Source organism: Rhodanobacter sp. LX-99, from assembly GCF_018599185.1.
GTDB lineage: Bacteria > Pseudomonadota > Gammaproteobacteria > Xanthomonadales > Rhodanobacteraceae > Rhodanobacter.
Map to the genome: position 1 here is coordinate 225,072 of NZ_JAHFVL010000003.1, position 57,671 is coordinate 282,742.

Annotated in this window: 44 protein-coding genes (2 of these 44 cut by a window edge); 20 read left to right on the forward strand and 24 right to left on the reverse strand. The window is 69.0% G+C overall.

Translation table 11 applies throughout. From position 1 onward, the window contains the following. Both ptsP and KK131_RS15300 read left to right on the forward strand, forming a co-directional pair. Positions 1–180, forward strand: partial view of a phosphoenolpyruvate--protein phosphotransferase gene (gene ptsP, locus KK131_RS15295; RefSeq protein ID WP_214557586.1) — the final stretch only. It extends 1,566 nt beyond the left edge of the window; only the last 180 of its 1,746 coding nucleotides appear in the window; the start codon falls outside the window, past its left edge; the stop codon is at positions 178–180. Between the two features lie 184 nt (positions 181–364). Next, positions 365–1,168: a hypothetical protein gene (locus KK131_RS15300; RefSeq protein ID WP_250887323.1), complete on the forward strand. Its 804-nt coding sequence runs from the start codon at positions 365–367 to the stop codon at positions 1,166–1,168. A 36-nt stretch (positions 1,169–1,204) separates the two neighbouring features. On the opposite strand, the gene KK131_RS15305 is transcribed toward KK131_RS15300, so the two are convergent. Beyond that, the gene (locus tag KK131_RS15305; RefSeq protein ID WP_214557587.1) at positions 1,205–2,098 is read right to left on the reverse strand and encodes a LysR family transcriptional regulator; all 894 of its coding nucleotides are present in this window, start codon (positions 2,096–2,098) and stop codon (positions 1,205–1,207) included. An 87-nt stretch (positions 2,099–2,185) separates the two neighbouring features. Here KK131_RS15305 and KK131_RS15310 point away from each other — a divergent pair, with 87 nt between their 5' ends. Then, positions 2,186–3,223 (forward strand): YeiH family protein, encoded by a 1,038-nt coding sequence (locus KK131_RS15310; protein WP_214557588.1) that lies wholly within the window; start codon positions 2,186–2,188, stop codon positions 3,221–3,223. A 19-nt stretch (positions 3,224–3,242) separates the two neighbouring features. Here KK131_RS15310 and KK131_RS15315 read toward each other — a convergent pair whose 3' ends face one another. Genes KK131_RS15315 through creD form a run of 3 tightly spaced genes read right to left on the reverse strand, consistent with a single transcriptional unit; the run spans position 3,243 to position 6,199 of the window. Continuing rightward, a complete protein-coding gene (locus KK131_RS15315; protein ID WP_214557589.1) occupies positions 3,243–4,121 on the reverse strand; it encodes a class I SAM-dependent methyltransferase in 879 nt (292 codons plus the stop codon). 45 nt (positions 4,122–4,166) lie between these two features. Further along, positions 4,167–4,859, reverse strand: coding sequence for a tRNA (adenosine(37)-N6)-threonylcarbamoyltransferase complex dimerization subunit type 1 TsaB (tsaB, locus tag KK131_RS15320; RefSeq protein WP_214557590.1), 693 nt, complete (start codon positions 4,857–4,859; stop codon positions 4,167–4,169). Beyond that, complete coding sequence (gene creD / locus KK131_RS15325; protein ID WP_214557591.1) at positions 4,856–6,199, reverse strand: cell envelope integrity protein CreD; 1,344 nt, start codon at positions 6,197–6,199, stop codon at positions 4,856–4,858. Before creD ends, tsaB begins: the two co-directional genes overlap by 4 nt. 176 nt (positions 6,200–6,375) lie before the next feature. Here creD and lepB point away from each other — a divergent pair, with 176 nt between their 5' ends. Further along, positions 6,376–7,050 (forward strand): signal peptidase I, encoded by a 675-nt coding sequence (gene lepB, locus KK131_RS15330; RefSeq protein WP_214557592.1) that lies wholly within the window; start codon positions 6,376–6,378, stop codon positions 7,048–7,050. 151 nt (positions 7,051–7,201) lie between these two features. Here lepB and KK131_RS15335 read toward each other — a convergent pair whose 3' ends face one another. Next, positions 7,202–7,639 (reverse strand): DUF4440 domain-containing protein, encoded by a 438-nt coding sequence (locus KK131_RS15335; protein WP_214557593.1) that lies wholly within the window; start codon positions 7,637–7,639, stop codon positions 7,202–7,204. Positions 7,640–7,749: 110 nt separating this feature from the next. After that, on the reverse strand, positions 7,750–8,019 hold the full coding sequence (locus KK131_RS15340; RefSeq protein WP_214557594.1) for a metal/formaldehyde-sensitive transcriptional repressor: 270 nt from the start codon (positions 8,017–8,019) through the stop codon (positions 7,750–7,752). Positions 8,020–8,074: 55 nt separating this feature from the next. On the opposite strand from KK131_RS15340, the gene dmeF reads away from it, so the two are divergent. Next, on the forward strand, positions 8,075–9,013 hold the full coding sequence (dmeF, locus tag KK131_RS15345) for a CDF family Co(II)/Ni(II) efflux transporter DmeF (RefSeq protein ID WP_214557595.1): 939 nt from the start codon (positions 8,075–8,077) through the stop codon (positions 9,011–9,013). Between the two features lie 42 nt (positions 9,014–9,055). Here dmeF and KK131_RS15350 read toward each other — a convergent pair whose 3' ends face one another. Together KK131_RS15350 and KK131_RS15355 are read right to left on the reverse strand one after the other, a co-directional pair. After that, on the reverse strand, positions 9,056–9,424 hold the full coding sequence (locus tag KK131_RS15350) for a VOC family protein (protein WP_214557596.1): 369 nt from the start codon (positions 9,422–9,424) through the stop codon (positions 9,056–9,058). A 46-nt stretch (positions 9,425–9,470) separates the two neighbouring features. Further along, on the reverse strand, positions 9,471–11,420 hold the full coding sequence (locus KK131_RS15355) for an ATP-dependent DNA helicase (RefSeq protein ID WP_214557597.1): 1,950 nt from the start codon (positions 11,418–11,420) through the stop codon (positions 9,471–9,473). Between the two features lie 111 nt (positions 11,421–11,531). Between KK131_RS15355 and KK131_RS15360 the strand changes: the two genes are divergently transcribed. Further along, entirely contained in the window at positions 11,532–12,080 is a 549-nt protein-coding gene (locus KK131_RS15360; protein WP_214557598.1) for a redoxin domain-containing protein, read from the forward strand. Positions 12,081–12,153: 73 nt separating this feature from the next. Further along, a complete protein-coding gene (locus tag KK131_RS15365) occupies positions 12,154–12,543 on the forward strand; it encodes an MAPEG family protein (protein ID WP_214557599.1) in 390 nt (129 codons plus the stop codon). A 41-nt stretch (positions 12,544–12,584) separates the two neighbouring features. On the opposite strand, the gene KK131_RS15370 is transcribed toward KK131_RS15365, so the two are convergent. From KK131_RS15370 to KK131_RS15390, 5 genes are all read right to left on the reverse strand, one after another. Continuing rightward, positions 12,585–13,109 carry a tetratricopeptide repeat protein gene (locus KK131_RS15370; protein ID WP_214557600.1) on the reverse strand — a complete coding sequence of 175 codons (525 nt, stop codon included), beginning with the start codon at positions 13,107–13,109 and terminating at the stop codon, positions 12,585–12,587. A 2-nt stretch (positions 13,110–13,111) separates the two neighbouring features. Continuing rightward, a complete protein-coding gene (mrcB, locus tag KK131_RS15375; RefSeq protein WP_214557601.1) occupies positions 13,112–15,460 on the reverse strand; it encodes a penicillin-binding protein 1B in 2,349 nt (782 codons plus the stop codon). 108 nt (positions 15,461–15,568) lie between these two features. Further along, the gene (locus KK131_RS15380; protein WP_214557602.1) at positions 15,569–16,408 is read right to left on the reverse strand and encodes an NAD-dependent epimerase/dehydratase family protein; all 840 of its coding nucleotides are present in this window, start codon (positions 16,406–16,408) and stop codon (positions 15,569–15,571) included. Between the two features lie 7 nt (positions 16,409–16,415). Then, entirely contained in the window at positions 16,416–18,113 is a 1,698-nt protein-coding gene (locus KK131_RS15385) for a hypothetical protein (RefSeq protein WP_214557603.1), read from the reverse strand. Positions 18,114–18,199: 86 nt separating this feature from the next. Next, positions 18,200–20,338: a bifunctional (p)ppGpp synthetase/guanosine-3',5'-bis(diphosphate) 3'-pyrophosphohydrolase gene (locus tag KK131_RS15390; protein ID WP_214557604.1), complete on the reverse strand. Its 2,139-nt coding sequence runs from the start codon at positions 20,336–20,338 to the stop codon at positions 18,200–18,202. 188 nt (positions 20,339–20,526) lie between these two features. On the opposite strand from KK131_RS15390, the gene KK131_RS15395 reads away from it, so the two are divergent. Then, positions 20,527–21,003 carry a hypothetical protein gene (locus KK131_RS15395; protein ID WP_214557605.1) on the forward strand — a complete coding sequence of 159 codons (477 nt, stop codon included), beginning with the start codon at positions 20,527–20,529 and terminating at the stop codon, positions 21,001–21,003. A gap of 9 nt (positions 21,004–21,012) precedes the next feature. Here the strand turns inward: KK131_RS15395 and hrpA are convergent, their stop codons facing one another. Further along, entirely contained in the window at positions 21,013–25,143 is a 4,131-nt protein-coding gene (hrpA, locus tag KK131_RS15400) for an ATP-dependent RNA helicase HrpA (protein ID WP_214557606.1), read from the reverse strand. 146 nt (positions 25,144–25,289) lie between these two features. Here hrpA and KK131_RS15405 point away from each other — a divergent pair, with 146 nt between their 5' ends. Continuing rightward, positions 25,290–25,757, forward strand: a complete 468-nt coding sequence (locus tag KK131_RS15405) for a Dps family protein (RefSeq protein ID WP_214557607.1) — start codon at positions 25,290–25,292, stop codon at positions 25,755–25,757. Between the two features lie 52 nt (positions 25,758–25,809). Here KK131_RS15405 and KK131_RS15410 read toward each other — a convergent pair whose 3' ends face one another. After that, a complete protein-coding gene (locus KK131_RS15410) occupies positions 25,810–27,780 on the reverse strand; it encodes an LTA synthase family protein (RefSeq protein ID WP_214557608.1) in 1,971 nt (656 codons plus the stop codon). 354 nt (positions 27,781–28,134) lie between these two features. On the opposite strand from KK131_RS15410, the gene KK131_RS15415 reads away from it, so the two are divergent. The 3 genes from KK131_RS15415 (at position 28,135) to KK131_RS15425 (ending at position 36,621) form a co-directional block, all read left to right on the forward strand. Then, a complete protein-coding gene (locus tag KK131_RS15415; RefSeq protein WP_214557609.1) occupies positions 28,135–30,735 on the forward strand; it encodes a glycosyltransferase family 2 protein in 2,601 nt (866 codons plus the stop codon). A 157-nt stretch (positions 30,736–30,892) separates the two neighbouring features. After that, positions 30,893–32,662, forward strand: a complete 1,770-nt coding sequence (locus tag KK131_RS15420; protein ID WP_214557610.1) for an autotransporter assembly complex family protein — start codon at positions 30,893–30,895, stop codon at positions 32,660–32,662. A gap of 209 nt (positions 32,663–32,871) precedes the next feature. Further along, positions 32,872–36,621, forward strand: coding sequence for a translocation/assembly module TamB domain-containing protein (locus KK131_RS15425; RefSeq protein ID WP_214557611.1), 3,750 nt, complete (start codon positions 32,872–32,874; stop codon positions 36,619–36,621). A gap of 6 nt (positions 36,622–36,627) precedes the next feature. On the opposite strand, the gene KK131_RS15430 is transcribed toward KK131_RS15425, so the two are convergent. From KK131_RS15430 to KK131_RS15440, 3 genes are all read right to left on the reverse strand, one after another. Then, a complete protein-coding gene (locus KK131_RS15430) occupies positions 36,628–37,338 on the reverse strand; it encodes an SDR family oxidoreductase (protein WP_214557612.1) in 711 nt (236 codons plus the stop codon). 102 nt (positions 37,339–37,440) lie between these two features. Next, positions 37,441–38,583: an HlyD family secretion protein gene (locus KK131_RS15435; RefSeq protein ID WP_214557613.1), complete on the reverse strand. Its 1,143-nt coding sequence runs from the start codon at positions 38,581–38,583 to the stop codon at positions 37,441–37,443. Next, a complete protein-coding gene (locus KK131_RS15440; RefSeq protein WP_214557614.1) occupies positions 38,580–39,176 on the reverse strand; it encodes a TetR/AcrR family transcriptional regulator in 597 nt (198 codons plus the stop codon). The genes KK131_RS15435 and KK131_RS15440 overlap by 4 nt, the downstream gene beginning before the upstream one ends. A gap of 65 nt (positions 39,177–39,241) precedes the next feature. Here KK131_RS15440 and KK131_RS15445 point away from each other — a divergent pair, with 65 nt between their 5' ends. Together KK131_RS15445 and KK131_RS15450 are read left to right on the forward strand one after the other, a co-directional pair. Then, positions 39,242–40,828, forward strand: coding sequence for a DHA2 family efflux MFS transporter permease subunit (locus KK131_RS15445; protein ID WP_345777267.1), 1,587 nt, complete (start codon positions 39,242–39,244; stop codon positions 40,826–40,828). A gap of 85 nt (positions 40,829–40,913) precedes the next feature. Next, positions 40,914–42,965, forward strand: a complete 2,052-nt coding sequence (locus KK131_RS15450) for a M13 family metallopeptidase (RefSeq protein WP_214557615.1) — start codon at positions 40,914–40,916, stop codon at positions 42,963–42,965. Positions 42,966–43,067: 102 nt separating this feature from the next. Here KK131_RS15450 and KK131_RS15455 read toward each other — a convergent pair whose 3' ends face one another. After that, the gene (locus tag KK131_RS15455) at positions 43,068–43,499 is read right to left on the reverse strand and encodes a DUF1801 domain-containing protein (RefSeq protein ID WP_214557616.1); all 432 of its coding nucleotides are present in this window, start codon (positions 43,497–43,499) and stop codon (positions 43,068–43,070) included. 128 nt (positions 43,500–43,627) lie between these two features. On the opposite strand from KK131_RS15455, the gene KK131_RS15460 reads away from it, so the two are divergent. Together KK131_RS15460 and KK131_RS15465 are read left to right on the forward strand one after the other, a co-directional pair. Continuing rightward, a complete protein-coding gene (locus KK131_RS15460; protein ID WP_008433897.1) occupies positions 43,628–43,849 on the forward strand; it encodes an AbrB/MazE/SpoVT family DNA-binding domain-containing protein in 222 nt (73 codons plus the stop codon). 9 nt (positions 43,850–43,858) lie between these two features. Further along, entirely contained in the window at positions 43,859–44,287 is a 429-nt protein-coding gene (locus KK131_RS15465; RefSeq protein ID WP_214557617.1) for a type II toxin-antitoxin system death-on-curing family toxin, read from the forward strand. A 31-nt stretch (positions 44,288–44,318) separates the two neighbouring features. Here KK131_RS15465 and KK131_RS15470 read toward each other — a convergent pair whose 3' ends face one another. The 5 genes from KK131_RS15470 to KK131_RS15490 form a co-directional block, all read right to left on the reverse strand. Beyond that, positions 44,319–44,894 (reverse strand): class I SAM-dependent methyltransferase, encoded by a 576-nt coding sequence (locus KK131_RS15470; protein WP_214557618.1) that lies wholly within the window; start codon positions 44,892–44,894, stop codon positions 44,319–44,321. Positions 44,895–45,053: 159 nt separating this feature from the next. Then, the gene (gene murD, locus KK131_RS15475; RefSeq protein WP_214557619.1) at positions 45,054–46,427 is read right to left on the reverse strand and encodes a UDP-N-acetylmuramoyl-L-alanine--D-glutamate ligase; all 1,374 of its coding nucleotides are present in this window, start codon (positions 46,425–46,427) and stop codon (positions 45,054–45,056) included. Continuing rightward, entirely contained in the window at positions 46,427–47,767 is a 1,341-nt protein-coding gene (gene murL, locus KK131_RS15480) for a UDP-N-acetyl-alpha-D-muramoyl-L-alanyl-L-glutamate epimerase (RefSeq protein ID WP_214557620.1), read from the reverse strand. Before murL ends, murD begins: the two co-directional genes overlap by 1 nt. Positions 47,768–47,919: 152 nt before the next feature. After that, complete coding sequence (locus KK131_RS15485) at positions 47,920–50,484, reverse strand: bifunctional aspartate kinase/diaminopimelate decarboxylase (RefSeq protein WP_214557855.1); 2,565 nt, start codon at positions 50,482–50,484, stop codon at positions 47,920–47,922. Positions 50,485–50,877: 393 nt separating this feature from the next. After that, positions 50,878–52,395, reverse strand: coding sequence for a fumarate hydratase (locus tag KK131_RS15490; RefSeq protein ID WP_214557621.1), 1,518 nt, complete (start codon positions 52,393–52,395; stop codon positions 50,878–50,880). A 226-nt stretch (positions 52,396–52,621) separates the two neighbouring features. Between KK131_RS15490 and KK131_RS15495 the strand changes: the two genes are divergently transcribed. The 4 genes from KK131_RS15495 to KK131_RS15510 form a co-directional block, all read left to right on the forward strand. Further along, positions 52,622–53,503, forward strand: coding sequence for a PhzF family phenazine biosynthesis protein (locus KK131_RS15495; RefSeq protein ID WP_214557622.1), 882 nt, complete (start codon positions 52,622–52,624; stop codon positions 53,501–53,503). Positions 53,504–53,575: 72 nt separating this feature from the next. Continuing rightward, positions 53,576–54,895, forward strand: a complete 1,320-nt coding sequence (locus tag KK131_RS15500; RefSeq protein ID WP_214557623.1) for an amino acid permease — start codon at positions 53,576–53,578, stop codon at positions 54,893–54,895. 51 nt (positions 54,896–54,946) lie between these two features. Beyond that, positions 54,947–55,480, forward strand: coding sequence for a (2Fe-2S)-binding protein (locus tag KK131_RS15505; RefSeq protein ID WP_214557624.1), 534 nt, complete (start codon positions 54,947–54,949; stop codon positions 55,478–55,480). Next, positions 55,477–57,671, forward strand: partial view of a molybdopterin cofactor-binding domain-containing protein gene (locus KK131_RS15510; RefSeq protein WP_214557625.1) — the 5' portion only. 64 nt of this gene lie beyond the right edge of the window; the window shows 2,195 of its 2,259 coding nt (coding positions 1–2,195); the start codon lies at positions 55,477–55,479; its stop codon lies off the right edge, out of view. Before KK131_RS15505 ends, KK131_RS15510 begins: the two co-directional genes overlap by 4 nt.

The window sequence follows — 57,671 nt, forward strand, 5'->3', positions numbered from 1 at the left end:
CTGCTCGGGCTCAACGAATTCAGCATGCACCCGGCGCAGATCCTGCAGGTACGCGACCGCCTCGCCACGCTCGACCACGCCCACCTGCGCCGCCACGCCGCGCAGCTGCTGCGCGCGCATACCCACGAGCAGGCCGAGGCGATGTTGAACGACATCGTGGACGCAGCCACCCCGAACTGAGCCTCTGCCACGACGGCGGCTCGTTCCCCATTCGTCACGAATCGTTTCGCTGCGCTTTACATTTCCGGGCGCATCGTCAGCGGTTCAGGGGACACCAGCTGCGTGCACGTTCTTCACCGCCCGGACTCCGGCACGACAACTCCGCATCTCATCGAACCGATCCACGGCCATGGGGAGTGTCATCATGAACAAGTCACTTGTCGCTGTACTTCTGGGAGGGTTGCTGGGGGCATGCCTGATGCCCTCGCCGGCCACGGCGCAAAGCGCCTTCGACGGTACCTGGAAGATCGACCTGAAGAAGGTCGAGATGCCGAAGAAGCCCGACGTCCTGCTGCTGCAGAACGGCATGTACCACTGCAGGACCTGCGTTCCGCCGGTCAGCGTGAAGGCCGACGGCACCGACCAGCCGGTCAGTGGCCATCCGTACTACGACACGATGGCGGTTACCGTCGTCGACGACCACGCGGTCCACGAGATCGACAAGAAGGACGGCAAGGTCGTCTCGGATTCCACCATGACCGTGGCCGCCGACGGCAAGACGGCGAACTTCGAGTTCACCGACAGCAGCAACAACAACACCGACCCGGTGACCGGCAACGGCACCATGATGCGCGTGGCGAAAGGACCGGCCGGCGCGCACGCGATTTCCGGCTCGTGGCGCACGCAGAGTTACGACAGCGTCTCGGACAACGCGCTGACCCGCAGCTACAAGGTCGATGGCGACACGTTCAGCATGAGCGCGCCCACCGGCGAGTCGTATACGGCGAAGATGGACGGCAGCGAAGTCCCGTACAGGGGCGACCCCGGCGCGACCAGCGTCTCGGTGAAGAAATTGAGTTCGCACGTCATGCAGGAAACCGACAAGCGCGACGGCAAGATCATCAGCGTGGCGAAAATGACCGTCGCTCCCGATGGAAAGAGCATGACCATCGCGGTCGACGACAAATTGCACGGCACCCACATGTCGTTCGTGGCGATGAAACAGTAAGTGGCAAGCACAAGCCAGGGACGGCCTGCCGCCGGCTCAGTGGACCCGATCGAGGTCGATCCCCTCGAGGAACGCGTCCAGCAGCGCGCCGCGGTATTTCCGCCGGTGCAACAGCAGCGAGAGCTTGCGGCGCAGGTCGAGGAACGGCGTCTTCAACGCCTTCAGCCGCCCGGTCGCCAGTGCGTCGGTGACCGCCACCGCCGGCAGGCAGGCGATGCCCAGCCCGGCCACCACGGCCTGCTTGATCGCCTCGATCTGGTCCAGCTCCAGCACGGTTTCGCCGGGCGGCAGCTGCGCCAGCACGCGCTCGCTGGTGGCGCGCGTGGCCGAGCCGGGCTCGCGCAGCACCCAGCGGGCACCGGCGAAATCCGCCGGCTTCAAGCCGCGCCGGCGCGCCAGCGGATGTTCCGGCGGTGCGCACACCACCAGCAGGTCGTCGCGCCACGGCCGCACTTCCAGCAGCGGGTGCGCCACCGGGCCTTCGACGCAGCCGACATCCAGGCTGTGCTCGAGCATGGCGGCGGCGATCGTTTCGGTATTCGCCACGCGCAGGCGGATCGCCACCTGCGGATGCGCTCGCACGAAACCGCCGAGCAGCTCGCCGACCAGGTAATTGCCCACCGTGTTGCTGGCGCCTATGCGCAGTTCGCCGCCCAGTTCGGCGCCCTCCTCGCGCCCGCGCCGGCCGAACTCGGCATGCCGTTCCAGCAGTTCCTGCGCCAGCGGCAGCAGTTCGCGGCCACGCGCATTCAGGCGCAAACGGCCGCGCTCGCGGTCGAACAACGGAGCATCCAGCTGCCGCTCCATCTCCGCCAGCGCCATGCTGGCCGCGGGCTGGGTCAGGTGCAGCCGCTCGGCGGCGGCACGCACGCTGCCGTGCAGCGCGATCTGCACGAACACGTCCAACTGGCGCGGGCTGATATTGATCATCAGCCTATCTTATACACGCAATCACATATTCCAAATTTTCCTGATTGATGCGCAGGCGGACAATGGCGCGATTGCCGGAGCCCATGCATGAACGCACCATCCCTCGCCGTCACACCCACGCTCTTTCGACAACGCGCCCCCGGCCTGCTGCTGGCGGTGGCGATCGGCGTGCTGGCGCTGCTGCTGGGGCGCTGGGCGCCGCTGATCGGCGGCCCGGTGATCGGCATCGTGCTGGGCATCGTGGTGCGCAACCTGCTGTCGCCGGGCGAGCGCTACAACCCCGGCATCGCGTTCGCCGGCAAGAAGGTGCTGCAGTGGTCGATCATCGCGCTGGGCTTCGGGCTCAGCCTGAGCCAGGTCGCGAAGACCGGCCTCGAATCGCTGTCGGTGACCCTGGTGACGATGAGCGTGGCCTTCCTCGCCGCCTGGCTGCTCGGCCGCTGGCTTGGCGTGCACGACAAGCTGAAGATCCTTATCGGCGTGGGCACCGCGATCTGCGGCGGTTCGGCGATCGCCGCAGTCACGCCGATCATCCGCCCGGACGACCACGACACCGCGTTCGCAATCTCCACCATCTTCCTGTTCAACTTGGTCGCGGTGCTGCTGTTTCCGCTGCTCGGCCACCTGATGCAGCTGAGCGACCTCGGCTTCGGCCTGTGGGCCGGCACGGCGATCAACGACACCTCGTCGGTGGTCGCCGCCGGCTACAGCTACAGCCACGCCGCCGGCGACTACGCCACCATCGTCAAGCTGACCCGCGCCACCCTGATCATCCCGGTCTGCCTGGTACTCGCCTTCGTGGTCGCCGCGCGCGAGAAGCGCAAGCATGCGCAAGCCGGCAGCGTCGGCCACTTCAGCCTCGCCAGCATCTTCCCCTGGTTCATCCTGTGGTTCCTGGCCGCCTCGGCGGTACGCACTGCCGGCCTGATCCCCGTGGCGATCCAGCCGTCCATCCACCTGCTGGCCGAGTTCCTGATCATCGTGGCGCTCACCGCGATCGGCTTGTCCGCCAACCTGCGCAAGATGGCCGCCAGCGGCGCGCGGCCGATCCTGCTGGGGCTGGGCGTGTGGATCGCGGTGGCGGTGAGCAGCCTGCTGGTGCAGTGGGTGATCGGGCAGTTGTGACGGCTGCCACGCCAGGCATTCAAGCGCTGCGAAACACGGCGGGCCGATGCATCTCCCGCGGGCCGACAGCCTGCAGCCACCGCTCCCGCGCGATGGTCGCGGTGCAAGGCCCGAGCGTGCAGATGCGGATCGCGCGCGTGGTCGCCTCCGCCCGCAGCATGTCCAGCACGTCGCGCAGCATCGCGCCCTCGAACGGCGTGTACAGATAGAACACCGTGCCGGCCGACAGATCGGCCATCCGCACATCCCCCTGCACGAACGTCACCTGGTCGAGATTCAGTGCGCGAGCGCAGCGTTGCGCGCACTCGACATGGGCCGATTCCCATTCGATGCCGATGCAGCGTGCACCGGTACAAATGGCGGCCAGCACGGGGACCTGGCCCAGGCCGGAACCGAGATCGACCAGCACGTCGCGCTCGTCGAGTGCCGTGCGGGCGATCATGTCGAAGATATGGCGCGCCGGCGTGGGTTGGTAAAACACCATCTCTGCCGACAGCCCGGCAAGCTGGAGTCCGGGTTCATCGATCTGCAGAACGCCGCTGACCAATCCGTCGAGATGGTCATAGCTTTCGCCATCGGCTGGAGTGCCTGTGCGATCCGAAGCGGTTGCGCGCACCCATTCGAGCAACCTGCGCCCCCCCGCGCCGCGCTGGATATCCAGGCGAATGCCCTGGTAAAGCCGGCCGTCGATGGCTTCAAGCTCGGCGCGCAAGACGTCGATCCGGTGGCGTAGTCCCGCCTCCACCGTCGCATCGGCATGAGCCCCGTGAGGCAGCCCGTCGAGGCCGTAGGCCTCAAGGCGGTCAAGCACATCGCCGCGCTCACGCAGTCGATCCGGTTCACGCAGCGACGAGTCCTGCTCCAGATCGCTGATGAAGGCTTGCAGCGCACGACTCATTCGTTGGTCATTCCCTTGCCGGCGGATGGCAGTGCCATCGGCAACTCACGCCTTGCCCTGCTCCACCAGCGTCAACGCCACCTTGTCGCGCAGATACACCGGCAGCGCCAGTTCGGGCGCCTGCGTGTGGCCGACCTTGAACTCGCGCAGCGCCAGCTCGGCCACATGCGCGGCCTGCGGATAGCGCAGGCCGTCGGCGGAATGCAACGTGCCGGTGAGGCGCTGGCTCAGCGCGGTGGCATAGGTGGCCCAGCCGGTGCCGACCACCTGCCAGGCGCCGGCCTCGGGCAGTACCAGCGACTCGGCGGTGCAGATGCGCTCGTCGTCCAGCGCGACCAGGCCGCCGTCGTCGTCGCGGCGGTAACAGGCGGCGTAGATCTCGCCCATGCGCGCATCGATCACGGCGAGGATCGCGCTGCCTTCTTCCTCCGGCGCTTCCAGCGCCAGCGCGGCCAGCGAGGAGATGGTGATCACCGGCAGATCGAGCGCCAGCGCCATGCCCTGCGCCAGCGACACGGCAAGGCGCACGCCGGTGAACGCGCCCGGGCCGCGGCCCACCGCGATCGCGTCCAGCGCGTGGCGGCCGATGCCGGCCTCGGCCAGCAGGTCGTCGGCCATCGGCAGCACCAGTTCCGTGTGCCGGCGCGGCGCGATCTCGCTGCGGGCGATCAATTCATCGCCGTGGATCAGGGCGACGGAGCAGGCTTCGGTGGCGGTTTCGATCGCGAGCAGGTTCATGGTTTGTCCATGATAGCGGCTGGCGGCTCGGCCGCGGTGCATGCGTACCAGTCGATGTGGCGGGTCAGGTACATCATCAAGCCCACCATCGCCAGCAGCACCAGCGCACCGATCAGCAGCGCGTACTGCTCGGCCGCGATCAGCGCGTACAGCATCGCGTAGATCAGCCCCAGCACGCCGCCCAGCAGCAGGCCGGCGCGCCGCGCACGCAGCACCGCCATCGCGTAGCCGCCCACCAGCACGGCCACCGCAGCCGCGGCCAGGGCATAGGCCGGGCCGAAACCGATCTGTTCGGACAGCGCCAGCAGCACCACGTAGAACGTGGCCAGCGCCGCACCGACCAGCAGGTATTGCACCGGGTGCACGCGCAGCTGCCTGAGCACCTCGAACAGGAAGAACGCCACGAAGGTCATCGCGATGAACAGCAGCCCGTATTTCCCCGCACGCACGTTGCGCTGGTAGACGTCGACCGGCTGGTACAGCTGCACGCCGAAGGCGGAGGCCTGCAGTGCGGCCTTCATGTCGCTGTCGGCGTCGGTCCAATGCTGACCGTAGCTGCGGTTGAGGTCGAGCAGGTGCCAGTGCGCGCTGAAACCCTGCGCGTCGATCCGGTGTTCCAGCGGCAACGCCGCGCCGAAGAAGCTGGGATCGTTCCACGGCGCGCGCATCGTCACGTCGGTGCTGCGCGCCAGCGGCAGCAGTTGCAGCGCCTCGGTGCCTGCCAGCTTCAGCGTGATCTGCACGTCGATCGGCTGATCGCCCAGCGCATCCAGGTCGACCGGCACCACCACGTTCGGCCACGGGCCGAGCCGATCGGCCGACGAGTCGAAGCGCGCCGGCCGGCCGTTGATGCGCAGCTCGCTCACTTCCTGCAGCCCGCGCAGGTCGCCTACGGCCAGGCGCAGCTCGGCCTTGCCGCCCTGCCATTGTGTGCTGCTGGCGCGGCGGAACTGGGCCAGGTCCTGCGCACGGAACTGGCCGCCGAGCTTCACCGTGGCGACGAACACCGGCGCGGCGTAGATGCCGTAGCTGCGCGTCTCCACCGCCATCGCCACGTCCAGCCTCAGCGCATCGGCCAGCATGCTCTCGCTGCCGGCGCGCCACTGCGGCGGTTGATTCTCCGCCACCGTCACCTGGCGCAGCGTGGGCACCACCAGCACCGGCCCGCCCAGCACCTGGGCGCCGCCCCAGCCCTGCGCGATCTGCGCGATCGCTCCTTCCCGCAACTGCTGCCGCTCGCGCACCAGCTCGCGCACCTGCATCAGCGGTATCGTCATCAGCAATGCCAGCACGCCGATGCCCAGCACCTTGGCGGTCACCGTCTGAGTCCACTTGCCCATGTCCCAAGCACTCCCTTGATCCGGAGTGCCGATCACAGCAGTCCCGGCGGCGGCAACGCGGGCAAGCGCGGCCGGCCCACAGGCCGCAAGGTGGCATGCGGATGACAGCGAAACTTCGCGCCGCCGGCGCGGTCACTGCAGGACCGGCGAGCCGACCGACCGGACAGGGGAATGCCATGCACGCGATCGCGCGGTTCCTGGCCCGCAACAAGGGCTTCATCACCTTCATGCTGTGCATGGTCGTGTTCCGCAGCGCGGTGGCCGACTGGAACGTGGTGCCGACCGGCTCGATGCAACCCACCATCCGCATCGGCGACCGCATCCTGGTCGACAAGCTGGCCTACGACGTGCGCCTGCCGCTGACCCACGTTTCGCTGCTGCATCTGGCCGACCCGCAACGCGGCGACATCGTGGTGCTCGATTCACAGGCCGCGCACGAGCGGCTGGTGAAACGGGTGATCGGCCTGCCCGGCGACAGGGTGGCGATGCGCGGCAATGTGATCTTCATCAACGGCCACGCCGCCCGCTATGTCGCCGGAAGCTACGCCGGCATCCACGACGACCTGCACGATCCGGCACACTACGAAATCGAACATTACGGCGTGATGCGCCACGCGATCCGCCTGTCCGACTACCGCCCCAGCCCGGCCAGCAACTTCGGCCCGGTGCAGGTGCCGCCCGGCCACTACCTGCTGCTCGGCGACGACCGCGACAACAGCATGGACTCGCGCTACTTCGGTTTCTTCCCGCGCAACGCGATCGTCGGCCGCGCCCGCCACGTGGTCGCCTCGCTCGACCCCGAACATCACTACCTGCCTCGTGCAGACCGCTTCGGCGCGGCGCTCGACTGACGCCGCCGCCATCCGTCAGGGAATCCGAGCGACCCGTTTCGAGCCGGTCATCCCCGGGCAAGGCAGGGGACCCGGGGAATCCGGAGTTATCGAACGCGCCTGCTGACCGCTGTCGAGAGCAGACATTGAGCAACCGCCCCAACGCGGTCCCTCAAAGTACCCCCATCAGCGTTCCCTGATGAAACACGATCTGCCACTCGTCGCCTGCGCGTCGCCAGATCGTGCTGCGCCGGCTCATCCGCTCGCCCTGCTCCAGGGTGTAGGTGAGCAGGTAGGTATCCGGCCCGAGTTCGCGGCAGTGGAAGTCGCGGGTTTTCCAGGTGTGTTCGGCGGGATCGGGGGCGCGGTGTTCCAGGACGTCGAGGACGCGGGCGCGGCTGTAGCGGCGGCCGGAGGCGCCGATTTCCCAGAAGTCGGCGGCAGCCATGCGTTCGAATTCGGCGCGGGTGCTGCCGAATTCGGGGCGGTGGAAGATCGGCTCGCGCCGGCGCAGTGCTTCCAGCACGGGCAACAGCTCGGGTGGCGTGACCAGTTCGGGTTCGGCGGGATCGGGCACCGGCTGTCGATCGCGATTCGATGTTCGGCTCACGGCTTTTGCTCCGCTGCGACGAAGACCCCGCTACTTTGGCGGGTGCCGCGGCTGGATGCGAGTGCCTTCGGGCGTCGACCGCAGCCTCCTGCCGGCAACCCGGTCGGCAGCTACTTGAGGTAGCTCTTCAGCACGGCAAGCACCGGCAGCAGCTCGCCCTGCTGCTTCGTGTTGCCGGTATCGGCCACGTGGGATCGCAGGTGTCCCTCCATCACCTGGAGGATCAGGCCGTTGACCGCGCCGCGCACGGCGGCCAGCTGCTGCAGCACCGCACCGCACTCTTCGTCGCCTGCGATGGCGCGCTCCAGCGAAGCCACCTGACCGCCGATGCGGCGAACCCGGGCGACCAGTTTCTTCCGGTTTTCCTGGATGTGGGACATGACGGCAGCCTGATGGTCATATACTATGGGGGAGTATATCGCCAGAGAACGAACCATGCCCGCCCCCGACGCCTCGCCATTCATCCACAGCCACCAGTTCAACCACGTCGACGCGAAGGCGGAGCGCAATACCCGGCGCGTGGTGTTCATCACGGCGGCCATGATGGTGGTGGAAATCGTGGGCGGTTACTGGCTGAACTCGATGGCCCTGCTGGCCGACGGCTGGCACATGAGTTCGCACGCGCTGGCGATGGGGCTGTCCGTCATGGCCTACGTGTTTGCCAGGCGCTATGCGAAGGACCGGCGGTTCGCCTTCGGCACGTGGAAGATCGAGATTCTCGGCGGCTACAGCAGCGCCTTGCTGCTCGCCGTCGTCGCCGCGTTGATGATGGTCCAGTCGATCGAACGGCTGTTCGCGCCCGCTGCGATCCATTACGACGAGGCCATTCCGATCGCGGTGATCGGCCTGGGCGTCAACCTGTTGTGCGCGTGGCTGTTGAAGGGAGAGCACAGCCATGAGCATGGACACCGCCATCATGGGCACGGGCATGGGCATGGGCACGGCCATCACCATGACGTGAACCTGCGCGCGGCCTACCTGCACGTCATCGCGGACGCGGCAACCTCCGTGCTCGCCATCGTCGCGCTCGTCGGAGGCAAGCTTTACGGCGCTTCCTGGCTCGATCCGGTCATGGGCATCGTGGGTTCGATCCTGGTGGCGCGATGGGCCTGGGGCCTGCTGCGCGAGTCCGGCAGGATTCTTCTGGACGCCGAGATGGACCAGCCGGTGGTCGAGGAAATCCGCGACGTGGTGAAGGAACATTTCACGACGGCGGCCGTCAGCGACCTGCATGTCTGGCGCGTCGGCCGCAACAGCTACGCCTGCATCCTCGGACTGGTCGCCACCTCGGCCATCAGCGCCGGGGAAGTCCGCCGGCAACTGGCCGTCCACGATGAACTGGTACACGTGACGGTCGAGGTTGCGCTGACCTGAGCGTTGCCGGATCGGACCTCGCGGCAAGGCAGAATCGCGTCGCTACGCGGGCGGCTGCCACAACTCGACGCGCGTGCCTTCGGGATCGACGACCCAGCCGAAGCGGCCGAACTCGCTCTGTTCGATGCGCTCGTCCACTTCGACGCCGGCAACGCGCAATTGCGCCAGTAGCGCGTCCAGGTCGTCGACGCGGAAATTGATCATGTAAGGCTGCGTGCCGGGTCCGAAATAGCCGGTGTCGGCAGCGAAGGGAGACCACAGAGTGTAGCCGGGGCGCTGGGCGTCCTCGTCGAAGCGGGCGCCGCCCCACTCCTCGACGTTCAGGCCGAGATGTTGTGCGTACCACGCGCCGAGCGCGGCGGGGTCGCGTGATTTGAAGAAGATGCCGCCGAGTCCGGTGACCTTGGCCATGTTGCTGTCCTCTCTCGATCGGGTTTGCCGGCGGGCTGCGCTACGCTCAGGACGAACGGGTTTCTGCAGTATCGAAGAACGCCTGCACATCCGCCAGCTCGCGCGTGCGCGGCATCGGCGGCAGGCTGGCGAGGAAAAGCTTGCCATAGCCCTTGCTGGTGAGGCGCGGGTCGCACAGCACCAGCACGCCACGGTCGTGCATGTCGCGGATCAGGCGACCGGCACCCTGCTTCAGCGCGATCACGGCGCTGGGCACCTGCCAGCCCATGAACGGATTGATGCCGGATTGTTCGAGCGCGGCAAGGCGCGCCATCAGCACCGGATCGTCGGGCGCGGCGAACGGCAGCTTGTCGATCACCACCACGCTGAGCGCCTCGCCGACCACGTCGACGCCTTCCCAGAAACTGGCCGCGCCGAGCAGCACGCCATGGCCGCTGGCACGGAATTCCTCCAGCAGTCTTGGACGCGGCGCGGTGCCCTGCACGAACAGCGGCCACGGCACCTTGTCCTGCAGCAGCTCAGCCGCACGGCGCAGCGCTCGGTGCGAGGTGAACAGCAGGAAGGCGCGGCCGTTGGAGGCGTGCAGCACCGGCAGCACGGTCTCGATCACCTGCTCGGTATAGTCGCGGGCGTTCGGATCCGCCAAGCCGGACGGCAGGTAGCACAGGCCCTGATGCGCGTAGTCGAACGGGCTTTCCAGGCTCAGCGTCTGCGGATCGTCGAGGCCGAGCTGGCGCGCGAAGTGGTCGAAGTTGCCGGCCACCGACAGCGTGGCCGAGGTGTGGATCCAGGCCGCCTGGGTGCGTTCGCGCAGGCCGCGCATCGGCACCGCCAGGTCCAGCGGCGTGGCGTACAGCGCGAAGCCGCGCGGAAAGGTTTCGTACCAGCGCACGTCACGATCGCCGTGCGACTCGACGATGCGGTCCAGCCGCTCGTTGAACAGCCCGGCGCGCTCGTGCAGGTTGGCGAAACCGCGCGAGCGTTCGGCCTGCGAGGCGAGCAGTTCGGCCAGCGTGGCCAGCAGTTCGCGCAAGTCGTGCAGCGAGGTGTGCACATCGGCGCGATCCTCCAGCAATTGGAACGCGCCGCGCGCGGGCAGCGGCTCCAGCGCCAGGCGCAATTTGCGCAACGCGTCCTGCAGCGCTTCCACCGGCTCCAGCAGCAGGCCGATCGCGCCGGTGACGCCGCTGCATTCGGTCAGCGTGTCCTGCGCCAGCTCGGTCAGCTGGCGCGCGCTGATGCTCTGCGAGAAGAACTGCCCGGCCAGCTCGGGGATCTGGTGCGCCTCGTCCAGGATGAAAGCTGCGGCGCCCGGCAGGATCTCGCCAAAGCCTTCCTGCTTCAGCGCCAGGTCGGCGAACAGCAGGTGGTGATTGACCACCACCACGTCGGCTTCCAGCGCCTCGCGCCGCGCCTTCACCACGTGGCAGTCGTCGAAGAACGGGCACTCCACGCCGAGGCAGTTTTCCGGCGTGGAGGTGACGCGCGGCCACAGCGACGATTCCTCCGGCACTTCGGCCAGCTCCATGCGGTCGCCGCGGCGGGTGCGTGCGGACCACGCGCGGATCGTCGCCAGCTGCGCGGCCTGCGCGCGCTCGAAGGTGGCGCCCTCGCGCACGGTCTGGTCGAGCCGATACAGGCACAGGTAGTTCGCGCGGCCCTTCAGCAGCGCAGTCTTCAAGCGCGCGCCGAGCACCGAGCGCACCTTCGGAAGATCGCGGAAATACAGCTGGTCCTGCAGCGCCTTGGTGCCGGTGGAGATGATCACCCGCTCGCCCGACAGCAGCGCCGGCACCAGGTACGCGTAGGTCTTGCCGGTGCCGGTGCCGGCCTCGGCGATCAGCGTGTCGCGTCCGGCGATCGCCTGCTGCACCGCGCGCGCCATCGCCTGCTGCGCCAGCCGCGGCGCGAAGTTCGGCAGTTCGCGCGCGAACGGGCCATCGGCACCGAGCAGGGCGCCGACGTCGTCGGACTCGGTGTCATCGAGGTCGTTCATCCGCCAAGTATGGCGGAGCGGCAGCGTGCGACAAAGCGGCAGCGGGAACCTCGACCGGCGCCGACGCATCAATTCGGCAGCCATGCGCCCGCCTGCCGAAGGAGAACCGACGTGAGACTGTTCGCACCCGAGCCGGCACCCGCGCTCGACCTGGTCGACATCCACGGCCAGCCGATCATGGTCAGCAGCCGCGGCCGGCTCACCCTGCTGTCGTTCTTCCGCGACGCCGCCTGCCCATTCTGCAATTTCCGCATTTACGAACTGACCAACCAGCACGCGGAACTGGCCGCGCGCGGACTGGACATCGTCGCCGTGTTCAGCGCCTCGCAGGCGGACGTTCTGCGCTTCGCCGGACACCGGCCGCGCCCGTTCCAGATCGCCGCCGACCCCACGTCGAGCGCGCACGAGCTCTACGGCATCGAGCGCTCGCTGTGGCGCAAGCTGAAGGCGATCGTGACGCGCGTGCCGACCCTGCTCAAGGGCATGCGCCTGGTCGGCCTGGCCGGCCTCAACACCGGCAACCTGATGCCGGCCGACTTCCTGATCAACGAGCACGGCCGCATCATCGAGGCGTACTACGGCCGCGATGCCGGCGACCGCATCCCGCTGGAGCGGGTCGAGCAGTTCCTCGCCCGCGCCCGCGCCAGGCGCGCGGCATAGCATTCGTCACGGCTACTGGCGGCAGCGCCGGGCATGGTTCACCATGCCGGCACCGCCACGGGGGAGACGCATCATGACGACCGAATTGTGCATGCTGGTGTGGAGTGTCGTGCTGGGACTGGTGCAGATCGCGCTGGCCGCGACCTGCTCGGTCGGCCAGCGCGGACTGGACTGGGCCGCCAGCGCGCGTGACGAGGTGAAGCCGCCGCTCAGCGGCATCGGCGGCCGGCTGGACCGCGCCCGCGCGAATTTCCTGGAAACCTTTCCGCTGTTCGCCGCCGTGGTGCTGGCCGCGCACCTGCTGCAGCGCCACGACGAAATGACCGTGCTCGGCGCCCAGCTCTACTTCTGGGCCCGGCTGGCCTACGTGCCGGTATACGCCGCCGGCATTCCCTACCTGCGCACCCTGATCTGGGCGGCGAGCATCGTCGGCATCGTGCTGGTACTGGCAGCGTTGTTCTGAGCCTGGTGCAAGGTGCCCCGCCGTGACGTCCGGCGGTCCGCTCAGTAGCGCGGAATCCCCGCCTTGTGGCACTGCCCCACCCACTTGCGCGCGGTCTCGGCGCCGGTGTGGTCGCGTGCCTGCAGGCGCATCTCCACGATGGTCTGCCAGTTGCGCGCGCACAGCGGGCCCAGCCTGGGGCCGAGCGACCACGACTTGTGGGCCAGCTTCTCGGCAGCGGAGAAATCCTTCAGGCGCACCGCCATTTCGGCGCGCTCCTGCAGCAGGTCGGGCGAATCCGGATTGAGCTTCAACGCCTGGTCCAGCTTGGCCGCGGCGTCGGCGTACTTGCCGGCCTGCTCGTCGCGCTGTGCGGCGTCCTGCAGCGCGGTGATGCCGGGATCGCGCAACGGGTTCACGTCGATGATGGATTTCTCGCGGTCGCCGGCGGCGCGGATGGTGGCCACCTGGTCATAGGTCGGCAACGGTGGGCGCGTATCCGGCGGTGGCGTGGTGGCGAACATGCCGCAGCCGGCCAGCAGGCCCGTCGCCAGCCACAGGGAAAAACCTTTGCCCAGGTAGTGCATGATCAGTTTCCGCTCGGTGCGCCGGGCGCGGCAGGTATGGCGCCAGTAGCCGGTGGGGGTGGATTGTCGCTGCCGCCGAACAGGCTCTGGATGCCCTGCCAGAAACAGCCCTCGGTGTCGGCCGGCAAGGTATCGGCGATCACCGGCACCTGCTGCGCACCCTCGCATTGCGGCTCGGTGCGTTTGCCGCTGGCCGGGTTGATCCAGGCCATCTCCAGCCCCTCGCCGGGTGCGGCCGACAGCGGCCGGCTCGGCAGCTTGGCGAACAGGTCGCGCCATGCGCGCAGGCCGCCGCTGGCGCCGAACAGGGTGGTCGGCTTGTTGTCGTCGCGGCCCATCCAGAACACCGCCAGGTGCTCGCCGGTGAAGCCGGCGAACCAGCTGTCGCGCATGTCGTTGCTGGTGCCGGTCTTGCCGGCGGCGTGCAGCGAGGCCAGCGCGGAATTGCCCAGCGCGCTGGCGGTGCCGTACTCGGCCACCTGCTGCATCGCCCAGGTGGTCAGCCGCACCGCTTCCTGGTATTCGCCGCGGCCGCCCTGCACCTGGTAGCGCTTGATGGTGCGGCCGTTGCCGTCGAGCACGCCGCGCACCGCCACCAGCGGCAGCGCATGGCCGTCGGCGGCAAGGTACTGGTACAGCTGGGCCAGCTGCAGCGGCGCCAGGTCGAGCGCACCGATCAGGAGCGACGGGCTGGGGTTGATGTCGCCGATGCCGAACGATTTCAGGAACGCCTGGATCCGCGGCAGGCCCACCTGCAGCCCGAGGTGGATCGTCGCCAGGTTCCACGAATGCGCCAGCGCGTCGACCATGATCAGCGGATCGTGGCTGCGGTGGTCGTCGTTCTGCGGCGTCCAGTAGCTGCCGTCGGGCTGGCGCATGCTGACCGGGCTGTCGTCCATCATGCTGGCGAGGTTCCAGCGCTCCGGCTGGGTCAGCGCAACCAGGTAGACGAACGGCTTGATCGTCGAGCCGATCGGCCGGCGCGAATCCAGCGCGCGGTTGAAGCCCGGGTCGCCCGGCGTCTTGCTGCCGACCACGGCCAGCACGCTGCCGCTGTGCGCATCGGTCACCACCGCGGCCGCCTGCACGCCGTCGCCGCGCTTGCCCAGGCCCTTCAGCGTGCTGGTGATCGCCTGCTCGGTGTACAGCTGCGCGGCCGGGTCGAGCGTGGTGAAGATCGACAGGTTGCCCTCGCGCAGCGCCTGCTCGTCGAAGTCGGCGGTGATCTGCTTGCGCACCAGGTCCATGAAGGCGGGGAAGCGGTTGTGCGGCAGCTGGCCGTTCTTGACGATGTCCAGCGGCGCCGCCTGCGCGGCATTGAGCTGCCCTGCGCTGATCAGGTTGGTCTCGAAGAATTCCTGCAGCACCAGGTTGCGCCGGGTCAGCGCGCGCTGCGGCGAGCGGCGCGGATCGTAGTAGCTCGGCCCCTTCACCATGCCCACCAGCAGCGCGATCTCCTGCGGCCGCAGGTCCTCCAGCCGGCGGCCGAAGTAGAACTCCGACGCCGCCGCGAAACCGTGCACGGCCTGCCCGCCCTGCTGGCCAAGGAACACGTCGTTGACGTAGGCCTCGAGGATGCGCCCCTTGCTGTAGTGCGCCTCCAGCAGCAGCGACATCAGCGCCTCGTTGATCTTGCGCGTGAGGTTCTGGTCGCGGCTGAGGAACAGGTTGCGCACCAGTTGCTGGGTCAGCGTGGAGCCACCCTGCACGGTATGCCCGGCGCGCAGGTTGGCGAACGCGGCGCGCGCGATCGCGCTGACGTCGATGCCGATGTGATGGTTGAAGTCGCGGTCCTCGACCGCCTGCAGGCCGCTGACCAGCAGCGGCGGCACGTCGGCCAGGCGCACGAAGCGGCGCTCCTCCTGGCTGGCGCCGTACAGCGTGGCGATGCGCGCCGGGTCCAGGTGGGCGAGTTCGATCGGCTTGCCGCTGGCGGCGTCCTGCACCGACTGCACCGTGCCCCGACCCAGCGTGACGCGGATGCGCTTGGGCAGCTCGCCGCCGTCCGGACCAGCGTAGCCGCGCGAGGCGATCGTGTAGCGCGCGCCCTGCTTCACCCAGCTGCCGGCGACCTGGCCCTTGCCGTCGTTGCTGTAGCCGGCGAAGGTCAGTTCCAGTTCCAGCGCCGCCGGCGTCATCGGCGTGCCGGCGGCCAGCGGCAAGGGCCGCGCGTAGACCTTGGTGGGCACCGCGAACACCAGCTCGTTGAAGCGGTCCTGCACCCGCTTGTTCAGTACCAGCGTGTACGGCAGCACGAAGCCGAACAGCAGGCCCATGCCGATCCAGAACGGGATGCGCAGCCACGGCCAGCAGCGGCGCGCAAACGAGCGAGTACGGGTCATCAAGGCCAACGTGGGTAAATCCGGCTATCGGGTGGCTCGATCATAGGGCCTGCTACCCGGCGGGCATATGAACGCGGCGGGCGGTTTCGGGGCGAAACGCGGGCAAATGACGCATGGCTAGCGCGGCGGCACCCACATCGCGGGGTCGGGGCGGAACGGTCGCGGACGGATGCCGAGCAGGCGCTGCAACTCGCCGTTGTCGGCGACCAGGTCGCTGTCGAGCCGGCTCAGCGGGCCGCGCAACGGCGGCAGCGCGCGCTGGCCCAGACGCAGCAGCCACGCCGGCAACGGCAAGGGCACGGTGCTGCGCGACAGGCTGCCGCGCACCCGCGCGAACATTTCGCCGGAACGCAGCCGTTCGCCGCCGCCGATCGGCAGGATCCGGCCGGCCGCGGCCTGGCACTCCAGCGCAGCCAGCACCGCCTGCGCGATGTCGTCCGCATGCACCGGCTGGCGCAGGCCGCGCCCGGCCGGCAGCGGAAACACTCGCAGCCGCATCGCGCGCCGGGCGATCGGGGTGAGGCTCTTGTCCAGGCCGGCGCCGTAGACCAGGGTCGGCCGCAGCACGGTCCAGGCGCAGCCGTGCCGCTCGCAGGCGGCGGCCAGCGCGGCCTCGCCGTCGCGCAGCCGGCGCGCGAGGGCGCGCTCGGCCGGCACGCTGGAATCGCGCTTGGTCTCGGCGCTCATCGAGCTGGTGGCGATCACCCGCGGCGCGTCGGCCAGGGTGGCCTGCGCCAGCCAGTCGGCCAGCCCCTGCAGCGGGCCGAAACTGATGATCGCCGACAGCGGCGGCAGCGGCGGCACGCGATCGGGCAAGGTTCCCTGCAGCCACTCCACGCCGGCTTGCGCGGGTCGCGGCTGCCGGCTCAAGGCCAGCGCCTGCTCGCCGCTGGCGAGCAGGCGCGGCAACAGGAAATGGCCGATCTGGCTGCTGCCCCCGAACACCAGTACCGTCATGCCGCGCTCACCCGCCACCCTGCAGGCGGGCGCCGAGATCCAGCACGCGCGGGTTGGAAGGGGTCAGCTTGCGCGCGCGTTCCAGCGACTGGCTGGCACCGATGCGGTCGCCGCGCGCCAGTTGCTGCTCGGCCTGGTCGAGCCACGCGCTGGCCAGCCGGTTGCCCATGGCGCCCTGCACCGCATCGCCGGGCGCCAGTTCGGCCAGGTTCGCCAGCATGTCGCCGGCCTTGCCCAGGTTGCCGGCGGCGAGCGCCTGGTTGAATTGCCGTATGACCTGGCTGGGCAGGGACTGCAGGCCGTGCAGGGCCGCCTCGTCGTTGCCGTCGATCGCCAGCGCGCTGCGGTACAGGTCGTACGCGCTGCCGCCGGGCGGCATCATGATGTCGCCGTTGTTCGTGGCCACCTGCGCGCGCTGCACCAGGCGCGCCACCTCCGCACTCTGCTGCGGCGACACGGCGACGGCAGCGGGCGGTTCCGGCTCTCGCTCCGCGGCGGCCGCGGGTGCGGCCGGTGCCGCCACCGATGCCTTGTCCAGGCGCGCGCGCGCCGCGGCGAGGTCGGCCGATTTCGGCGCCAGTTCCGCCGCCCGGTCGAGCAGCTTCGCCGCCTGCTGCCTGTCGCCGTCGTCGAGCGCGGCATTCGCCTGTACGGTCAGCGCCTGCGCCACCTTGCCGAGGCCGGCGCGGGCCTGCGCGTTGTCCGGATCGAGCTTGAGCGCGGCCTGGAAGCGGGCCAGCGCGGTGTCGTCGCCGCTGCCGTCGATGCGCCCGGCGCGCAGCGCATCCTGGCCGGCGTTGAGCACCGCCTCCAGCGCGCTGTTGTCCTGCTTGCGCGTCTGCGCCTGCAGCGCGCGCAGCGCCGGCAGCGCGCCGTTGTTCGGCTGCAGCGCGGCCAGTTGCTCGATACGTGCGTCGGCCGTCGTGCTGTCCTTCGCGTCCAGCGCCGTGCGCGCCTGCACGGCCAGTGCGTAGCCGACCTGGTCGAGCCCGTGCGCGGCCACGGCATTGTCGGGATCGGCGCGCAGCACGCGCTGGTACAGCGCGCCGGCGCCCTCGGGGCCATCCAGCTTTCCGGCGGCCAGCGCCTGCTGCGCCTGGTCGACCAGGTCCACCGTGTGCACCTGCGCCGCGCGGGCGCTGGCGATCGTGCGATCGAGCCGGTCGATGTCGCTGCCGCCGCCGAGCAGTTCGCGGGCCACCGCCGCCTGTTGCGCGGCCTGGCCCAGCTGGCCGGCCTGCAGCGCCGCATCGGCCTGCGCCAGCATGGCCTGGCCAACCTGGCGCAGGCCGTCGCGGGCGCGGTCGTTGTCCGGCTCCAGCGCCGCGGCGGCCTGGAACAGCTCGCGCGCACTGGTGCCGTCCTGGCCGTCCAGACGTCCATCCTGCAAGGCCTGCTGCGCCTGCACCAGCACCGTGTTGAAGTCGGTGCGCGGCAGCATCCCGCGCAGGCGGTTCTGGTTGAGCCAGAGCGCGCCGACCGCCACGAGCGCCAGCAGCAGCAACCACAGGGCACCCCTGCCGCGGCGGTGCCGGTGCCGCCGCGAGCCGGTTTCCCTGGCGTGCGGCCGGCGCGGTTCGACCGACACCTGCGGCAGGCCGTCCATGCCCGGCGCGCGCGGAGCATCCAACCGATCGAAGTCACCCAGGGTGGGCTCGGTGCGAATCGGTGGATGTTCGTCGTGCTGGTCTCGGCGTCCGCTCATGTTCCGTGGCTATGAAGACTGTTGGCGCAGCTTAACATCGGCCCGCCAGCCGCCGTTCCGCTTGCTGGCGGGCATTGCGCGGTCATTCAGCCGACGCCGACCCGGCGCACGTCGATCACGTTCGGCAGCGCCAGCAGCTTGCCGAGCAGGGTCGACAGCTGTTCGAAGTCGCGCACGCGCAGGGTGAAGCGCATCTCCACCTCGCCGGTGTGCACGAACAGCCGGCTGGACGAGGCGATGATGTGGGTCCCGGCGTTGCTGACGACGCTGGTGACGTCCTTCTGCAGTCCCTTGCGGTCGTAGCCGCGCAGTTCGATGTCGACCTCGTACGCCTGCGCGGCGGCGCTGCCCCAGCTCACCTCGATCACCCGGTCCGGGTCGCGCCGCGCCAGCCGCGCCAGGCTGCCGCAGTCGGCGCGATGCACCGAAACGCCGCGGCCCTTGGTGATGAAACCGCGCACCGGGTCGCCGGGCAGCGGCTGGCAGCAACGCGCCAGCGTGGTCAGCAGGTTGCCGATGCCCTCGATGCTGAGCGCACTGTGGTCGAGCGTGGCGTGGCGCGAAGCCACCGGCGCGCCCGACTGGGTGACCGCCGGTTCCGGCGGCTGCGCCGCCTCCTGCAGCACGCGGGCGATCTGGCCGGGGGTGATTTCGCCCAGCGCCAGCGCGATCAGCAGCTCGTCCTGGCTCTTCAGGTGGAAGTGCGCCGGCAGCTTGCCCACGTCCGCATTCGACAGGGCAAGCCGCTTCAGCTCGCGCTCGAACATGCTGCGGCCCACCGCGAGGTTCGCGTCGTGGGCGATCTTGCGGAACCAAGCGCGCACCTTGTCTTTCGCCCGCGCGGTGTTGAGGTAGCCGTGGTGCGGCGACAGCCAGTCGCGGCTGGGCTCGGCCACCTTCGCGGTGAGGATCTCCACCCGGTCGCCGCTTTGCGGCTGGAACGTCAGCGGCACGATGCGGCCGTTGACCTTGGCGCCGCGGCAGCGATGGCCCACCTCGGTATGCACCAGGTAGGCGAAGTCCAGCACGGTGGCGCCGCGCGCCAGGTCGAACACCTCGCCTTTCGGGGTCAGCAGGTAGACGCGGTCTTCCAGCAGTTCGGTCTGCAGCTCGGCGGCCAGCGTGCTGTCGTCCTCGCCGCGCGTATCCAGCAGCTTGCGCATCCAGGCGATCTTCGCCTCGAACTCGGCGTCGCTGCTGCCGCCTTCCTTGTAGCGCCAGTGCGCGGCCACGCCCAGTTCGTTGGCGCGGTGCATCTCGCGGGTGCGGATCTGCACTTCCAGGGTCTTGCCGGCCGGCCCCAGCACCGCGGTGTGCAACGACTGGTAGCCGTTCGCCTTGGGCCGCGCGATGTAGTCGTCGAACTCGCCCGGCAGGTGCGGCCACAGCGAATGCACCACGCCCAGCGCGGCGTAGCAGTCGGTGATGTTATCGACCAGCACGCGCACCGCGCGGATGTCGTACAGGTCGGAAAAATCCAGCGACTTGCGCTGCATCTTCTTCCATATCGAATAGATGTGCTTCGGCCGCCCGGCCAGCTCGGCATGGATGCCGGCCGCTTCCAGCGCGCGCTGCAGTTCGTCCAGCGAGTCGCGGATGAACGCCTCGCGATCGGTGCGGCGCTCGTCGAGCAGGTCCGCGATGCGGCGGTAGGTTTCCGGTTGCAGGTAGCGGAATGCCAGGTCTTCCAGCTCCCACTTCAGCTGCCAGATGCCGAGCCGGTTCGCCAGCGGGGCATGGATGTCGCGGGTCAGCCGCGCCAGCGCCTGGCGTTCGGCCTCCGGCGCGGCCGCCGCCGCGCGCATCCGCGCCAGTTGCCGCGCCAGCAGCACGAACACCACGCGCAGGTCGCGCACGATCGCCAGCAGCAGCCGGCGCAGGCCCTCGGCTGCACCCTGCGGCGGCCGTTGCGCATGCAGCGCCCACACCTGTTCGGCCGCCTGCTGGCCGTCGACCAGCCGCTGCAGTTCGGCCGGCAACTTCGCGCGCCGCTCCGCCCACCATGCCGGGTCGACCCGCGCCAGTTCGAACCACACCGCCGCCGCCTGGGTCCGCGCGTCGCAGCCGAGCATGCCGAGCAGGTCCAGCACGTCGGCGCACTCGGCCTGATCCACCGCACGGGTGGCGCAAGCATCCAGCGCGTCGGCCAGCACCGGCGGCAGCGTACCGGCGCGGTCGCGCCATGACTGCAGGCCGGGGACGGCGATGGAAACGGCTTGAACCATGAAACGATCTTCCTCATCGGCCAGCGGCACCGCAGGCGTTGCGCTCGCCGCGGCTGGCTGGCATGTTCCGCCAATGCCTGGCGCACGACCAGCTTACCGCGCAGAATCGGCGTTCGCCTGCGGCTGGCCGGGGGAGCGGCTTATCGCGCAGAATCGTTCCGCCCGTTCCCTGCCCGGAGGATGCACCCATGTCGACCCGTCCGCGTCACCTGATCCGGTCGCTGCTGCTGGCGCTGCCGCTGTTCTGCCTGTCCGTGCAGGCGCAGCAGGCCGACCTGCAGCAGCGCATGAGCAGCGCCGAATTCAAGGCGGCCGGGCTGGACAAGCTGTCGCCGCAGGAACTGCAGAACCTCGACGACTGGCTGCGCAAGCACGACAAGGCCGTCACCAAGATGGTCGACGCCAGCGGCAAGCCGGTGTTCTATCCCGAGACGCAAAAGCGCAGCAAGATCAACGCGCATATCGCCGGCCACTTCGACGGTTGGCACGGCCATAGCCAGTTCACGCTGGACAACGGCCAGGCGTGGGAGCAGGTCGGCACGGACACGCCCTCCTGCATGAGCTCGGACAACCCCGCGGTCAAGGTCAAGCCGTCGATCCTCGGCAACTGGCTGATGTACGTGGCCGGCTGCAACGATTCTGCCCACGTCAAACGCGTGCGTTGACCGGAAGGTTCAGCCCAGCGCCGCCAGCGCCTTCGCCAGCCGCTTCGCCGAGACCGGTTCGGCGGTCTTCAGCTCCTGCGCGAACAGCGACACGCGCCACTCTTCGATCAGCCAGCGCAGCTCGGCGAGTTCCGCCGCATCGGCGCCGGCGGCGCGGTGCTGCAGGTACGCGCGCCAGTACGGCAACACCTGCAGCATGCGCTGCTGGTCTTTCGCCGGATCCAGGCGCAGGCGTTCGGCGCGCAGGCGCATCGCCCTGAGGTAACGCGGGTAGTGCGCCAGCCGCGCCGGCGGCAAATCGCGCAGGAAGCCTGGAGGGAGCAGCGCGTCGAACTGTTCGCGCAGGTCGTCGTAGCTGGCACGGGCGAAGCCCAGCAGCGGCGGCTGCAGCCACGGCTTGAGTTCGGCCTGCGCCTCGATCACCGGTTCTGCCAGTTTCAGCCGTTCGACACCGGCGCCGAACAGCTCGCGCGAAAACTGTGCGCGCAGCTTCTCGAACGCAGCGGCGGTGCGCACGTCCAGCTCATGCTGTTCGAGCAGGTCGGCGAAGCCGCCTTCGAGCAGGTCCTGGCGCAACCCGTCCACACCGCCAAGCGGTGCGTACTGCAAGGCCAGCGCATTGCCGATCGGCAGGCGCCGGCGCGCCTGCTTCGCCTCGCTGGCCAGCGCATTGCGCAGCAGCCGCACCACGCCTTGCCGGTGCGCCGCGCGCGCCTCGTCGCCGCGCTCGAACACGCGCAACGCCACCGTCTCGCCCAGGTCGACCAGCGCCGGGAACGCGGCGAGGCCGCCGTCGGAACGCACCTGCGCGGGAATCTCCTCGAAATCCCAGCTGCTCACATCTTCGCGGGTCAGCTCGATGTCGGTCTTGCGCGAGAACGCCTCGCGCGCCTGGCCTTCCCACTGCCCGCGCAATGCGGCGAGGTCGCGACTGCCGGCCAGCGTCTTGCCGCGCTCGTCATGCAGGCGGTAGCGCATCAGGAAGTGCGGCGGCAGTTCGACGGCGGCGAAGTCGCCCGCGGCAATGTCGACGCCGGTGGTGCGCTTCAGGAACGTGGCCAGCGCCTTCGCCAGCGATTCGTCGCGCGGCGACTCGGCCTCGGCAAACGCACGGGCGAAATCCGGCGCGGGCACGAAGTTGCGGCGCAGCGCCTTCGGCAGGCCGCGGATCAGTTCGGCCACCTTGTCGGCGAGCAGGCCGGGCACCAGCCATTCGCAGCGGTCCGGCGGCAGCGCGTTCAACATCGCCAGCGGCAGGTGCAGGGTGACGCCATCGGCCTCGTCGCCGGGGACGAAGCGGTATTCGAGTTTGTAGCGCTGCGGCCGCTCCTGCGCATCCTGCGCCCGCGGCACTCGACCATCCATGGCCAGCGGCGGAATCTCCAGGGCGGCGGGAAAAGCCTTCGCATCCAGTCCCGCGCCACCGACCAGCACGTCGTCCAGCGACCAGCGCAGCGCGGCCTGTTCGGCCGGACGCGCCTTGCGGTACCACGCGTCCAGCGCGCGGCTGCTGGCGACGTCCTCGGGCAGCTTGCCCTCGAAGAAGGCGACCAGATCATCCTCGTGACGGATCAAACCCTCGCGGCGCTGCTTCGCCTCGATGCCGAGCGCTTCCTCCAAAACGCGCTGATTCGCGCGCACGAAATCGACGGCTGCTCCTGCACGTCCTGCACCCGCAGCACTTGACCTTCCATGGTCGGCGCTGTCGATGTCTCCGCGCACCAGCGCCTCGCGCAGGAAGATCGCGTGGGCCAGCGCGGGATCCCGTTGCTGGAACGTGACCGGCCGCTTCTCCACCAGCACCAGGCCGAACAGGCTGACCTGTTCGTACGCCACCACGCAGCCGCGTTTCTTCGACCAGTGCGCGTCGCGGCAACTCATGCGCAGCAGGTGCGCCGCCTGCTGCTCGATCCACAGCGGTTCCACGCGCGCATTCGCCATGCCCCACACGCGCCCACCGACGTCGAGGATCTGCGCGGAGAAGATCCAGTTCGGCGGTGCCTTGGCCAGCGCCGAACCGGGGAATACCTGGAACTTGCGCTCACGCGTGCTCTGGTACACGCCCTTTTCGTCCTTGCGGCCGACCTGGGTGGGCAGACCGGCGAGCAAGGCGCGGTGAACCGATTCGTACAGCCGCTCGGCGTCGCTCTCGCTCCCTCCCCTGCTCGCAGGGGAGGGCTGGGGTAGGGTGCCTTTGACCTTAAGAGCTTCACCCCCTCCCAACCTCCCCCTGCGCGCAGGGGGAGGAGCAGAGCGCGCTTCGCCCTGCGCGGAAGGGGAAACATCCAGCTTCCATCCCAACTCCTGCACCACCAGCAGCAGCTGCCGATGCAGCTCGCGCCATTCGCGCATGCGCATGAAGCTGAGGAAATGCCGCGAGCACCAGTCGCGCAGCTTCGACTGGGTCAGTTCCTCGTGGGCGTCGTGATAGGCGCGCCACAGGTTCAGCACGCCGACGAAGTCGGACTTCGGGTCGGCGAACGCGGCGTGCGCGGCGTCGGCCTGCTGGCGTGCATCGCCCGGGCGCTCGCGCGGGTCCTGGATGCTGAGGAAGGACACGATGGTGAGCAGTTCGCGCAAGGCATGCAGCTTCCCGCCTTCCACCAGCATGCGCGCCAGCTGCACGTCGATCGGCAACCGCGCCAGCGTGCGGCCGATCGGCGTGAGCCTGCGCGCATCGTCGATCGCGGATATCTCGGTGAGCCGGCGGAAGCCGTCGGCGACCACGCGCGGGTCGGGCGCCTCCAGGAACGGGAACTCGTCCACCTCGCCCAGCTGCAGCGCCAGCATGCGCAGGATCACGTTGGCCAGCGACGAGCGCAGCAGTTCCGGGTCGGTGAACGCGGCGCGGCCGGCGAAATCCGCCTCGTCGTACAGGCGATAGCAGATGCCCGGCCCCACGCGGCCGCAGCGGCCCTTGCGCTGGTCGGCGGCAGCCTGCGACACCGGTTCCACGTGCAGCCGTTCGAGCTGGCTGCGCTGGCTGTAGCGCTTGACACGCGCGGTGCCGGTGTCGATCACGTAGCGGATGCGCGGCACCGTGAGCGAGGTCTCGGCGACGTTGGTGGCCAGCACCACGCGGCGCTTCACGCCGGGCTTGAACACGCGGTCCTGGTCGCCGGCGGAGAGCCGCGCGTACAGCGGCATGATCTCCGTCTCGCGGTACTGCCGGCGCGACAGCAGCTGGTGCGCGTCGCGGATCTCGCGCTCGCCGGGCAGGAACACCAGCACGTCGCCGCGCGGGTCGTCGTGGGTGATCTCGTCGAGCACCGCGGCGATGTGTTCGGCGCTGCCCTGCTGCATGTCCTTGCCGCGGCCCTGCCGCGCGGCGATCTCGTCCAGCGAGCGCCAGCGCAGCTCGACCGGATACGCGCGCCCTTCCACCTCGACCACCGGCGCGCCGTCGAAATGCTCGGCGAAGCGTGCGGTGTCGATCGTCGCCGAGGTCACGATGATCTTCAGCTCCGGCCGCTTCAGCGCCAGCCGCTTGAGGTAGCCGAGCAGGAAGTCGATGTTGAGGCTGCGCTCGTGCGCCTCGTCGATGATGATGGTGTCGTACGCGCTGAGCCACGGATCGCCCTGGGTCTCGGCGAGCAGGATGCCGTCGGTCATGAACTTGATCAGGCTGCGCTCGGACACCTGGTCGTTGAAGCGCACCTGGAAACCCACGACCTCGCCCAGCGGCGTGCCCAGCTCCTCCGCCACGCGGCGCGCCACCGAGCGCGCGGCCAGCCGGCGCGGCTGGGTGCAGCCGATCATGCCGGCCTCGCCGCGGCCGGCGGCCAGGCACAGTTTCGGCAGCTGGGTGGTCTTGCCCGAGCCGGTCTCGCCGGCGATCACCACCACCTGGTGCTCGCGGATCAGCTTGACGATGTCCTCGCCGCGCGCGCTGATCGGCAGCGACTCGTCCAGCCGGATCGGCGGCTTGGCGGCCACCCGGGCGCGGCGTTTGGCCGCGGAGCGCTCGATATCCGCCACCAGCGCCCCCAACTTCTTCTCGTCCGGCCGGCGCGACAACGCACGCCAGCGACCCAGCAGGCGACCGAAATCGCGGCTGCACACCGCGTCCAGTTTCCGGCGCAGCCGGCGCAGGCCGGGATCGGCGGTGGGATCGGTAGCGGGCGGCTGGGCATCGTTCATCGGACCGCACATGATAGCCGCTGGCGAGCCGCGGACTTGATAGCCCCCGGCTATCGGCTGCATCGGAAGGATTCATTTCACCGCCATCGACCGACCCGCTACTGTTTGCCCATGCAGTCAACCCATCGCAGATTAAGGAGCAGCACATGGCCATTTCCATCGGTATCGCCAAAAAAGATCGCGAGCAGGTCGCCAAGCACCTGTCCAAGCTGCTGGCCGACACCTATTCGCTGTACCTGAAGACCCACAGCTTCCACTGGAACGTCACCGGCCCGCAGTTCAACAGCCTGCACACCATGTTCGAGACCCAGTACAACGAACTGTGGCTGGCCGCCGACGAGGTCGCCGAGCGCATCCGCACCCTGGACGTGTTCGCCCCCGGCTCCTACAGCCAGTTCGCCAAGCTCAGCTCGATCAAGGAAGAACCCGGCGTACCGGAGTGGAAGGAGATGGTGGGCCAGCTGGTCGAAGGCCACGAAGTCGCCGCCGCCACCGCCCGCGACGTGCTGAAGGCCGCCAACGCGGCCGGCGACGACGGCACCGCCGACATGGTCACGGGACGCCTGAAGGAGCACGAGAAGACGGCATGGATGCTGCGCTCGCTGCTGCGCTGAGCGCTGCCGGCAACGCCATGAAGAAGCCCGGCATCACGCCGGGTTTCTTCGTTTACAGCTGTCGCGTCACGCAACATGGCGCCGGCTCCGCCGGCCCGGGCATGTTCGCGGCCGGTGCCGGCACGGGCTGCATGGCCCCGGGCGGCAGCACGTAGCGCTGGTTGAAATACGCCCAGCTCGGCCACAGCGCGTGAGCCAGCGCCAGCCTGTCCAGGGCGGGATCCACCGGCACCGGCGTGAGCGTTTCGCCGTCCGCCTGGTAGTGGAACTGCTCGGCCGGCTGTCCCGGCTGCAGCACCAGCAACTGGTCGCGCTTGAGATAACCGTAGTTGTCGCCGTACTGCATGATGGCGCGATCGGGATAGTGCACGGTGAGGTCGGCGCCCAGCATCGGGTGCACGCTGCTGATGCCGATCAGAGACAGCAGCGTCGGCGCCAGATCGATCTGACTGACGATATGCTCGTCCCGCTGCGCCGGCACGCCGGCACCGAGGATCAGCGCCGGAATATGGAAGTGCCGCACCGGCACCAGGCTGGCGCCGAACACGCGCGAATCGTGGTCGGCCACGACCAGGAACACCGTGTGATCCCAGTACGGCGACCGCTTCGCGCGGGCGAAGAACTGGCCGATCGCCCAGTCGGCATAGCGCGCGGTGTTCTGCACGCTGGCCGCCGGCGTGCTGGCACGGATGCGCCCGGCGGGATATTCCCACGGCGTGTGGTTGGACACGCTGAAGGCCAGCGTGAACTGGCGCTTGTCGCCATCCTGCATCAGCCGGTGGTGCAGCTCGTTGAACATGTCCTCGTCGGAAGCGCCCCACGAACCGACGAAGGTCGGCTTCACCTCGAACTTCGGCTGGTCGACCACCTCGTCGAAGCCATTGCCGAGGAAGAACGACTTCATGTTGTCGAAGTGCGCCTCGCCGCCGTAGATGAAACGCGAGCGGTAACCGAATTCGCCCAGCAGGCCGGCCAGGGTGAAGAAGCCGTGCTGGCTGCGCGGCAATTTCAGCACCGCCTCGGCCGGGGTCGGCAGAAAGCCGGTATTGACCGCCTCCAGCCCGCGCACCGAGCGCGTGCCGGTGGCATAGGTCCGCGCCAGCAGCCAGCCCTCTTTCGCCAGCGCATCGAACTGCGGCGAAAGCTTGTCCCCGCCCAGCGTGCCGATGTACTGCGCACCCAGGCTCTCCTCCAGGATGATCACCAGGCTCAGCGGCTTCGCCGGTTTCGCCGCGGCCTGCTGGTGATGCATGCTGGGGTAGCGCGGGTCCGGCATCGACCCGTCCAGGCCGGCCGCCTGGCGCACGAGGCGCTGCATCTCCTGCTCCGGCATCGGACCGTAGATCGCCGCTGCCGAACGCTCGTTGCTCATGCCGCGGATCGCGTTGATCACGTTGTACAGCGAGTTCAGCGGCAGCGAGTTCACCATGCTGTCGTCGCTGAACGCCACCACCGAAGCGTTCAACGGCCGATGATCGAGCGTGCCCCGGGCCGCCAGAAACAGCACCGCGAACGCCGCCGCCGTCACCAGCGGCCGCAGCCAGAACCTCATACGCGCATCGGCCCGGCGCGTGCGCAGCAGCCGGAAACCAAGCCAGCCCAGCAGCGCCAGCGCGACCAGCCCGGCCAGCAGCACGCCCTTGTAGCCATGCCACAGCATCGCCGACACCTCATGCGGACTGTCGAGATACTCGACGTACAGGCGGTTCGGGCGGGTGTCGTATTCAAGGATGAACTGCGGCGTGGACACCTCCAGCAGCACGAACAGCAGCCACCACGACCGATACCACCAGGCGGTGATGCGCGTGGGCCAACGCCGGTGACCCAGCCACGGCGACAGCAGGGCCGGCCATGCGCAGACCATCGCCAGCAGGCACAGGTCGATGCGCCAGCCGCCGAACAGAACCGGCCACAGGCCATCCGTCGGCTGTACCCGCGGCCACAGCCACAGGCAAAGAGCAAACCGGCTCAGGGTGAGAAAAACGAAGGTGAGTAGCAGGAACCGCCAGGTAAGCTGTCGCAAAAGTGACCCCAGACAGGAAACACCCTGCCCCCTAGGCCGAGCGGCTACCGCTGACGCCGTCGAATCGGCGCGGGCAACCAGCGCGACTCTAGCCCATAAACCCTGTGGATTGCCCGGCGGATGCATCGGCAGCGAGCGACCGCTCGTCGAACAGCCAACCTTCACGACTTTGCAACAGACACCGGCGCGCCGCTCCCGCTGCCGTGGCCAGCTGGCCCTTCCCGTCCGAAAACTCGCGCTCCGGCTGACCTTGCGCTGACCGCGCCCGACGATCTTTATTGAGCCCGATGCCATGGATTGGTTAAGCTCCTCGGGCTTTACCGCCTGTTGCGCAGGCTTCCTCCGGGGATTTTTTTGAGCGCCACCGCAGCAAACCACAACAGCCGGTACCCGCTGCTCACGGCGATCATGCTCGCCCTGATCGTGGCCGCGATGAACATCGGGCTGTGGTGGTACGGCAACCTGCCGCATGGCCCGGACGACTGGCACGGCAAGATCGGTGGCTTCTCGCTGTCGGTCTTCCAGCGCTACCAGAGCCCGTTCAAGCAGGATTATCCCAGCAGCGACGACATCGCCGCCGACCTGAAGCTGCTGCACCGGTACAGCGACCGCGTGCGTACCTACACGATGCAGCAGAACCCGCAGCTGTACCGGCTGGCGCAGAAGGAAGGCCTGAAGGTGATGGCCGGCGCCGAGATCGACAAGCGCCTGGACAACAACGAGCGCGAGATCGAGCTGCTGATCGCCAAGGCGCGCGCCTACCCCGATACGATCACCCGCGTCATCGTGGGCAACGAGGTGCTGTTCCGCAACGACCTGCCGCCAGAGCAGATGATGCTTTACCTGGACCGGGTGCGCGCCGCCGTGCACCAGCCGGTATCGATCGCCGAGCCGGACTACATCTGGCTGAAGTACCCCGAGCTGGCCCAGCACGTGGATTTCATCACCATCCACCTGTTCCCGTTCTGGAACGGCATCGCGCGCAAGGATGCCGTGCCTGCCGCGCTCGGTGCCTACCAGCAGATCCGCCAGCGCTATCCGGACAAGCCTGTCGTGGTCGGCGAGATCGGCTGGCCATCGAACGGCGACCGCCACGAGTACGCGGACCCGTCGGTCTCCAACGAGGCGATCTTCATCCGCGACTGGATGAACGCGGCCAAGGCCGCGCACATCGACTACTATCTGCTCGAAGCGTTCGACCAGCCGTGGAAGGAAGCCCTGGGCGAGGGCCGCACCGGCGCGTACTGGGGCATGTTCAATGCCGACCGCCAGATGAAGTTCCCGCTGACCGGCCCGGTCACCGAAGATACCGCGTGGCCGTGGAAGGCGCTGGCAGCGAGCCTGCTGGCGCTGCTGCCGATGATCTTCTTCGCCCGCCGCTTCAGTCGCTTCAAGCTGATGGGGCGGCTGTTCTTCTGCATGCTGATCCAGCTTGCCTGCGGCCTGATCACCTGGTCGGCCACGCTGCCGTTCAACTTCTACCTGAGCTGGGTCGACTGGACCATGCTCACGCTGCTGTTCCCGGCGCAGATCGCGATCCTGGCGATCCTGCTGATCAACGGCTTCGAATTCACCGAGGTGCTGTGGCGGCGCGAGTGGATCCGCCATGCCGGCATGCTGAAACCCGATCCGCCCGGGAAGCAGCCGTTCGTGTCGATCCACCTGGCCTGCTACAACGAGCCGCCGGAGATGGTGATCGTCACGCTCGATTCGCTGGCCGCGCTGGACTACGCGAACTTCGAAGTGCTGGTGATCGACAACAACACCAAGGACCCGGCGGTGTGGCAGCCGGTGCAGGCATATTGCGAGAAGCTGGGCAAGCGCTTCCGCTTCTTCCACCTGGCACCGTGGCCGGGCTTCAAGGCCGGCGCGCTGAACTTCGGCCTGAAGGAAACCGACCCGCAGGCCGACGTGGTGGCGGTGATCGACGCCGACTACGAAGTGCGCGCCGACTGGCTGGCCACGCTGACCGGTTACTTCCACGACCCGAAGGTGGCCGTGGTGCAGTGCCCGCAGGCGCACCGCGAGTTCGAGCACAACGCGTTCCGCCGGATGACCGCGTGGGAATACGACGGCTTCTTCCGCATCGGCATGCACCACCGCAACGAGCGCAACGCGATCATCCAGCACGGCACCATGACGATGGTCCGGCGCAGCGCGCTGGAAGGCACCGGCGGCTGGTCCGAGTGGACGATCTGCGAGGACGCCGAGCTGGGCCTGCGCCTGATGCACGCCGGCTACGAGCTGGTCTACGTCGACGAGCTGATGGGCAAGGGCCTGACCCCGGCCGACTTCAAGGCGTACAAGAGCCAGCGCTACCGCTGGGCGTTCGGCGCGATGCAGATCCTCAAGGGCCGCTGGAGCTGGATGACCGAGCGCGGCCCGCTCAGCGCCGGCCAGCGCTTCCACTTCCTCACCGGCTGGTTCAGCTGGTTCGCCGATGCGCTGCACCTGGTGTTCACCCTGATGGCGCTGTTCTGGACCGCCGGCATGGTCGCCTACCCGCAGTACTTCAGCCTGCCGATGCAGCTGTTCCTGATCCCGGTGATCGGCTTCTTCTTCGCCAAGGCGATCTTCGGCATCGTGCTGTACCGCGCCCGCGTGCCGTGCGGCTGGTACGACACCTTGATGGCCTCGCTGGCCAGCATGGGCCTGTCGCACGCGATCGCCCGCGGCATCCTGCACGGACTGACCCGCGAGAAGACCTCGTTCGTGGTCACCGCCAAGAGCCGGCGCCTGGGCGGCAGCAACTTCGCCGCGTTCGCGCCGGTGCGCGAGGAGCTGCTGATGGCGATCGCGCTGGGTTTGTGCATCGTCGGTATGGCGCTGGGCTACGGCACGCGCTACATCGAAGGCAGCTTGTGGATGTTCATCCTCGCCGCGCAGGCGATCCCGTACGTCTCGGCGGTCATCGGCGCGTGGATCGCGCACAGGGCGGGCGACAAGGCGGGCTGATGCGGCCTGCTGATGCGGCCTCGGGCGCATCGGCAAATCGAACACGACGCTCCGGCTCCCATGCCGCGATGACCAGCGCGCATTCATGCGAAGCCCACCTCGACTTGGGTAAGCTGCCCCCACCCCGTGAAGACGCCCCGAGGATGGAACCCCACGCATGCGCCGACCCCGCCGACGCCTGAGCCTTCTGCTGCTGTTGCTGATGGCATCGCAAGCCCATGCCGGGGTGCGACTGGTGCTGGATGGCGTCGAGGATCCGCTGAAGGCGGCAGCGATCTCCGCTGTCGAATTGTCGCAATACGCGACCCGCGAAGTCAGCGATGCGCAGGTGCGGCGCCTGTACGAGCGTGCCCCCGGCCAGGTGAAGTCCGCGCTGGAGCCGTACGGCTACTACGACGCCACCGTCACCGGCGACCTGCAGCAGGTCGGCAAGGACTGGCGGGTTGCCCTGCACGTGCAACCGGGCGAGCCGGTCAAGGTGACTGCCGTCGAGGTGCAACTGGACAAGGAGGCAGCGCAGCTCGCCCCGATCCGCCGTGCGAAGCGCGCGATCGAACGGCTCAAGGACAAGCCGCTGAATCACGGCGCCTACGACGCGGCGCGCGACGCGCTCGGCGCGCAGCTCACCGCCAACGGCTTCCTCGATGCCCGCCTGCTCACCCATCGGGTCGAAGTCACCCGCGCCAACCACAGCGCGGCGGTCAAGCTGGCGTGGCAGGCCGGCCCGCGTTACCGCTATGGCCGGGTGCACTTCGACGGCTCGCAGTTCAAGGAAGGTTTTCTCGATCGCTACGTGCCGTTCAAATCCGGCGACTACTTCTCGCAGAACCAGTTGCTGGAGCTGCAGCAGGCGCTGAACGGCGCGGACTATTTCGCGGTGGTCAACGTGCTGCCGGACGTGGACGCGGCGAAGGGCGGCGTGGTCGACGTCACCGTGCAGCTGGCGCCGGCCAAGCGCACGATCTACACCGGCGGCCCGTTCATCGGCACCGACACCGGATTCGGCGTGCGTGGCGGGATGGAGCGGCGCTGGGTCAACCGGCGCGGGCACAAGTGGAAGAACGAACTGGTGGTGGCGCAGAAGCTGAAGACGCTGTCCACGCTGTACTCGATCCCGCTGCCCGGCGACAACCAGCGCAGCTACAACGCCGGCGCCAACTTCCGCGACGCGAACACCGCCACCTCGCAATCGCGCACGCTGGAACTGGTCGGCAACGAGACCCGCCAGTGGCACGGCTGGACCCGCACCCTGGGCGTGCATGCGCTGTCCGGCACGTTCACCGTGGGCAAGCGCGGCAACGAACCGGACAACACGCCCGGCATCGAACACGGGCGAAGCACGCTGGTGTTCGGCGAGGCCGCGCTGACGCGCAAGCAGGCCGACAACCCCGATTTCGTGCGAAGCGGCTGGCTGCTCAGCGTGGCCGCGCGCAGCACCGCCGGCAGCCTGCTGTCCGACGCCAGCTTCAGCCAGGTCATCGCCGACGCGAAATGGATCCGCGCATTCGGCACGCGCGGCCGCAACCGGCTGATCCTGCGCGGCAGCGCCGGCACGACCTGGACCAACGACTTCGCCGCACTGCCGCCGCAACTGCGCTTCTTCGCCGGCGGCGACCGTTCGGTGCGCGGCTACGGCTACCAGTCGATCGGCCCGCGCAACAGCACCGATCGCGTCATCGGCGGCCGCAACCTGCTGGTCGCCAGCAGCGAGGTCGAGCACTACTTCACGCGCAACTGGGGCATGGCGGCCTTCGTCGATGCCGGCAACGCGTTCAGCGGCACCGACTACCGGCCGAAGATCGGCGCCGGCCTCGGCCTGCGCTGGCGCTCGCCGGTGGGCATGATCCGCGTCGACCTGGGCACGCCGATCCACGACGATCGCGCGCACGGCATCCAGCTGCACCTGGTGATCGGACCGGATCTGTGAACGGTCGCCGCAGGCAGCTGCTCACAGGCGATCCACGGATGGATCGCACGCGCATCGACCACGGCGTGGTCGATGCGGCGGAGCCGGGTCCGTGCGGACCCGGCGAGTTGCAAAAGGGCAGGACTGCCCTTTTGCAACTTTGAGTAAAAGGCTGGGTCCCGAAAAGCAAAAAGCGCAACGACTGAGGAAAAACGGAAGGCATCGGACTCATGAAGTGGTTCAAGCGCATCGCCATTGCATTCGCCGCACTGCTGCTGCTCGCGGCGGCGGCGCTGTGGTGGCTGCTCGGCACCGGTTCCGGCCTGCGCTTCGCGCTGGCGCGGGCGCAGGCCGCCACCGACGGCGCGCTGCACGTGCAACAGGCGCAGGGCCGCCTGCTCGGCCCGCTCGACCTGGCCGGCATCCGTTACGACGACGGCAAGGGCACCGTGGCGACCGTGGCAAAGGCGCATCTGGACCTGCGCTTCTGGCCCTTGCTGGCCAAACGCCTGCATGTGCTCGCGCTGGACGTCGATGGCGTCGAGATCGCCCTGCCGAAACCGTCGGAGACGGCCTCATCCAGTTCCGGCGGCTTCTCGTTGCAGCCGCCGATCGAACTGATCCTCGACCGCGTGCACGTGGGCACGGTGAAGCTGACGCAGGATGGCCAGCCGCTGTTCGCCTCCCATCGGCTCGACCTGGCTGGCAGCTGGACCGACCGCGGCATCGAACTGCGCCAGCTCGTGCTGCAGGCGCCCGACGGCCACGCCAACCTGGATGGCAAGCTGGCGATCGGCACGCGTTACCAGGGCAACGGCAAGGCCGCCTTCGCCTGGAAGCTCGGCGGGACAAGCTACGTCGGCAGCCTCGATGCGCACAGCGATGGCCAGCGGGCGCAGCTCGACCTCGGGCTCACTGCGCCGGCCGTGGCCCGACTGCAGGTGGACCTTATCCAGTCCGGCGACTACGCCTGGACCGGCCGGCTCGACGCACCACGCTTCGACCCGAAACCGCTGTTGGGCGACAGTTCGCTGAAGGCGCTGGCGCTTGCCGTGCAAGGCCATGGCGACCGCCACGGCGGCACGCTCGACGGCCGGCTCGATCTCAACGACTACCAGCTGCTGCTGCAGCCGCTGCGTGCGCAGTTCAGCCCCGATTTCGACACGCTGACCCTGCAGCAGCTCAAGCTCGGTTCGCCGCAGATCAAGGGCAGCGTGGAAGCGAGCGGCACCGTGCAACTCGCCGCCAAGCCGCTCAGCGCCGCACTGGATATCCGCTGGAACGACCTGCTGCTGCCGGCGGACCTGGCCGGCCAGGCACTGGCCAGCCGCGGCGCGCTCAAGGCCAGCGGCAGCGCCGATGCATACCATGCCGAAGGCGACGTCGACATCGGCCCGCCGGGCAAGCTTGCGAAGCTGGCGCTGAACCTGGACGGCACGCCGCAGCTCGTCACCCTGCACACGCTGCAACTGAAACAGGCACAAGGCGGCCTGCAGGCGCACGGCACGCTGACCCTGCAGCCGACCTTGGCCTGGCAGGCCGAAGCGAGCGCCGACAAGCTCGACCCCGGCCAGTTGTTCGCCGGCTGGAGCGGCGCCCTGGATTTCGACATCGCCAGCAACGGCAGCCTGCCGCAGAACGGCCCGGACGCCACGCTGGAGATCCGCCAGCTGGCGGGCAAGCTGCGCGAACGCGCGGTCAGCGGCCGCGGCAAGCTGCACCTGTCGTCCAATGAAGTGGTCGACGGCCAGCTCGACCTCGCTTCGGGCGGCAGCACGGTGAAACTGGATGCCCGCCCCGGCGCCAGCAACGATGCCGACCTGCAACTGGCGATCGCCTCGCTGGGCGACTGGCTGCCGGATGCAAGCGGCCGTCTGGACGGCCATTTCAACATCCGCGGCATGCGGCCGAAGCTCAGTGTCAACGGCCAGCTGCACGGGCAGGCGCTGGCCTGGCAGCAGCAGAAGGCCGACACGCTGCGGCTGATCGTGGGCATTCCCGACATCAGCCATCCGGCGGGCAAGCTGGATCTGCAAACCGGCAACGCGTACCTGCAGGGCCTGCTGTTCCAGCATCTCAACCTGCTGGCCGAAGGCAGCCAGGGCGATCATCAATTGCGTGTGGATGCCCGCGGCACCCAGCTCTCCGGCGAGCTCGCCCTGCACGGCGCGCTGAAGGGATCGGCCTGGAACGGCACGCTGTCCATGCTCGACCTCGAACCGCAAGGCATGCCCGGCTGGCGCCTGCAGCAACCGTCGCAACTGAGCTACAACGACGGCGCGATGAGCCTGTCCGAGCTGTGCCTGAGCGCCGGCGACCCGCAACTGTGCGTGGCCGCGAAGCAGGACAAGCCGGGCAACCTCGACGCCAGCTACCGGCTGCAGGCGCTGCCGCTGGCGCTGCTGCTGAACGCCAGCGGCAACGCCGACCTGCCATTGCGCGCCGACGGCGTCATCGAGGGCAGCGGCAAGCTCCGCCGCAGCGCCGCCGGCGCGCTCAGCGGCAACGCCTCGCTCAGCTCCGCGCAGGGAAGCGTCAGCTACACCGACCGCGCCGACGAGCCGCTGCTGCGCTACGACCAATTGCGCGTGGACGCCGACCTTGCGCCGACCGGCCAGCGCATCGCCGTGCACGGCGGGCTCGACGACGGCGGCCGCATCGACGGCCAGCTCACGATGAGCGGCGCGCAGCAGACGCTGGGCGGCCAGCTCGACCTGCGCCTGAACAGCCTCGCCTTCGTCGAGCTGTTCAGCGGCGAGGTGGCCGGCGTCAAGGGCAACGTCGACGGCAACTTCCGCTTCGGCGGCACGCTGAAGCAACCCGCGGTCACCGGCCAGGCGAACGTGCGCGGCTTCGCCGCCGAGGTACCGTCGGCCGGACTCAAGCTGAGCCAGGGCCAGCTCACGGTCAGCACCACCGACGCGCGGCAGTTCCTGATCCGCGGCAGCGTGCAATCGGGCAAGGGCAGCGTGGCGATCGACGGCAACGCCGGCCTCGGCGCCGATGCCCGGACCAGCCTCACGCTCAAGGGCAGCCAGTTCACCGCCGCCGACATCCCCGCCGCCAGGGTGGTGATCTCGCCCGACCTGACCGTGAAGCAGGACGCCGACGGCATCGACATCGGCGGCGTGCTCGGGATCGACAGCGCCGACGTGAATGCCGAAAAACTGCCCGGCGCCGGCGCCACCCAGGCCTCGCCCGACGTGGTGGTGGTCGATGAGAAGCAGCAGCAACAGGCCGCCAGCAAGCTGCCGATCCGTGCCCTGGTCAAGGTGGATCTCGGCCGCAGGACGCATATCGTCGGCATGGGTCTGGACGGTCGCGCCAGCGGCGTGCTCACGGTGGTCGAACGCCCCGGCCGCGCCACCACGGGCCAGGGCCAGATCGCGGTGGACGGCACCTATCGCGCCTACGGCCAGAACCTGCAGATCCAGCGCGGCCAGCTGCTGTTCGCCAGCACGCCGATCGACAACCCGGGCCTGAACATCCGCGCGGTGCGCAAGCTCAACCCGAACGCCACCATCGACGAAGGCCAGGAAGTCGGCCTGCTGGTCTCCGGCACCGCGCAGCGGCCGATCCTCACCGTGTTCTCCAACCCGGTGATGGAGCAGTCCGACGCGCTGTCCTACCTGGTCACCGGCAAGCCGCTGTCGCAGGTGAAGGGCGGCGAAGGGGACATGGTGGGCGCGGCCGCGCAGGCGCTCGGCTCGGCCGCCGGCGACCTGCTGGCCAAGAGCATCGGCTCGAAGCTGGGCGTGGACGACGTCGGCGTGTCCAGCAACGAGGCGCTCGGCGGCAGCTCGGCGTTCACCGTGGGCAAGTACCTGTCGCCGCGGCTGTACCTCAGCTACGGCGTGGGCCTGTTCGAGCCGGGCGAGGTGATCACCCTGCGCTACCGCCTCAGCAAGCGCTGGAACTTCGAGGCGCAGCAGGCCACCGAGTTCAGCCGCGCCAGCTTCAACTACCGCATCGAGAAGTAGCGCTGCTCAACCCGGCACGCCGCCCAGGTACAGCGACGGCGAGGCGCCGAAACCGGCCTTGACGTACCGTGCCGTGTCGTCGGCCAGCACTTCCGGCGTGCCCGCCTCGATGCCGGCAAGCACGGCCTGTGCGATGTCCTCGGGGCGCGACTTGGGGCCCTCGACATCCTTCACCATGTCGGTGTCGATGTAGCCGGCGTGCACCCCGACCACCAGCGTGCCCTGCTCGCGCAACTCGTTGCGCAGGCCGTTGGTCAACGCCCACGCCGCCGCCTTGGACACCGAGTACGCCGAACTGACCCGCAGGCTGGCCCAGCTCAGGGCCGAAAGCATGTTGACCAGCGCCCCGCCGCCGTTCGCGCCCAGCACGGGTGCGAAGGCGCGGCTCGTCGCAAGCACGCCATGGAGATTGGTGTCGAGCACCTCGCGCAGCGCATCCTCGCCGCGTGCGCCAAGCAGCGGTTCGCCGCCGATGACGCCCGCGTTGTTGATCAGCAGATTCACATCGGTGCACTGCGCCACCGCGGCGGCGATGTCGCCGGCGTCGTTGACGTCGAACTTCACCGGCACCAGTCCCTTCAACAAAGGCACGGAGGCCGGATCGCGTGCGCCCGCATAGACCTTGCTTGCGCCGGCGGCCAGCAGTGCCCTGGCATAGGCGAGACCGAGACCGCGGTTGGCACCGGTGACGAATGCGGTGCTGCCCTGGATTTTCATGCTTGATACCTCGAGAGAGTGGGATGGAGATTGCTGACGGTGCCTTCGACCGGCAAACCCGTCTCTTGCGCGTGATGCCGGCTTGCCGACGACGGGCAGCGCTCAGCGCGCTGCCTGCGCGGAAGGCGGCGTGTTCAATTGCACGGTGACCGTGCTGGAAAGCCCCGGGCGCAGGCGCGCCAAGGCCGCTTGATCGGCGTCGAAGCGGATGCGTACCGGCACCCGCTGCACGATCTTGGTGAAGTTGCCGGTGCCCGGCTCGAACGGCAGCAGCGAGAACTGCGAGCCGGAGCCGGGAGCGAAACTTTCCACGCGGCCCTTCAGTGTCTGTCCCGGCAAGGCATCCACTTCGACGCTGGCGGACTGGCCGGCGACCATGCGCGCAGTCTGGGTTTCCTTGAAGTTGGCGATCACGTACAGCGCATCCAGCGGCACCACGGTGAGCAGGCGCGTGCCCGGCTGCACGTAGTCGCCCGGTTCGACCTGGCGGTCGCCGACCACGCCATCGATCGGCGCGCGCACCAGGGTGTTGGCCTGATCCTGCCGGGCCAGGTCGAGCGCGGCCTGCGCGCTGGCCACGGCCGCTTCGGCCTGGGCCAGGTTGGCCCGCAGGGTCAGTCGCTTGGCGCGCGTCACGGCAGCCTGATCGCGGCTCACCGCGAACTCGGCGCGGCTGTGTTCGGCATTCGCCTGCGCGGTTACCGCGGCGGTGCGGTACTGCTCGGCGTCGCGACGGGCCACCGCGCCGCTGGCGATCAATGCGTCGAAGCGCCGGCGGTCGGCCTCGGCCAGCGCCTGCTGCGCTTCGGACGAGCGGATCGAGGTCCGCGCCGCGCGCACGTTGGACGCGGCCAGCGTCTCTTCCGCATCCAGCGCCACCAGCGCGGCCTGCGCCGCCGCCACGCTGGACCGCGCATCCTGCAGTCCGGCCGTGGCCGAGGCCACGCGTGCGTCGAACTCTTCCGCGTCGATGCGCAGCAGCGGATCGCCGCGACGCACGCGCTGGTTGTGCTGCACCAGCACGTCGGCCACCAGGCCGCGCACCTTCGGCGCCACCACCGAACTGTCGGCCTGCAGGTAGGCGTTGTCGGTGGACACGCTGCGCTTGGGCGCCGCGATCCACAACGCGCCGCCGACCGCGACCAGCAGTGCCACCACCGCGACGAACACCGGTCGGCGCGACCACGATGCACGTGGTGCCGCCGGCACGTCGACGGGAACGCTCGGGCTACCGTCGGCACTCATGGCTGCCGCGCCTCCAGCCCGAGCCGCTGCTTCAGCTGCTTGCGCGAAGCGGCGAGGATCGCGTCCGAGCGCTTCGCGTCCGGCTCGATGCGCGCCAGCGACAGCGCGCCGATCAGCTCGGCGATCATCGAACGCGCCTCGACCTCGGCCGCCGCATGCCCCAGCGCGGCGAGCTGCTCGCCCAGCCGCGCGGTGCTGCGTTGCACGCCATCGGCGAACTGCTCGCGCGCCGACTCAGGCAGGCGCGGCAGGTCCGAGGCCAGCGCCGCCATCGGGCAACCGAAGCCGCGCGCGTCGCGATGCTTCTTCGACAGGTAGAAGTCGATGTACGCCACCAGGCCGTCGGCCGGGCCGCGTTCGGCGGTCTCGCGCTCCCAGCGGGCGCGCGCTTCCTCGAACATCTGCCCGATCGCCGCGGCGACCAGCTCGTCCTTGGACTTGAAGTGGGCGTAGAAGCCGCCGTGGGTGAGCCCCGCCTCCGCCATCACGCCGGCCACCGCGACGCGGTCCGGACCGTCGGTACGGATCGCCTTCGCCGCAGCCTGCAGCACCATGGCGCGGGTCTTCTGCTTGTGTTCGGTGTCGTAGCGCATGACGGCCTCGCTTTTTAATATGATGATTATCATACTATGATTCGCCGTCGATGCAAGAGCCTCCCGTGAACGCCACAACCGCCACCCCGCACATCGCCCCCGCCGACCTGCCGCTGCCGCGCAAATTCCTGATCTTCGGCGTGATGGCGTTCGGCATGTTCATGGCGCTGATCGACATCCAGATCGTGGCCGCCTCGCTCAACGAGATCCAGGCCGGGCTCTCGGCCGGTCCGGACGAGATCAGCTGGGTGCAGACCGGCTACCTGATGGCGGAACTGGTGATGATCCCGTTCGCCGCGTTCCTGGCGCAGGCGCTGTCGACGCGCTGGCTGTACGCGTTGTCGGCCGGGCTGTTCACGCTGGCCAGTGCGCTGTGCGGAATGGCCTGGGACATCCACTCGATGACGCTGTTCCGGGTGATCCAGGGCTTCGTCGGCGGCGCGATGGTGCCGACCGTGTTCGCCACCGGCTTCGCGCTGTTCAGCGGCCCGCAGCGCGCGCTGATCCCGGCGATCCTCGGCATGGTCTCGGTGCTGGCGCCGACGCTGGGGCCGACCGTGGGCGGCTGGCTCACCGAGGCGGTCGGCTGGCGCTCGATCTTCTACATCAACATCGTGCCGGGCATCGCGGTCACCGTGCTGTCGCTGCTGCTGGTCAGGGTCGACCGGCCGAACCTGGCCATGCTGAAGAAGATCGACTACGTCCACCTGGTCGCGATGGCGATGTTCCTGGGCGGCCTGGAATACGTGCTGGAGGAAGGCCCGCGCCACGAATGGCTGGGCGACCCGACCATCGCCACGGCGGCGTGGCTGTCGCTGGTCGGCTTCGCGCTGTTCCTGGAGCGCTCGCTGCGCTCGGCCGGGCCGATCGTCAAGCTGTCGCCGTTCCGCCATTCCAGTTTCGTGTTCGCCTGCATCTTCAGCCTGGTGATCGGCTTCGGGCTGTATGCGTCGACCTACCTGGTGCCGGTGTTCCTCGGCCGCGTGCGCGGCTACGACAGCCTGCAGATCGGCACCACGGTATTCGTCACCGGCATCGCGCAGATCCTGAGCACGGTGGTCGCGGCACGGCTGTCGCAACGGATCGACGCGCGCTGGACGATCAGCGTCGGCCTGCTGCTGTTCGCCGCCAGCCTGTGGTTGTTCTCGGCGATGACGCCGGAATGGGGCTTCGCCGCGCTGTTCTGGCCGCAGGTGCTGCGCGGCTTCGCGACGATGCTGTGCATCGTGCCCAGCGTGAACATGGCACTGAACGGTTTCGCGCTGGCCGAGTTGCGCTACGCCTCGGGCCTGTTCAACCTGATGCGCAATCTCGGCGGCGCGATCGGCATCGCGGTGGTCAACACCTGGCTGATCGATCACACGCGCATCCACGTCGCGCGCTTCGGCGAAAGCCTGGGCGAAGCGGGCCGCCAGGCGCCCGAAGTGGTGGCGCAACTGGCCGGCCGGGTCAGCCAGTTCACCGCCGATTCCGCGCACGCCTTGCTGATCGCACAAGGCGAGCTGGGCCGGCTGGTGTCGCGCGCGGCGACGACGCTGGCGTTCGACGACGTGTTCCGCCTGATGGCGTGGATGTTTGTCGCCGCCTTGCTGCTGGTGCCGTTCAGCCGTCAGCCGGCGCATGCGCCGACCGTTCCGGTCGAGGCCCACTGATGACCGTCGGCGTAGTCCATAGGTCATGCACACAAGGCCGTCGGGGCGGACTATCGTGGACGCCTCCAAGGGCAGAGGAACGACCATGCAAAGCATGCGATGGGTACTGACGGCGGCGATCCTGTGCAGTCCGGCGGCATGGGCGGCACCGCCGGCGAGCCAGCCTTCCGGCATCGACCTGGCCGGGATCGACCACGGCGTGAAGCCGGGCGACGACTTCTTCCGCTACGCCAACGGCGGCTGGCTGAAGACGGCGCAGATTCCCGCCGACCGCTCCAGCACCGGCACCTTCCTCAAGGTGTTCGAGCAGGCCGAGAAGAACACCGCCGAACTGATCCGCAACGCCGGCGCCAGCCGCCCGGCCGCCGGCAGCAACGCGCGCAAGATCGCCGACTACTACGCCGCCTGGATGGACACCGCCGCGATCGAGCGGCACGGCCTGGCGCCGCTCAAGCCGGAGCTGGCGCAGATCGACGCGATCGCCTCGCGCGCCGACCTGGCGCGCGTGCTGGGCAGCCGCCTGCGCGCCGACGTCGATCCGATGAACGCCACCAACTACCACACCGAGAACCTGTTCGGCCTGTTCGTGACGCAGGGCCTGGAAGACCCCTCGCGCAACATCGCCTACTTGCTGCAGGGCGGCCTGGTCATGCCCAGTCGCGACTACTACCTGTCCGACGACACCCACATGGTCGCGACCCGGGCCAAGTACCGGACCTACATCGGCGCGCTGCTGAAGCAGGCCGGCATGGCTGACGCGGAAGCGAAGGCAAAAACCGTCCTCGACCTGGAAACGAAAATCGCCAGGGCGCAGGCCAGCCTGCTCGACAGCGAGGACGTGCACAAGGCGAACAACCTGTGGCGCACGGCCGACTTCGCGCGGAAGGCGCCGGGGCTGGACTGGGCCGCGTATTTCAAGGCTGCCGGCCTGGACGGCCAGCCGCGGATCGACGTGTGGCAGCCGGCCGCAATCACCGGCCTGTCCGCGCTGACCGCCAGCGAGCCGCTGCAGGCCTGGAAGAACCTGCTGCTCTTCCACACCCTGGACCAGAGTGCGGCCCTGCTGCCGAAGGCCTTTGCCGACCTCGGCTTCGACTTCCACGGCCGCACCCTGCAGGGCACGCCCGAGCAGCGGCCGCGCTGGAAGCGGGCGGTGGGCGCCACCAGCAACGACCTCGGCGACGCCGTGGGCCAGCTCTACGTGAAGCATTACTTCCCGGCCTCGTCCAAGGCGGAAGTGGAGCAACTGGTGCAGAACCTGCTCGCTGCGTTCGACGAGCGCATCGACTCGCTGAGTTGGATGACCCCGGCCACGCGCGCGAAGGCCAAGGCCAAGCTGGCCACGGTGCGCGTCGGCGTGGGCTATCCGGACACCTGGCGCGACTACGCCACGCTGGATATCCGTGCCGACGACGCGCTCGGCAACCAGCGCCGCGCCGAAAAGTTCGAATACGAACATCAGCGCGCCAAGCTGGACCGACCGGTCGATCGCGCCGAGTGGTGGATGACCCCGCAGACCGTCAACGCCGTGAACCTGCCGCTGCAGAACGCGCTGAACTTCCCCGCCGCGATCATGCAGCCGCCGTTCTTCGACCCGAACGCCGACGCCGCCGCCAACTACGGCGCGATCGGTTCAGTGATCGGCCACGAGATCAGCCACAGCTTCGACAACATGGGCGCCGAGTTCGATGCCGAAGGTCGCCTCGCGAACTGGTGGACGCCGGAAGACCTGGCCCACTTCAAGGCCGCCGGCAAGCAGCTGGCGAAGCAGTTCGACCAGTACGAGGCGCTGCCCGGCCTGCACGTCAACGGCGAACAGACGCTGGGCGAAAACATCGCCGACGTCTCCGGCCTGACCATCGCCTACCTCGCCTACCACAAGTCGCTCGGCGGCAAGCCGGCGCCGGTGATCGACGGCCTGACCGGCGACCAGCGCTTCTTCCTCGCCTACGGCCAGGCCTGGCGCTCGAAGATCCGCGACGCCGCCCTGCGCCAGCGCCTCGCCACCGACGTGCACGCCCCCGCCGACTTCCGCGCACAGACCGTGCGCAATCTGGATCAGTGGTACCCCGCGTTCAAGGTGAAGCCCGGCGAGAAACTGTACCTGGCGCCGAAGGACCGGGTGAAGATCTGGTAGGCGTCTCCCGCCGCCGAAAACGAAGGGCCGCACGCAGGTGCGGCCCTTTTGCGTGGAGCCCGGGCAGTCGCGACAACAGGCGGCCTCGCCGGAAATCGGGGCCTACTTCTTCCTGGCTGCCCGTTGCGCAAGCGCCACACCGTTGGCCGCCACTGCGGCGCGTACGAGTTGCCTGAACGCCGTCTCGTTGAGCCTGTCGCCTTCGTGCAGATCGATCGCCCGCCGCGTGTTTCCTTCCAGACCGGCATTGAACAGTTTCTTCGGGTCGCTGACGGATGCGCCGCGGGCGAAGGTGAGCTTCACCTTGTCCTTGTACGACTCGCCGGTGCAGACGATGCCGTCGTGCGACCACACCGGCGTGCCGCCCGAGCTGGGCTTGACCCATTTCCACTCTTCCCGAATCTCCGGATCGGCCTCGTGGATCAGCTGGCGGATGCGCGCGAGCATCGCGCCCCGCCAGTCCCCCAGTTCCTCGATCCGCCGGGTGATGTTCGTTGCCGCAGCCTCGTCATCCGGATGACCTGTCGACTTCATGTTCTCCCTCATCCATTCCGCCGGCCGCCCATGTATGGGCAGTTGGAGCATAACCCGCTGCATCGCGGCATTGCGTCCACGCCACCGCCAATGTATAACATACGTTATAACAAACTCTGGAGACCGCCATGAAACTGAAGATCACCACCATCGGCAACTCCGCCGGCGTCATCCTGCCGCGCGAACTGCTGGCCCGCCTGCGCCTGGAAAAAGGCGACGAATTGTTCGCGCTGGAAACCCCCGACGGCATCCGCCTCACCACCTACGACCCTACCCTCGCCAAGCAGATGGAAGTGGCCGAAGAGGTCATGCGCAAGGACCGCAACGTCCTGCACAAGCTGGCGCAATAGGCGAAGGTCATGGTCGTCTGGATCGAAAGGCCGCTCGCCATCGCCATCCACGAACGCCAGCTGGCGGAACACGGCGGCAGCATCGGCGTGCGCGACGACAATCTGCTGGATTCAGCGCTTGCGCGCCCCAAGCAATCGCACGCCTACGGCGACCCGCCGCCGGACCTTGCCGACCTTGCCGCCAGCCTCGCCTTCGGGCTGGCACGCAATCACCCCTTCGTCGACGGAAACAAACGCACGGCGCACGTCTGCTACCGCGTCTTCCTTTCACTCAACGACGCCGACCTCGCCGCCAGCGACGAAGACAAATACGTCACCATGATCACCCTCGCCGAAGGCAGCCTGTCCGAAGCCGAGTTCGCCGCCTGGCTGCGCCAGCACATCAAGCTCAGCGGCAAAAATCGCGTGAACGAACCGCGGGCGCGCTACGCGCGCTGAAGTCGGTCGAAGTACCGTTCCACGCCGCGTATCAGCGCCGGCCAATCAGGCCGAAATGGAACGGGCAGGCATGCTGCAGATCGACGGATTCGACGGCGTGGAACCCGGCGTCGGCCATCCACTGCCGGCACTGCTCCGGGGTCGGGCGTATTTCCAGCGGCGGCCCGCGCGGAGTCGGGATGTCATTGCGCCAGTGCATCACCGAAAGCACCCCGCCGTCCTGCAGGATCCGGTGGGCTTCCCGCAACAACTCCTCCGGCCGCGCCAGGTGCAGCAGATTGAAAATCATCGCATGCGCCTGCGAACCGGCATCCGCTCCGGCACCGTCGGAAATGAAATCCCGCAGCTCGGCCCGGATGTTGTACAGCCCGAGGCTCGCTGCCTTTCCGCGCACGGCGGCGATCATCTCCGGCTCGATATCCAGCGCAGTGACCAGCCCGCTCGTGCGCCGCGCGGCAGGCACCGTGAACGAGCCGTAGCCGCAGCCAAACTCGATCACGTCCCCCTGCACCTCCGCCGCACCGAACAGCTTCCCGACGGCCGCCTCGCAGTCGAAGAAGCTGGCCCACCGGGCCTCGTCGGGCATGCCGCTCTCGCGAATCTTCATGTGGCCTCCATTTGCTCCCGGTCCAAGGGTTCAAGCGTAGCCAAGGAGACAACGCCAGGGATCAGGCCGATCATTCGAGGTTTCCGCGGGGTGGCCCAGCGCCCACGCTATCGGAAGACCTCTGCCGCCACAGGCGACCGACCGCCCTCGGTGGCGGATTCAGTCGCCCCGCATTCCCTCGATACCCAGCCCAGGGATGCCGGCAATGCCGGAAGGATCAAAACCGGCCAGCGCGCTGAAACGGCGACCACGTTCCGCATAATCCTTGAACTGGTCGAAGCTGGGCGCGCCGGGCGACAACAGGATCACCCCATGTTCTGGCGTGCGAGCCCTGGCCGCCTTGACCGCACTGGCGAGATCGTTCGCCAGCAGGATCGGACAGGCCGTTCCGGCCTCGCGCAGCGCGATCTGGATGCGCGCACCGTTGCTGCCCATGCAGATGATCGCGTGCGCAGGCGCTGTGCGCATAGCCTCGACGAACGGCGTCCAGTCCAGTCCGCGGTCGTGGCCGCCGACCAGCACCGTCACTGTGCGGCCGTGCAGGCTTTCCAGCGCGGCCAGGGTGGCCAGCGGAGTGGTGCTGATCGAGTCGTTGACCCAGTGCCAGCCGTCGCGTTCGCCCAGCGGCTGCAGGCGGTGCGGCAGCGGGCGGAAGCGCGCCAGCGCCGGTGCGGCGGCGAGTGCGTCCATGCCGATCGCTTCCAGCGCGGCCAGTGCGGCGCAGGCGTTGAGCGCGTTGTGCAGGCCGGGCGCCGCCAGCGCAGCGGTGTCGAACACCACTTGCCCGCCGCGGCAGATCGCGGCATCGCGCACGTGCCAGCCTTCCGGCGTGCCGAACAGCAGGCGATGCGGATGCGTAGCGGTGCGTTCCAGCAGACCCGACTGTTGGCCGTTGACCAGCAGCGTGCGCGCGGCGTCGGCCAGCTTCAGCTTGTCGGCGACGTAGCGCTCGCGCGAGCCGTGCCAGTCCAGGTGTTCCTCGTACAGGCTGGTGATCACGCCCAGTTCCAGCGGGCCGGCCTCGCCGGTCTGGAAGCTGGACAATTCGATCACCCACAAGTCCGCCAGTTGGCCGTGCAGTTCCAGCAGCGGCAGGCCGATATTGCCGGCCAGCGCGGTGCGCACGCTCAAGCTTCGCGCCAAATGCGCCAGCAACGCGCTGGTGGTGCTCTTGCCCTTGGTGCCTGTGACCGCGATCACGCGTGCGTCGGGATGCTCGCCGAACCACAGCGCGGTGCCGGAGGTGAACTGCGTGCCCTGCGCCTGCGCGGCCAGCAACGCCGGCTTGTACGCCGAGATGCCGGGCGATTTCACCACGACGTCGAAGCGACTCAGCGCGGCGGCGTCCGGTTCGCCGGCGACGATTTCCAGCGCGGCATCGAACGCGCGTGCGGCGTCGGCCTCGGCGACGCTGCAGAACAGGGTCAGCGCCTGCGCCGGCCGTTGCGCGCGCAGCGCCTTGATCACGGCATGGCCTTCGCGACCGAAACCCCAGACCGCAACGCGGCGGTTGCGAAGATCGGCGAAGCGCATCAACCGATCGCCGCCAGCGCGCCTTGCAGCCGCGCCGGCACGCGATGCTCGGGCGACGGCTGCAGCCACGGCTCCAGCGCCAGTTGCGAAGCGTCCAGCTGCGGCAGGATCTCGCTGCGGAAGCGCTCGATCAGCGCGTCTTCCTGCCACTCCGGCCGCTGGCTCAGCGCATGCATCGCGGCGCGCGCCTCGGCGCCCTCGCCCACGCACTCGAACGGCTTGTGGTCCTGGTATTCCAGCAGCGCGTCGAAGCCGGCGGCCTGACCCTCATCATCCAGCAGGTTGCGCCCGAAGATCGCCAGCAGCCGCGGCTTGGGCAGGAACGGCGCCAGCGCGAGGAATACGAAGTGGCATTTCGGGCACTGCCCGCACCAGCGGTCGACCGGCTTCGGACCGAGCAGCTTGAAGTTGCGGTTGCAGCTGGAGAACACGTCGAAGTACGGCGTGAGCTTCGCGAACGCACGGGTGATCGCCAGTTCCGAGTACGGCCGCAGCAGCGAGCAGTAGTCGAGGTCGCTGGCCACGTGCGCATGCAGCCAGTCGCCCAGCAGCGTCTCGAACGCGAGGCTCTTGCTCCACTGGTGATTCACCTGCTGGCCCTCGTACTCCAGCGTGGCGGCCGAGGCGGAACGCTCGTTGGCGAACGTGATCGAATCGTAGCCGTACAGGATCGCGGCCACGGCGAGGATCGCCGAGTTCACCGCGGTCACCGGGATGTGTCCGTTCCACGCGCCCAGCCGGTTCAACTCGAACAGGCCCGGCGCCAGCTCGCGCTGGATGTTCAACGTGGGCAGGCCGGTGCGTTCGGCGCAGGCCGCGATCAAGGCGGAACTGCCGACCCATACCGCGGTCGCCTCGCCGCCGATCGCCTTGATCGCCTCCACCGCGACCAGCGAATCCTTGCCGCCGCCGATCGGCACCAGGGTGCGCTTCGGCAAGCCCAGTGCGCCGACCACGGGCGCCACACCGCCACGCGGGAACGAAATCCGCCCGCGCAGATCCAGTCCGTTGCGATAGGCGAACTCGGCCAGGCCATGCAGGTACAACTGGTCCAGCAGCTCCGCGGTAGTGTCGTCGAGCGGGCCACCGACCACCTCGATCCGCGGCGGCACGCCGGCCTTGTAGTAGCTGACGCCGGCGATCAGGTGCAGCAGCTTCAAGGCGGCGTCGAACGCCGCCGCGCGTGCGGCCGGCAGCGCCGGCGCATGCGGGAAGCGAATCCGCTCGACCAGTTCCTCGCCGTCGTCGAACGCGTACGCCAGCTCGGCCACGCCGTCGGCGTAACTCGATCGCACGAAGCGGAAGACCCTGGTGAGGCGCGGTTGGATCGTGTTGCTCACATCTTTACTCCATCGCCCGCTTCACGGAGCGAACAGGCTGATTCTAGCTTCGAGCGATGCCGGCTCGATGGCTTTCGGCGGGCAAAGCGCGGGGCAAACGACGATCCCGCGACTTTCACCCTGCTCGCATCCTTGAACAGGCGAACCCCGGATCAGGCGTCGATCACCACTTCATCAGCCTCGTCGCGCAGGTTGTAGTGCGAGGACATCACCTTGCCATAGGCACCGGCCTGGGCGATCAGGATCACGTCGCCCTCCTGCGCCTCCTGCAGGCGGCGGTCGGTGCCCAGCACGTCGCCACTCTCGCAGATCGGGCCGACCACCTGGTACAGCGCGGTGGCCGGTTCGCCGAGCCGGCTGAGGTTGACGATCTTGTGCCAGGCGTCGTACAGCGCGGGACGGATCAGGCTGTTCATGCCGGTGTCCACGCCGAGATAGCGGAAACCGCCCTTGTCCTTCTGCTGGGTCACCCGCGTCAGCAGCACGCCGGCGTCGGCCACCAGGTAGCGGCCCGGCTCCATCCACAACTGGTACTGCGGATAGACCGCCTTGACCTCGCGCAGCGCACGGTCGAGCGCGGCGATGTCCAGCGGCGCCTCGCCCGGGTGCGCCGGCACGCCGAGGCCGCCGCCGATGTTGAGGAACACCACGCTGCCGATGCGCTCGGCCAGGCTGGCCAGCTGCGCATACACCTCGCCCCAGTGCGCGGCATCGAGCACGCCCGAGCCCAGGTGCGCATGCAGGCCGCGCACGCTGACGCCATGCGTCTCGGCCAGCTGCAGGAACAGCGGAAGCTGATCCAGCGGCAGGCCGAACTTGCTGCCGCTGCCGCCGGTGCGCACCTTCTCGTGATGGCCCAGGCCACGGCCCAGATCGACCCGCAGCACGATCTCGCGGCCGCGGAACAGTTCGCCCCAGTGCTGCAGCGGGTGCAGCGCGTCGAGCGTGACGGTGGCGCGGGTGCCCAGTGCGTAGACGTAATCCTCGCGCGGCGCGAAGTTCGGGGTGAACAGCAGCGGCACCGATTCCGCCACCACCGCGGCGACCGCTTTCAGTTCGCCCGGCGACACGCACTCGAACGCGAACCCCTCCGCCGCCAGCGCGCGCAGGATCGCCGGATGCGTGTTCGCCTTCACCGCGTAGTGCAGCCGGTCCACCGCTGCCAGCGATTTCAGCTCGCGCGCCTGCTGGCGCACCGTGGGCAGGTGGTAGACGTAGCGCGGCGTGGCTTCGGCGGCCAGTTCCAGCAGGCGCGGACGCTGCGCCTGGCGCCACCATGCCGGCACGGCGGGAACGGCTTCGCCGCCGCCATACAGCATCTGCCAGCTGGGACCGAACAGCGCGCTGTCGTCGGTGCGCAGGGCGCCGGCGCCGATCAACAGGTCGTGCAGATGCGGCAGCAGCGCATCGACCACTTCCTCGTCCACCACGAACGTCAGGTTCAGGTTGTTCGACGACTGCGAAATCATGTGCACGCGCAGCTGGCCGAACTCGGCCAGCACGCCGGACAGCGTGTGCAGCAGCGAGCGCATGCCGCGGCCGACCAGGGTGATCGCCGCGCACGGTGCGATCACCTTGACCCGGCACACCTTGGCCAGGTCGCTGGCCAAGGCGGCGATCGCGTCGGAGTCGAGCAGGTTCTCGGTGGGGTCGAGCGACACGGTGACGTTGGTCTCGGCCGAGCCGATCAGGTCCACCGACAAGCCGTGCTGCTTGAAGTGCGCGAACACGTCGGCGAGGAAACCGACCTGCTGCCACATGCCGACCGACTCCATCGAGACCAGGGTGATGCCCTTGCGCGCGCTGATCGCCTTGACGCTGGGCGCGTGCGCGCGCACCTCCGGGCCGATCACGGTGCCTTCCAGCTCGGGACGGTTGGTGTCCTTGATCAGCAGCGGCACGCGCGGCTCGCGCAGTGGCGACAGGCAGCGCGGGTGCAGCACCTTGGCGCCGGTGGAGGCGATCTCCTGCGCCTCTTCGTAATCCAGCCGCTGCAGCAGGCGCGCGCCGGGCACCTGGCGCGGGTTGGCGGTGAACATGCCGGCCACGTCGGTCCAGATCTCCACCCGCGCCGCCTTCAGCAGCGCGCCGAAGTACGCGGCCGAGGTATCCGAGCCGCCGCGCCCGAGCAGCACGGTGCGGCCATGCTGCTCGCGCGCGATGAAACCCTGGGTGATGAACACCTCGCCCAGCGCGGCCAGGCGTGCGTTCAGCGCCGGATCGGGCTTTGCCTCGACCATCGCCGACAGCAGCCGGGTACGCTCGTTCTGGTTCGGCAACGCCACCGCCGCCAGGCAGTCGCGCGCGTCCAGCCACTGCGTGGGCAAACCGCTGTGGCTGAGGAAGGCCGCGCCGAGCGCGCTGGACATCAGCTCGCCGTGCGCCTGCACCTGTGCCTGCCAGGCCAGTTCGCCGCGTGCGGCGGGACCGGCCTCGGCCAGCCTGGCCAGCTCGCCCAGCCGCTCGCCGAGCGTGTCCGGCAACGCCAGCTGCATGTGCTCCAGCAGGTCGTAGTGGCGTTGCGCGATCGCGCCGGCCGCCGCCTTGCGCTTGTCCTGCCCGCCCTCGCCGCACAGCTGTTTCAGCGCGTCGGTGACGCCGGTCAGCGCGGAAACGACGACCAATACGCGCGCGCCTTCGGCGCGGCGGCTGGCGACCAGCTCACGGATGTTCTGCCAGCGCGGCAGCGTGGCGACGCTGGTGCCGCCGAACTTCATCACGATCCAGGGAGCGTCGGGGGGCAACGGCGCGGAGATTGGCGAGGTCACGGGGGTTCGCTGTCAGGGGGTGGATATCGGGCCAGTGTTGCGCTGCGGCATTGGAATTGCAAATGGTTTTATGAGATCTATTCGTTTGGACGTCTAGACTGCTTTTTGATTACTTTACGGAGACGCGGACTTTGGCCGCGTCATCCCTGCGAAAGCAGGGATGGCGCGCGTAGCCTTGCCCGGAGCCCAAGTCGATGTGCCCTCTAGTCCCCCCTCAGGGGAGGGAGGAGGCGCGGGCGCGTGCCGACATGGCTTGATGCAGGTTCGCGCCGGCCCCGCACCCTCTCCTCAATCCTCTCCCGGAGGGGGAGGAGGCAAACGCGCGCGCTGCGCGCACTGCTTTTACTTCATAAAGACGGGGATCTTCCCGATCCTTGCCTGCCATTCGCGCGGACCGGTCTGGTGCACCGAGCTGCCGCCCGAATCGACCGCCACGGTGACGGGCATGTCTTCGACGGTGAACTCGTAGATGGCTTCCATGCCCAGGTCGGCGAAGCCGACGACGCGCGAAGCCTTGATCGCCTTCGACACCAGATATGCGGCGCCGCCCACGGCCATCAGGTACACCGAGCGGTGTTTCTTGATCGCCTCGATCGCGGCGGGGCCGCGCTCGGCCTTGCCGACCATGCCGAGCAGGCCGGTCTGCGCCAGCACCTGTTCGGTGAATTTGTCCATGCGCGTGGCGGTGGTGGGGCCGGCGGGGCCGACCACTTCCTCGCGTACCGGATCGACCGGACCCACGTAGTAGATGAAGCGGCCGTTGAAATCGACCGGCAGCGGTTCACCCCGGTTGAGCATCTCGACCATGCGCTTGTGCGCGGCGTCGCGGCCGGTGAGCAGCTTGCCGCTGAGCAGCAGGGTCTCGCCCGGCTTCCAGCTCGCCACGTCCTCGCGTGTCACCGTGTCGAGGTTCACCCGGCGGCCCTTCGAGGCGTCGTAGGTGAGCTTGGGCCAGTCTTCCAGCGACGGCGGGTCGAGCATCACCGGGCCGGAGCCGTCCAGCACGAAGTGCGCATGGCGGGTGGCGGCGCAGTTCGGGATCATCGCCACCGGCAGGTTCGCCGCATGGGTCGGGAAATCCTTCACCTTGACGTCGAGCACGGTGGTCAGGCCGCCCAGCCCCTGCGCGCCGATGCCCAGCGCGTTGACCTTCTCGTACAGCTCGATGCGCAGTTCCTCGGCACGGTTGCTCGGGCCGCGTGCGATCAGCTCCTGGATGTCGATCGACTCCATCAGCGCCTCCTTGGCCATCAGCATCGCCTTCTCGGCGGTGCCGCCGATGCCGATGCCGAGCATGCCCGGCGGGCACCAGCCGGCGCCCATCGTGGGCACGGTCTTGAGCACCCAGTCGACGATCGAGTCGGACGGGTTGAGCATGGCGAATTTCGACTTCGCCTCCGAGCCGCCGCCCTTCGCCGCCACGATCACCTCGACGGTGTCTCCGGGCACGATCGACATGTTGACCACCGACGGCGTGTTGTCCTTCGTGTTGACACGCTTGCCGGCCGGGTCGGCCAGCACGCTGGCGCGCAGCTTGTTGTCCGGGTCCATGTACGCGCGGCGCACGCCCTCGTTGGCCATGTCCTCCAGCGACATGCTGGCATCGTCCCAGCGCACGTTCATGCCCACCTTGAGGAACACGGTGACGATGCCGGTGTCCTGGCACAGCGGCCGATGGCCTTCGGCGGCCATGCGCGAGTTGATCAGGATCTGCGCCATCGCATCCTTCGCGGCGGGCGATTCCTCGCGCTCATACGCGGCGGCCAGGCTCTTGATGTAGTCGACCGGGTGGTAGTAGCTGATGTATTGCAGCGCGTCGGCGACGGACTGGATCAGGTCTTCTTGCTTGATGGTGGTCATGGGGCTTGCGCAGGCGGCTTCGATTCGGGGAATTCAGGCGCCGGCGAACGGCTGCTCACGGCGCATAACCCTCTTATTGTGCCGCAAATCGCCTCCTTGCCCGAAACCGCACCGGAGCGCCATGCCGTGAACGCCGGCTTTTCGCCTTCAGGGCGGTGCTGCCCGGCCACTTGCCCGAAGCGCCCGCCGGTGCGATCGTCGGGCGATTTCCGCCCGGAAAACCGCCATGCCCCGCAGCCGCCGCTTCATCCAGCTCGACGTGTTCTCCGACAAGCCGCTGCTGGGCAATCCGCTGGCCGTGGTGATCGACGGCAATAGCCTCGACGACGCCACGATGCAGGCGTTCGCGCGCTGGACCAACCTTTCCGAAACCACCTTCCTGCTGCCGCCGAGCAACCCCGCGGCGGACTATCGCGTGCGCATCTTCACCCCGCGCCAGGAGCTGCCGTTCGCCGGCCATCCGAGCGTGGGCAGCGCGTATGCCGCGATCGAATCCGCTCTGGTGCCGCCGGACAAACGGCAACTGCTGCAGGAATGCGCGGCCGGGCTGCTGCCGGTGCGCGTCGAAGGCAGCGGCAGCGGGCGGATCATCCACGTGCAGGCGCCGCGGGCCGAACTGCAGGCCGTGGCGGCGCACCAGCGCGTCCTGCTCGGCCGGGCCGTGCATGCCGAGCTCGCGGAAAGCCGGCTGCGCCTGGTCGACAACGGGCCGCTGTGGTTCGTCTGCGACCTGCGCGAGGAGGCCGCGGTGCGCCAGCTGCAACCCGACCTGGCCGCGATCAGTGAGCTCTGCCAGGCCACCGGCGCGGTCGGCGTCAGCGTGTTCGGCCGGCAGCGCACGGGCGAGGCGAGCATGGCGGTGCGCGCGTTCTGCCCGGCCGACGGCATCCCCGAGGATCCGGTCACCGGCAGCGCCAACGCCGCGATCATGGCCTTCCTCGCCGACATCGGCGATCCCGCGGGCTACGGCCTGCGCTATCGCGCCAGCCAGGGGCGCGAGGTGGGCCGCGACGGCTGCGTCGAGGTGGTGCGCGACACGACGGACGGCAGCATCAGCATCGGCGGCGCCTGCGCCGTGGGCATCCGCGGCGAGCTTCAGCTGAGCTGAGAGTCTTCGAACGCTTGCCCGCCCACGCGGCGCCCGCCAAGCTACGGCTCCTTCCGCCAGCGACCTCCCTGCATGAACGACACCTCTCCCGGCTATGCGCGCAGCCTGCGCCCGTGGGACGCCGCCCTGATCGTGGTCGGCGGCATCATCGGCGGCGGCATCTTCCTCAACCCGGGCATCGTGGCGCAGCGCACCGAGTCGGGGCTGGCGCTGCTGCTGATGTGGGTGGCCGCCGGCGTGCTCACCCTGATCGGCGCGCTGTGCTACGCCGAGCTCGGCGCGCGCCGGCCGCACGCGGGCGGCACCTACGTCTACCTGCGCGAGGCGTTCGGGCCGCTGGCCGGCTTCCTGTTCGGCTGGACCATGCTGCTGGTGATCTACTCCGGCTCCAGCGCGGCGGTGGCGACGATCTTCGCCAGCTACGCCGCCGCGCTGTTCGGGCTGCCGCCGGCCTGGGCGCTGCCGCTGACCGTCGGCGCGCTGGTCTTCGTCGGCGGCATCAACCTGTTCGGCATCCGCCTCGGCGCGCAGATCCAGAACCTGTTCGCCCTGCTCAAGCTGCTGGCGGTGGCGGTACTGGTGGTGTGCGGCCTGTTCCTCGCCGGCGCCGGGCACGGCCAGGTGCTGGCCGCCGATCCGGCGCGCCACGGCGTCGGCTTCATCGGCGCGGCGCTGCCGGTGCTGTTCGCGTATTCCGGCTTCACCTACCTCAACAACCTGGCCGGCGAAGTGCGTGACCCGCAACGCACGCTGCCGCGCGCGCTGACCCTGGGCATGCTGCTGGTGATCGGCGCCTATGCGCTGGTCAACGTGGCCTACCTCGCCGTGCTCGGCCACGCCGGGCTCGCCGCCAGCACCGCGCCGGCGGCGGACGTGATGCAGCAGGTGGCCGGCCCGGTCGGCGCGAAAGTGATCGCACTGGGCGTGGCGATCTCCACCCTCGGCTTTTGCAACATCACCCTGGTCGCCGGTGCGCGGGTGTTGCAGGTGATGGGTGAGGACGGGCTGTTCTTCCGCGCGGTGGCGCGGCTGCACCCGCGCTGGCGCACGCCGAACACCGCGCTGCTGCTGCTCTCCGGCTGGGCGATCGTGCTGGCGCTGTCGGGCAGCTACGGCCAGTTGCTGGACTACGCCACCTTCGGCGACTGGCTGGCCTGCGCGATCGGCGTGGGCACGTTGTTCTGGTACCGCCGCCACGACCGCGCCTCCGGCGGCTTCCGCGTGCCCGGCTACCCGTGGCTGCCGCTGCTGTTCATCGCTGCGGTGACGGTGGTGGTGGTGCTGTCGTTGCGCGACAACCCGCGCAATACCGGTATCGGCCTGCTGATCATGGCCGCTGGCGTGCCCGTCTACGCGGTCTGGCGCCGCCTGTTCAGCCGCACGCACCCCTAAGCGGCCTGCAGCGATGCCACAATGTGCGGATCGACTTCAAGGAGATGACGGATGGTGCCCGTGCAAGCCCAGGTTCTGCCGATCAGCCCGGAAAGCGGCATCGTGGCCGAGAAGGTACGTGACGGCATCGACCTTGAGGTCAACGGCGAGCACTTCCGCCACACCGGCGACCCGCAGATGCCGCTGCTGTGGTACCTGCGCGACGTGCTGCAGCTGACCGGCACCAAGTACGGCGGCGAGCATGGCGAGAACGGCGCCGACCTGGTGCTGATCGACGGCAAGGCGGTCTCCGCGATCACCGCGCCGCTCGCCAGACTGGCCGGCACGGCGGTGACCACGGTGGAAGGCCTGGCCGCGAACGACGGCAGCCTGCATCCGCTGCAGCAGGCCTTCATCGACGAGGACGCGATCGGCTGCGGCTACTGCACGCCGGGCTGGCTGATCGCCGGGGTCGACCTGCTCAGGCGCAAGCCCCACCCCGACGACGGCGACATCGACCAGTTGCCGAACCTGTGCCGCTGCGGCTGCCAGGCCCGCGTGCGCCGCGCGATCAAGCGCGCCGCCGGCAAGGCGGGCCGGCCATGAGCGGCCACGGCATCCGCCTTTCGCGCCGCCGCTTCCTGCAGGTACTGGCCGGCACTGCCGGTGCGCTGATCGTCGGCATCCGCGTCGCCGACGCCGCCGATGCGCCGCTGCCGCAGGCCCTGCTCGGCGACGACATCTACAACCTCGGTGCCTACGTGCGCATCGACGCCGACGGCAACGTGCTGATCGGCGCGCGCGACCCGGACACCGGCACCGGCGTGGCCACCGCACTGCCGCGGATCATCGCCGAGGAACTCGACGCCGACTGGAACCGCGTCGGCGTGGTGGCGCTGGGCCTCGGCGTCAGCAGCGACAACGGCAAGCCGCGCTGGACCTACGGGCGCCAAGTCGGTGGCATCGGCGGCTCGATTCCCGCCGCGTGGAACGAGCTGCGCCAGGTCGGCGCGGTGGCGCGCTGGCTGCTGCTGCAGGCGGCGGCGCGCCGGCTCGGCGTGCCGGCCAGCCGCCTGCGTTGCGACGCCGGCACGGTGATCGCCCCGGACGGCCGCCGCTTCGGCTACGGCACCCTGGCCGCGGACGCCAGCAAGATCGCGCTGCCGGATCGCGTGCCGCCGCTGAAGAACGCGGCCGACTACAAGCTGATTGGCCACGGCGCGGGCGACGTCGACGCGCGCGCGATCGTCACCGGCCAGGCCCGCTACGCGATCGACCACCACTACGGCGACGCGCTGGTCGCCGTAGTGGTGCATTGCCCGTGGCCGGACGGCACGCTGGCACGCATCGACACCACCGATGCGCTCGCCGTCCAGGGCGTAGTGAAAGTGGTGCAGCTGAAACCCGAACCCGGCCAGGCGCCGGGCAGCACGGTGATCGCCCCGGCCGTGGCGGTGCTGGCCGGGAACACCTGGGCCGCGCTGCAAGGCCGCGACAAGCTCAAGCTCGAATGGAAGCCCGGCGCCAGCGCCGGCGAGGGCAGCGCCGCACTGGAGCAGCAGGCCACCGCCCTGCTCGCCGACGACACTACTGCCCCCACCACCCGCGTGCGCAACGACGGCGACGTCGACGCCGCCGGCAAGAAGGCCGCGCGCCGGCTCGACGCCACCTATGTGCAGCCGTGGCTGGCACACGCCACCGCCGAACCGATGAACTGCCTGGTGCGGCTGGACAAGGACCGCGCCAGCCTGGTCGTGCCGACCCAGGCGCCGCAGAAAGCCTGGGCCGTGGTGCAGCGCCTGACCGGCCTCGCCGCCGACCAGATCGACATCCGCGTGCCGCGCGTCGGCGGCGGCTACGGCCGCCGGCTCGACCACGACTACGTCGCCGAGGCGGTGATGCTGGCCAAGGCCGCCAACAAGCCGGTGCGCCTGCTGTGGACGCGCGAACAGGACTTCGGCCACGACTACTACCGCGCCGGCAGCGTGCACAAGATCAACGCGATCATCGACCGCAAGCGCCAGCTGCTGGCGTGGAACCAGCGCATGGCCAGCGCCTCCGCGCTGACCCATCGCGGCATGCCGGACGACCGCCTGTGGACGTCCGAACTGCAGGCCGATCAGCTGCCCGCCGCACTGGTGCCGAACTACCGCAGCGACTGGTACGCGCTGGAGTCGGCGACCCCGCGCGGCCCCGCGCGCGGCATGCCGCACCTCAGCAACGCGTTCGCGGTGGAAAGCTTCATCGACGAGATCGCGCACACGCTGCGCGAGGACCCGCTGAAGACGCGCCTGCGCATTCTCGGCGAGCCGCGCCCGCTGCCGCTGAGCAGCGGCGGCACGCTGGACACCGGCCGCCTGGCCAACGTGCTCAAGCTGGTCGCCGACCGCATCGAATGGAAGAACTGGCTGCGCACCGTCAACGGCCTCGGCATCGCCTGCTGGCACGTCGACGGCGCCTACGTGGCGCACGCGATCGAAGTGGCGATGCAGGGCGAGCAGTTGGCCATCGAGCGCGTCGTCTGCGCCGTCGACGTCGGCCGCGTGATCAATCCGCTCGGGCTGGAAGGCCAGGTGGCCGGCGCCACGCTGGACGCGCTGTCCATCGCGCTGAATGCGGCGATCACCATCAAGGGCGGCCAGGTGCAGCAGCACAGCTACAAGGACTACCCGCTGGCCAGCATGGCGCAGCTGCCGAACGACGTCGAAGTCATCACCGTCGCCGGCGACCGCGCGCCGGCCGGCGCCAGCTTCCTCGCCATGCCCACCGCCGCCCCCGCGCTGGCCAACGCGGTGTT

Coding starts and splice junctions, on each gene's coding strand:
- KK131_RS15460 (WP_008433897.1), top strand. CDS start 43,628: ATGAAACTGAAGATCACCACCATCGGCAACTCCGCCGGCGTCATCCTG.
- KK131_RS15365 (WP_214557599.1), top strand. CDS start 12,154: ATGACGACCGAATTGTGCATGCTGGTGTGGAGTGTCGTGCTGGGACTG.
- KK131_RS15465 (WP_214557617.1), top strand. CDS start 43,859: ATGGTCGTCTGGATCGAAAGGCCGCTCGCCATCGCCATCCACGAACGC.
- KK131_RS15340 (WP_214557594.1), bottom strand. CDS start 8,019: ATGTCCCACATCCAGGAAAACCGGAAGAAACTGGTCGCCCGGGTTCGC.
- KK131_RS15380 (WP_214557602.1), bottom strand. CDS start 16,408: ATGACGGTACTGGTGTTCGGGGGCAGCAGCCAGATCGGCCATTTCCTG.
- KK131_RS15470 (WP_214557618.1), bottom strand. CDS start 44,894: ATGAAGATTCGCGAGAGCGGCATGCCCGACGAGGCCCGGTGGGCCAGC.
- KK131_RS15500 (WP_214557623.1), top strand. CDS start 53,576: ATGAACGACACCTCTCCCGGCTATGCGCGCAGCCTGCGCCCGTGGGAC.
- dmeF (WP_214557595.1), top strand. CDS start 8,075: ATGCCCGCCCCCGACGCCTCGCCATTCATCCACAGCCACCAGTTCAAC.
- KK131_RS15405 (WP_214557607.1), top strand. CDS start 25,290: ATGGCCATTTCCATCGGTATCGCCAAAAAAGATCGCGAGCAGGTCGCC.
- creD (WP_214557591.1), bottom strand. CDS start 6,199: ATGGGCAAGTGGACTCAGACGGTGACCGCCAAGGTGCTGGGCATCGGC.
- KK131_RS15505 (WP_214557624.1), top strand. CDS start 54,947: ATGGTGCCCGTGCAAGCCCAGGTTCTGCCGATCAGCCCGGAAAGCGGC.
- KK131_RS15315 (WP_214557589.1), bottom strand. CDS start 4,121: ATGAGTCGTGCGCTGCAAGCCTTCATCAGCGATCTGGAGCAGGACTCG.
- KK131_RS15435 (WP_214557613.1), bottom strand. CDS start 38,583: ATGAGTGCCGACGGTAGCCCGAGCGTTCCCGTCGACGTGCCGGCGGCA.
- KK131_RS15490 (WP_214557621.1), bottom strand. CDS start 52,395: ATGACCACCATCAAGCAAGAAGACCTGATCCAGTCCGTCGCCGACGCG.
- KK131_RS15495 (WP_214557622.1), top strand. CDS start 52,622: ATGCCCCGCAGCCGCCGCTTCATCCAGCTCGACGTGTTCTCCGACAAG.
- KK131_RS15350 (WP_214557596.1), bottom strand. CDS start 9,424: ATGGCCAAGGTCACCGGACTCGGCGGCATCTTCTTCAAATCACGCGAC.
- KK131_RS15425 (WP_214557611.1), top strand. CDS start 32,872: ATGAAGTGGTTCAAGCGCATCGCCATTGCATTCGCCGCACTGCTGCTG.
- KK131_RS15485 (WP_214557855.1), bottom strand. CDS start 50,484: ATGAAGTTCGGCGGCACCAGCGTCGCCACGCTGCCGCGCTGGCAGAAC.
- KK131_RS15305 (WP_214557587.1), bottom strand. CDS start 2,098: ATGATCAATATCAGCCCGCGCCAGTTGGACGTGTTCGTGCAGATCGCG.
- KK131_RS15385 (WP_214557603.1), bottom strand. CDS start 18,113: ATGAGCGGACGCCGAGACCAGCACGACGAACATCCACCGATTCGCACC.
- KK131_RS15450 (WP_214557615.1), top strand. CDS start 40,914: ATGCAAAGCATGCGATGGGTACTGACGGCGGCGATCCTGTGCAGTCCG.
- KK131_RS15310 (WP_214557588.1), top strand. CDS start 2,186: ATGAACGCACCATCCCTCGCCGTCACACCCACGCTCTTTCGACAACGC.
- lepB (WP_214557592.1), top strand. CDS start 6,376: ATGCACGCGATCGCGCGGTTCCTGGCCCGCAACAAGGGCTTCATCACC.
- KK131_RS15395 (WP_214557605.1), top strand. CDS start 20,527: ATGTCGACCCGTCCGCGTCACCTGATCCGGTCGCTGCTGCTGGCGCTG.
- hrpA (WP_214557606.1), bottom strand. CDS start 25,143: ATGAACGATGCCCAGCCGCCCGCTACCGATCCCACCGCCGATCCCGGC.
- KK131_RS15370 (WP_214557600.1), bottom strand. CDS start 13,109: ATGCACTACCTGGGCAAAGGTTTTTCCCTGTGGCTGGCGACGGGCCTG.
- KK131_RS15355 (WP_214557597.1), bottom strand. CDS start 11,420: ATGAACGACCTCGATGACACCGAGTCCGACGACGTCGGCGCCCTGCTC.
- KK131_RS15440 (WP_214557614.1), bottom strand. CDS start 39,176: ATGCGCTACGACACCGAACACAAGCAGAAGACCCGCGCCATGGTGCTG.
- KK131_RS15455 (WP_214557616.1), bottom strand. CDS start 43,499: ATGAAGTCGACAGGTCATCCGGATGACGAGGCTGCGGCAACGAACATC.
- KK131_RS15300 (WP_250887323.1), top strand. CDS start 365: ATGAACAAGTCACTTGTCGCTGTACTTCTGGGAGGGTTGCTGGGGGCA.
- tsaB (WP_214557590.1), bottom strand. CDS start 4,859: ATGAACCTGCTCGCGATCGAAACCGCCACCGAAGCCTGCTCCGTCGCC.
- KK131_RS15430 (WP_214557612.1), bottom strand. CDS start 37,338: ATGAAAATCCAGGGCAGCACCGCATTCGTCACCGGTGCCAACCGCGGT.
- murD (WP_214557619.1), bottom strand. CDS start 46,427: ATGCGCTTCGCCGATCTTCGCAACCGCCGCGTTGCGGTCTGGGGTTTC.
- KK131_RS15420 (WP_214557610.1), top strand. CDS start 30,893: ATGCGCCGACCCCGCCGACGCCTGAGCCTTCTGCTGCTGTTGCTGATG.
- KK131_RS15390 (WP_214557604.1), bottom strand. CDS start 20,338: ATGGTTCAAGCCGTTTCCATCGCCGTCCCCGGCCTGCAGTCATGGCGC.